The 56363-nt window shown below is 63.6% G+C and carries 54 protein-coding genes and 1 pseudogene (1 of these 55 running past the window's edge); 31 read left to right on the forward strand and 24 right to left on the reverse strand.

Annotation, left to right across the window (positions count from 1 at the left end):
* The 5 genes and pseudogenes from BG60_RS22730 to BG60_RS22750 form a co-directional block, all read left to right on the forward strand.
* Positions 1-270, forward strand: a pseudogene (locus tag BG60_RS22730) (branched-chain amino acid ABC transporter permease); the annotation flags it as partial.
* Entirely contained in the window at positions 267-1007 is a 741-nt protein-coding gene (locus tag BG60_RS22735) for an ABC transporter ATP-binding protein (RefSeq protein WP_034473080.1), read from the forward strand. The pseudogene BG60_RS22730 and the gene BG60_RS22735, both read left to right, overlap by 4 nt.
* Positions 1004-1729 carry an ABC transporter ATP-binding protein gene (locus BG60_RS22740; protein ID WP_034473012.1) on the forward strand — a complete coding sequence of 242 codons (726 nt, stop codon included), beginning with the start codon at positions 1004-1006 and terminating at the stop codon, positions 1727-1729. The genes BG60_RS22735 and BG60_RS22740 overlap by 4 nt, the downstream gene beginning before the upstream one ends.
* 11 nt (positions 1730-1740) lie before the next feature.
* On the forward strand, positions 1741-1935 hold the full coding sequence (locus tag BG60_RS22745) for a FitA-like ribbon-helix-helix domain-containing protein (RefSeq protein ID WP_081851873.1): 195 nt from the start codon (positions 1741-1743) through the stop codon (positions 1933-1935).
* 59 nt (positions 1936-1994) lie between these two features.
* Positions 1995-2231, forward strand: coding sequence for a PIN domain-containing protein (locus tag BG60_RS22750; RefSeq protein WP_241484879.1), 237 nt, complete (start codon positions 1995-1997; stop codon positions 2229-2231).
* Between the two features lie 83 nt (positions 2232-2314).
* Here the strand turns inward: BG60_RS22750 and iolB are convergent, their stop codons facing one another.
* The 7 genes from iolB to BG60_RS22785 form a co-directional block, all read right to left on the reverse strand.
* Complete coding sequence (gene iolB / locus BG60_RS22755) at positions 2315-3127, reverse strand: 5-deoxy-glucuronate isomerase (protein ID WP_008341974.1); 813 nt, start codon at positions 3125-3127, stop codon at positions 2315-2317.
* The gene (gene iolE / locus BG60_RS22760; RefSeq protein ID WP_034473014.1) at positions 3124-4029 is read right to left on the reverse strand and encodes a myo-inosose-2 dehydratase; all 906 of its coding nucleotides are present in this window, start codon (positions 4027-4029) and stop codon (positions 3124-3126) included. The genes iolB and iolE overlap by 4 nt, the downstream gene beginning before the upstream one ends.
* A gap of 682 nt (positions 4030-4711) precedes the next feature.
* Positions 4712-6595, reverse strand: coding sequence for a 3D-(3,5/4)-trihydroxycyclohexane-1,2-dione acylhydrolase (decyclizing) (iolD, locus tag BG60_RS22765; RefSeq protein WP_034473015.1), 1884 nt, complete (start codon positions 6593-6595; stop codon positions 4712-4714).
* Positions 6592-8583, reverse strand: a complete 1992-nt coding sequence (locus BG60_RS22770) for a bifunctional 5-dehydro-2-deoxygluconokinase/5-dehydro-2-deoxyphosphogluconate aldolase (protein WP_034473016.1) — start codon at positions 8581-8583, stop codon at positions 6592-6594. The genes iolD and BG60_RS22770 overlap by 4 nt, the downstream gene beginning before the upstream one ends.
* 13 nt (positions 8584-8596) lie before the next feature.
* Positions 8597-9382, reverse strand: coding sequence for an ATP-binding cassette domain-containing protein (locus BG60_RS22775; protein WP_008341966.1), 786 nt, complete (start codon positions 9380-9382; stop codon positions 8597-8599).
* A gap of 14 nt (positions 9383-9396) precedes the next feature.
* A complete protein-coding gene (locus BG60_RS22780; RefSeq protein ID WP_034473017.1) occupies positions 9397-10563 on the reverse strand; it encodes an ABC transporter permease in 1167 nt (388 codons plus the stop codon).
* A 142-nt stretch (positions 10564-10705) separates the two neighbouring features.
* Positions 10706-11758, reverse strand: a complete 1053-nt coding sequence (locus tag BG60_RS22785) for a sugar ABC transporter substrate-binding protein (RefSeq protein ID WP_008341961.1) — start codon at positions 11756-11758, stop codon at positions 10706-10708.
* Between the two features lie 200 nt (positions 11759-11958).
* On the opposite strand from BG60_RS22785, the gene BG60_RS22790 reads away from it, so the two are divergent.
* The 4 genes from BG60_RS22790 to BG60_RS22805 all read left to right on the forward strand — a co-directional run bounded on the left by BG60_RS22790 (position 11959) and on the right by BG60_RS22805 (position 15136).
* Positions 11959-12837: a MurR/RpiR family transcriptional regulator gene (locus tag BG60_RS22790; protein ID WP_034473019.1), complete on the forward strand. Its 879-nt coding sequence runs from the start codon at positions 11959-11961 to the stop codon at positions 12835-12837.
* On the forward strand, positions 12827-13831 hold the full coding sequence (gene iolG / locus BG60_RS22795; RefSeq protein WP_008341957.1) for an inositol 2-dehydrogenase: 1005 nt from the start codon (positions 12827-12829) through the stop codon (positions 13829-13831). The genes BG60_RS22790 and iolG overlap by 11 nt, the downstream gene beginning before the upstream one ends.
* The gene (locus BG60_RS22800) at positions 13828-14844 is read left to right on the forward strand and encodes a Gfo/Idh/MocA family protein (RefSeq protein WP_034473020.1); all 1017 of its coding nucleotides are present in this window, start codon (positions 13828-13830) and stop codon (positions 14842-14844) included. Before iolG ends, BG60_RS22800 begins: the two co-directional genes overlap by 4 nt.
* Positions 14845-14908: 64 nt before the next feature.
* Entirely contained in the window at positions 14909-15136 is a 228-nt protein-coding gene (locus BG60_RS22805; RefSeq protein ID WP_008341954.1) for a sulfurtransferase TusA family protein, read from the forward strand.
* A gap of 88 nt (positions 15137-15224) precedes the next feature.
* Here the strand turns inward: BG60_RS22805 and galU are convergent, their stop codons facing one another.
* Both galU and BG60_RS22815 read right to left on the reverse strand, forming a co-directional pair.
* Entirely contained in the window at positions 15225-16106 is an 882-nt protein-coding gene (gene galU / locus BG60_RS22810; protein ID WP_008341953.1) for a UTP--glucose-1-phosphate uridylyltransferase GalU, read from the reverse strand.
* A 78-nt stretch (positions 16107-16184) separates the two neighbouring features.
* The gene (locus tag BG60_RS22815) at positions 16185-19052 is read right to left on the reverse strand and encodes a valine--tRNA ligase (protein WP_008341952.1); all 2868 of its coding nucleotides are present in this window, start codon (positions 19050-19052) and stop codon (positions 16185-16187) included.
* A gap of 215 nt (positions 19053-19267) precedes the next feature.
* On the opposite strand from BG60_RS22815, the gene BG60_RS22820 reads away from it, so the two are divergent.
* The 6 genes from BG60_RS22820 (at position 19268) to BG60_RS22845 (ending at position 26543) form a co-directional block, all read left to right on the forward strand.
* On the forward strand, positions 19268-20476 hold the full coding sequence (locus BG60_RS22820) for a hypothetical protein (RefSeq protein WP_152563229.1): 1209 nt from the start codon (positions 19268-19270) through the stop codon (positions 20474-20476).
* A gap of 86 nt (positions 20477-20562) precedes the next feature.
* Positions 20563-22929, forward strand: coding sequence for a UvrD-helicase domain-containing protein (locus tag BG60_RS22825; RefSeq protein WP_034473021.1), 2367 nt, complete (start codon positions 20563-20565; stop codon positions 22927-22929).
* Positions 22926-23684, forward strand: a complete 759-nt coding sequence (locus BG60_RS22830; protein ID WP_034473023.1) for a 5'-methylthioadenosine/adenosylhomocysteine nucleosidase — start codon at positions 22926-22928, stop codon at positions 23682-23684. The genes BG60_RS22825 and BG60_RS22830 overlap by 4 nt, the downstream gene beginning before the upstream one ends.
* A 131-nt stretch (positions 23685-23815) precedes the next feature.
* On the forward strand, positions 23816-24100 hold the full coding sequence (locus BG60_RS22835) for a hypothetical protein (protein ID WP_034473025.1): 285 nt from the start codon (positions 23816-23818) through the stop codon (positions 24098-24100).
* Complete coding sequence (locus BG60_RS22840) at positions 24097-24555, forward strand: hypothetical protein (protein ID WP_034473027.1); 459 nt, start codon at positions 24097-24099, stop codon at positions 24553-24555. Before BG60_RS22835 ends, BG60_RS22840 begins: the two co-directional genes overlap by 4 nt.
* Positions 24556-24650: 95 nt before the next feature.
* Positions 24651-26543: a propionate--CoA ligase gene (locus BG60_RS22845; RefSeq protein ID WP_034473029.1), complete on the forward strand. Its 1893-nt coding sequence runs from the start codon at positions 24651-24653 to the stop codon at positions 26541-26543.
* Between the two features lie 61 nt (positions 26544-26604).
* On the opposite strand, the gene BG60_RS22850 is transcribed toward BG60_RS22845, so the two are convergent.
* Entirely contained in the window at positions 26605-27879 is a 1275-nt protein-coding gene (locus BG60_RS22850) for an MFS transporter (protein WP_008341940.1), read from the reverse strand.
* A gap of 344 nt (positions 27880-28223) precedes the next feature.
* Here BG60_RS22850 and BG60_RS22855 point away from each other — a divergent pair, with 344 nt between their 5' ends.
* A complete protein-coding gene (locus BG60_RS22855) occupies positions 28224-29852 on the forward strand; it encodes a methyl-accepting chemotaxis protein (RefSeq protein ID WP_034473030.1) in 1629 nt (542 codons plus the stop codon).
* 157 nt (positions 29853-30009) lie between these two features.
* Positions 30010-30453 (forward strand): hypothetical protein, encoded by a 444-nt coding sequence (locus tag BG60_RS22860; RefSeq protein WP_008341938.1) that lies wholly within the window; start codon positions 30010-30012, stop codon positions 30451-30453.
* A 37-nt stretch (positions 30454-30490) separates the two neighbouring features.
* Here BG60_RS22860 and BG60_RS22865 read toward each other — a convergent pair whose 3' ends face one another.
* Entirely contained in the window at positions 30491-31963 is a 1473-nt protein-coding gene (locus BG60_RS22865; RefSeq protein WP_008341937.1) for an HDOD domain-containing protein, read from the reverse strand.
* Between the two features lie 136 nt (positions 31964-32099).
* Positions 32100-33980 carry a putative bifunctional diguanylate cyclase/phosphodiesterase gene (locus tag BG60_RS22870; protein WP_008341936.1) on the reverse strand — a complete coding sequence of 627 codons (1881 nt, stop codon included), beginning with the start codon at positions 33978-33980 and terminating at the stop codon, positions 32100-32102.
* Positions 33981-34444: 464 nt separating this feature from the next.
* Here BG60_RS22870 and BG60_RS22875 point away from each other — a divergent pair, with 464 nt between their 5' ends.
* The 3 genes from BG60_RS22875 to BG60_RS22885 are packed head-to-tail and all read left to right on the forward strand — an operon-like array spanning position 34445 to position 36873.
* Positions 34445-35743 (forward strand): EAL and HDOD domain-containing protein, encoded by a 1299-nt coding sequence (locus BG60_RS22875; protein WP_051996612.1) that lies wholly within the window; start codon positions 34445-34447, stop codon positions 35741-35743.
* A gap of 41 nt (positions 35744-35784) precedes the next feature.
* Positions 35785-36351: a peroxiredoxin gene (locus BG60_RS22880; RefSeq protein WP_051996614.1), complete on the forward strand. Its 567-nt coding sequence runs from the start codon at positions 35785-35787 to the stop codon at positions 36349-36351.
* A 39-nt stretch (positions 36352-36390) separates the two neighbouring features.
* On the forward strand, positions 36391-36873 hold the full coding sequence (locus tag BG60_RS22885; RefSeq protein WP_034473033.1) for a hypothetical protein: 483 nt from the start codon (positions 36391-36393) through the stop codon (positions 36871-36873).
* Here BG60_RS22885 and cydB read toward each other — a convergent pair whose 3' ends face one another.
* Positions 36874-37881 carry a cytochrome d ubiquinol oxidase subunit II gene (gene cydB, locus BG60_RS22890; RefSeq protein ID WP_034473035.1) on the reverse strand — a complete coding sequence of 336 codons (1008 nt, stop codon included), beginning with the start codon at positions 37879-37881 and terminating at the stop codon, positions 36874-36876. It abuts the gene before it with no gap.
* Positions 37882-37901: 20 nt separating this feature from the next.
* Positions 37902-39359 (reverse strand): cytochrome ubiquinol oxidase subunit I, encoded by a 1458-nt coding sequence (locus tag BG60_RS22895; protein ID WP_034473036.1) that lies wholly within the window; start codon positions 39357-39359, stop codon positions 37902-37904.
* 245 nt (positions 39360-39604) lie between these two features.
* Here BG60_RS22895 and sugE point away from each other — a divergent pair, with 245 nt between their 5' ends.
* The 10 genes from sugE to BG60_RS22945 all read left to right on the forward strand — a co-directional run bounded on the left by sugE (position 39605) and on the right by BG60_RS22945 (position 48062).
* Positions 39605-39925: a quaternary ammonium compound efflux SMR transporter SugE gene (gene sugE / locus BG60_RS22900; protein WP_008341930.1), complete on the forward strand. Its 321-nt coding sequence runs from the start codon at positions 39605-39607 to the stop codon at positions 39923-39925.
* Between the two features lie 233 nt (positions 39926-40158).
* Complete coding sequence (locus tag BG60_RS22905; RefSeq protein ID WP_008341929.1) at positions 40159-40788, forward strand: DUF4126 domain-containing protein; 630 nt, start codon at positions 40159-40161, stop codon at positions 40786-40788.
* 71 nt (positions 40789-40859) lie between these two features.
* Positions 40860-43376, forward strand: coding sequence for an ABC transporter permease (locus tag BG60_RS22910; RefSeq protein WP_420912055.1), 2517 nt, complete (start codon positions 40860-40862; stop codon positions 43374-43376).
* 17 nt (positions 43377-43393) lie between these two features.
* Positions 43394-43807 (forward strand): group II truncated hemoglobin, encoded by a 414-nt coding sequence (locus BG60_RS22915; protein WP_034473039.1) that lies wholly within the window; start codon positions 43394-43396, stop codon positions 43805-43807.
* A gap of 82 nt (positions 43808-43889) precedes the next feature.
* Positions 43890-44621: an alanyl-tRNA editing protein gene (locus BG60_RS22920; RefSeq protein WP_034473041.1), complete on the forward strand. Its 732-nt coding sequence runs from the start codon at positions 43890-43892 to the stop codon at positions 44619-44621.
* 2 nt (positions 44622-44623) lie between these two features.
* Positions 44624-45202, forward strand: a complete 579-nt coding sequence (locus BG60_RS22925; RefSeq protein WP_051996616.1) for a DUF924 family protein — start codon at positions 44624-44626, stop codon at positions 45200-45202.
* Between the two features lie 190 nt (positions 45203-45392).
* Entirely contained in the window at positions 45393-46268 is an 876-nt protein-coding gene (locus BG60_RS22930; protein ID WP_033535778.1) for a DUF5672 family protein, read from the forward strand.
* 179 nt (positions 46269-46447) lie between these two features.
* Complete coding sequence (locus BG60_RS37115; protein ID WP_075583547.1) at positions 46448-46882, forward strand: S8 family peptidase; 435 nt, start codon at positions 46448-46450, stop codon at positions 46880-46882.
* Between the two features lie 46 nt (positions 46883-46928).
* The gene (locus BG60_RS22940) at positions 46929-47126 is read left to right on the forward strand and encodes a hypothetical protein (RefSeq protein WP_034473045.1); all 198 of its coding nucleotides are present in this window, start codon (positions 46929-46931) and stop codon (positions 47124-47126) included.
* A 60-nt stretch (positions 47127-47186) separates the two neighbouring features.
* Positions 47187-48062, forward strand: a complete 876-nt coding sequence (locus BG60_RS22945; protein ID WP_034473046.1) for a DUF5672 family protein — start codon at positions 47187-47189, stop codon at positions 48060-48062.
* Here the strand turns inward: BG60_RS22945 and BG60_RS22950 are convergent, their stop codons facing one another.
* From BG60_RS22950 to BG60_RS22995, 10 genes are all read right to left on the reverse strand, one after another.
* The gene (locus tag BG60_RS22950; RefSeq protein ID WP_034473047.1) at positions 48063-48809 is read right to left on the reverse strand and encodes an SDR family oxidoreductase; all 747 of its coding nucleotides are present in this window, start codon (positions 48807-48809) and stop codon (positions 48063-48065) included.
* A gap of 12 nt (positions 48810-48821) precedes the next feature.
* Positions 48822-49406: an LOG family protein gene (locus BG60_RS22955; protein ID WP_034473048.1), complete on the reverse strand. Its 585-nt coding sequence runs from the start codon at positions 49404-49406 to the stop codon at positions 48822-48824.
* Positions 49407-50153 carry a TetR/AcrR family transcriptional regulator gene (locus BG60_RS22960; RefSeq protein ID WP_008341915.1) on the reverse strand — a complete coding sequence of 249 codons (747 nt, stop codon included), beginning with the start codon at positions 50151-50153 and terminating at the stop codon, positions 49407-49409.
* Positions 50154-50297: 144 nt separating this feature from the next.
* The gene (locus BG60_RS22965) at positions 50298-50852 is read right to left on the reverse strand and encodes a diacylglycerol kinase (protein ID WP_034473049.1); all 555 of its coding nucleotides are present in this window, start codon (positions 50850-50852) and stop codon (positions 50298-50300) included.
* The gene (locus BG60_RS22970; RefSeq protein ID WP_034473050.1) at positions 50849-51880 is read right to left on the reverse strand and encodes a glycosyltransferase family 4 protein; all 1032 of its coding nucleotides are present in this window, start codon (positions 51878-51880) and stop codon (positions 50849-50851) included. Before BG60_RS22970 ends, BG60_RS22965 begins: the two co-directional genes overlap by 4 nt.
* A 29-nt stretch (positions 51881-51909) precedes the next feature.
* Positions 51910-52872: a UDP-2,3-diacylglucosamine diphosphatase gene (locus BG60_RS22975; protein WP_144403575.1), complete on the reverse strand. Its 963-nt coding sequence runs from the start codon at positions 52870-52872 to the stop codon at positions 51910-51912.
* A gap of 67 nt (positions 52873-52939) precedes the next feature.
* Entirely contained in the window at positions 52940-53461 is a 522-nt protein-coding gene (locus BG60_RS22980) for an RDD family protein (RefSeq protein WP_008341911.1), read from the reverse strand.
* Entirely contained in the window at positions 53458-54225 is a 768-nt protein-coding gene (locus tag BG60_RS22985) for a DUF3106 domain-containing protein (RefSeq protein WP_008341910.1), read from the reverse strand. Before BG60_RS22985 ends, BG60_RS22980 begins: the two co-directional genes overlap by 4 nt.
* Positions 54226-54253: 28 nt before the next feature.
* Positions 54254-54700: a DUF3619 family protein gene (locus tag BG60_RS22990; RefSeq protein WP_034473052.1), complete on the reverse strand. Its 447-nt coding sequence runs from the start codon at positions 54698-54700 to the stop codon at positions 54254-54256.
* Positions 54697-55260, reverse strand: a complete 564-nt coding sequence (locus tag BG60_RS22995) for an RNA polymerase sigma factor (RefSeq protein ID WP_008341908.1) — start codon at positions 55258-55260, stop codon at positions 54697-54699. Before BG60_RS22995 ends, BG60_RS22990 begins: the two co-directional genes overlap by 4 nt.
* A 423-nt stretch (positions 55261-55683) precedes the next feature.
* Between BG60_RS22995 and BG60_RS23000 the strand changes: the two genes are divergently transcribed.
* Positions 55684-56363, forward strand: partial view of an acetolactate synthase 3 catalytic subunit gene (locus BG60_RS23000; protein ID WP_008341907.1) — the beginning only. It continues 1084 nt past the right edge of the window; 680 of the gene's 1764 nt are visible here — the first part of the coding sequence; the start codon lies at positions 55684-55686; the stop codon falls past the right edge of the window.

Here is a 56363-nt window from a genome sequence, read left to right on the forward strand (position 1 = left end):
GCGAGCGTCAGCACCGCGTGGCCGATGTATCTCGGGCTCTTGTTCACGTGGGTCGTCGTGGCCGCGCCGGAAGGCGTCGCGGGCCTCGTTCGGCGCGATGCGCGGTCGTTGTGCATCGGCATGCTGAGCGCGATCGCGTGGGGCGTCGCGGTCGTCGTGCCGGTCGAAGCGCTTTACGCCGGACGAACCGATGCACGCGCGTGGTTCATCGCGTTGCCGTGCGCGTTGCTGGGCTTGTGGCTCGCGCGACGCACGAGGACCGCGCGATGAACGCGGCGCTCGAATTGCATGGCATCGTCAAGCGCTTCGGCGTGACGCGCGTACTGCGCGGCGTCGACTTGCAGGTCGCTGCGGGCGAGCGGCACGCGCTCATCGGACCGAACGGCGCGGGCAAATCCACGCTCTTCGATCTGATCTCGGGACGCACGCGGCCCGACGATGGACGCATCGTCGCGAGCGGAATCGATATCACCGGCAAGCCGCCGCAACGCGTATCGCGCTTGCTTGCCCGCAGCTTTCAGACGACGAGCGTGTTCGGCGGCTTGTCCGTGTTCGAGAACCTGCGTTGCGCGGCGCTCGGCGCGGCATCGTCGCGGCTTGTCGATCGATGGCTGCCTTCGCGACGAATCGACGAACGCGCGCACGCGATGCTCGATGCCATCGGCCTTGCCGCGCGCGCCGACGAACTCGCGGCACGCCTGACGTACGCGGAGCAACGCGCGCTCGATCTGGGCATCGCGCTTGCCACCGATGCGCCGCTGATCTTGCTCGACGAGCCCACCGCCGGCATGAATCGCGCGGAGGCGACTCGCGCGCTCGAACTGATTCGCGCGACGACGGAAGGGCGCACGCTGCTCGTCATCGAACATGACATGGATGCGGTTTTCGGCCTCGCGGATCGCATTTCGGTGCTCGTGCAAGGGCGCGTGATCGCCACCGATACGCCCGCTGCGATACGCGCGAATCGCGCTGTTCAGGACGCGTATCTCGGTGGAGTCGCGTCATGAAGGCGCAGTTGCGTATCGACGATTTGCGCGCGTGGTACGGCGCGGCGCAAGTGCTGCACGGCGTGCACCTGTGCATTGACGAAGGCGAAGCGGTGGCGCTTGTCGGCCGCAACGGATCGGGACGATCGACGCTCGCGAAAGCCATCATGGGACTCGTGCGATGCGCGGGCGACATGCGCTATCGCGATGTTCAGCTCGTCGGCTTGAGGGCGCATCGCATCGCGCGGCTGGGCATTGGTTACGTGCCCGAAACGCGCGATGTGTTCCCTGCGCTCACGGTGCGCGAAAATCTCGTGCTGGGCGAAAGGAAGGGCACGCGTTTTGCGTTGCGCGATGCGTATCGGCTGTTTCCCGTGCTCGAAGAACGCGCGTCGGTGAAGGCGGGCGCGCTGTCGGGCGGCGAGCAGCAGATGCTCGCGCTCGCGCGCACGTTGACGGGCGATCCGTCGCTGGTCGTCATCGACGAACCGGGCGAAGGGCTCGCGCCGCAAGTGCTCGCGCAAGTGGCCGCGTGTCTCGCGATGCTGCGCAACCGCGGCGTCGCGACGCTGCTGATCGAAGAGCGATTGACGATCGCGCGCACGCTCGATGCGCGCGTCGCGGTCATGGGGCATGGGGCGATACAGTTCGATGGGACGATCGAGACGCTCGCGCGCGATGAAGCGATCTCGCGGCAATGGCTGTCGGTCGGTGGCACGTTCGATTCGAGTCAATATGCCTGAAGTTCCTACGTATGCAGGCAGCGAAGCACGGTCGCTCGATGGAGGAAGAGGCTCGCGACATTCTGCGGACAGCTCTTTGGACAGAACCGGCGCAAGGAAAGATTCTTGTCGAATCGATTCGTGGCCGCATCGATCCGCTTGGCGGAGTCGAGTTGGAGCTTCCCAAGCGCGAGGCGATTCGTAACCCGTCGGGGTTCGATGACTGATCGTTCTGGATACCAACGTCCTTTCCGAGTTGCTGCGTCCGGCGCCGGAACAGCGCGTTTTGACATGGCTCGCCAACGAGCCGCGTTCGGCACTGTTCACCACGACTGTCACGCGTGGAGAAATTCTCCATGGAATATGGTCGATGGCCGCAGGTATCAGGCGGCAGCGCCTATGGGACGCCACGCGGATCATCTTCAGTGAAGATTTCGCTGGCCGTCTGCTGAGTTTCGATAACGATGCAGCCGATGCGTACGCGGAAATCGCTGCGTCGAGAAAGAGCATCGGCACCCATTAGTCAGTTCGACGCGACGATCTTCGATCCCTGGAACGCGTAGTGCAGCGAATGCCGCGACATGCGGCATTCGCCTTCCCGCTCGCTTAACCCTGCGCCTTGCTATCCCTCTCCACGATCCACTCATGCTTCGGATCGTTCTTGAAGTGCCACGTCCGCTTGTCGCCGGCCATCACGTTCAGATAGTAGTTATCGTAGCCATACGGCACGACCACCGGATGATACCCACGCGGCACCATGACGACATCGTGATCCTCGACGGCCATCGTTTCATCGAGATCGCGTTCATCGGTATAGACGCGCTGAAACGCGAAGCCTTGCGGCGGATTCAGTCGATGGTAATACGTCTCTTCGAGCGAGCTTTCGACGGGCACATTGTCCTGATCGTGCTTGTGCGGCGGATAGCTCGACGCATGTCCGCCCGGCGTGCGCACTTCCACGACCAGCAACGACTCGGCATCTTCCGTTTGCGGAAGAATGTCGCACACGTAGCGCGTATTCGCGTTCTTGCCGCGCGTCGAGCGCTTCATCTGCGATGGCTCGATGAGACGCGGCGGAAACTCGCCCTTCGCGGGCGCGCTCGCGACGCCGATCTGCGCATCGCGTTCCGCACGCACGATGGCGGCGAGCTTCGGCGGCACGTAGACGGCATACGGCGCGGCGTCTTCGAACACGCTGTCGCGCGAGCCGATCGACTGATAATGCTCGTCGCCCGCTTCGACGCTCACCGTGCCCGTCAACACGACGATGCAGCTTTCGCGATCCGCGTCGTAGACATGCACGACATCGCCCGCATTCAGGCGATACGCCGCGAAGCCGACGTGCTTCCAGCCCGCGGAATCGGGCGTGACGCGCGCGATGGTTTGTCCTTCGCGCGATGCTTTCACTAGCAGGCTCATGCTGCCTCCTTGAATGTTGCGTCGACGAGCGTACGCAGCGTGCGATAGCCCTTGTCGGCGTATGCGTAGCTCGGCGCGATCACCGGATCCTGTTCCGCTTCCACGACGAGCCAGCCTTCGTAATCATGCTTCGCGAGACACGCGATGATGCCCGGATAGTCGACGCAGCCATCGCCGGGCACGGAGAACGCGCCGTTGATGACCGCATCGAGAAAGCTCCAGTTGCGATTGCGCGCGAGCTTCACGATTTCGGGGCGCACGTCTTTGCAGTGGACGTGGCATACACGAGCGATGTGCTTTTGCAGCACGCTCAGGGCATCGCTGCCCGCGAACGTGATGTGTCCCGCGTCGAACAGCAGGCCGACCGAATCGTTGGTGAGCGCCATGAGGCGGTCGACGTCGGCGGGCGTTTCGACATACGCGCCCATGTGATGATGATAGGCGACGCGCACGCCGCGCGAGAGGGTGTATTCGGCGAAGCGGTTCAGGCGGTCTGCGTACTCGGTCCATTGCGCATCCGAGAAAAAGCGCGGACGTTGATAGAGCGGTTTTGGCGCGCCCTGGATCGAGTTGGCGACCTCGCCGTAGACCATTACGGTCGCGCCGTTTTGCGCGAGCAGGTCGAGATGGGGGCCCGCGGCTTCGATTTCTTCTTCTGCGCTGCGTTCTGCGAGTCGGCCTGAATACCAACCGGAGACTAGCGCTAGCTCGTACTGCGCGAGCAAGGCTTTTAGCGCTTGCGGTTCGCGAGGGAACTTGTTGCCTAGCTCGAAGCCTTCATAGCCGATCTGTTTTCCTTCCGTCAGGGCGGTGGAGAGAGGCGTCTCGCCGCCGAGCGAAGGCAGGTCGTCGTTCATCCATGACAATGGATTGATGCCGATGCGTATCTTTTTCAAAGGCATGATGTTGGGTTCTCCTTTTTGCTTTTTGCTTTCGCTTTCGCCGGATCCCGGTTTCGCGTCGGTCTATTAGCACTGCCCCTGTGCGGGGCGGCAGTCACTTTCTTTGCTGCTGCAAAGAAAGTAACCAAAGAAAGCAGCTTCCGATACGCCCGCGGTCACACGCAATTTGGGTAGTCCTCTCGTCCATCGTGGGCTGCCTAAGGAGTGCCCTCATAGGCCCCATCGGGATTGGATCGCGCACGGTCTGCCACCTCGCACCACACACCAAACTGGTTCAGCACCAAATAGCTCCAGCCCGCTTCGCGGCCGACCGGTCAACCGGGTCCGCGCGTGCTTCTCTACTAACGTCTCCATCTCACTGCAATCGCCGCCCTTGGGTTTCCCTTGCAGACCCGGCGGCAGCGCGCAGCGCTGTGCCGATACCGTTTCGTGCTGAACCAGCGCGCTCAACGTTTTCGGGCGGCGGACCGTGCGCGAGCCAAGCCCGGTTGGTCCTTTGAGGGCACTCTTTAGGCGAGTGCCGCCTGGGACGAGAGAACTACCCAAATTGCGTGTGACCGCGGGCCGTGACGAGCTGCTTTCTTTGGTTACTTTCTTTGCAGCAGCAAAGAAAGTGACTGCCGCCCCGCACAGGGGCAACGCCAATAGACCGACGCGATCACAGGCTTCCATAGAAGCTCAATCAAACACTACGAGCTTTGACGGCCTGCTCATAGGCCTCACGCGCAACGACGACAGCCGCGCGATCCGACACTTCAGGAACGGCGACTTCCCACCACCATCCACCTTCCTCGGTAGTCCTCGAAGGATCCGTATCGATAGAGATGAGATAACTGCGATCCGCCGCCCGCGCGCGCCTCATCGCGACGATAAGCTCATCGATGCTGGAAACATGCTCCGCCAAAGCCCCGAGCGACCGCGCATGCATCGCGAAATCGATCTCCGGCGCCCCAAGCGCGCCCTGCTTGCAATCATCGATGAGATTGTTGAACGGCGCCCCGCCACAAGCCTGCTGCAAGCGATTGATGCACCCGAACCCGTGATTGTCGAGCAACACCACGATCAACTTCGCGCCGAGCATCACCGACGTAGCGAGCTCGCTATTCATCATCAGATACGAGCCGTCGCCGACAATCACGATCACTTCGCGCTCGGGCCGCGCGAGCTTCACGCCCAGTCCGCCCGCGACTTCATAGCCCATGCACGAATAGCCGTATTCGACGTGATAACCGCCCGGCGCGCTGGTGCGCCAGAGCTTCTGCAAATCCGCGGGCAAAGTGCCCGCAGCACACACGACGATATCGTTGGCTGAAGAAGCATCGTCCGAGCGCTGCACCGCGCCGATCACATCGGCTTCGCGCGGCAGCTTGCCATCCGCGACGGGCGTGTTCGTCACATGCGCCACGGTCTCGCGCCACTCATTCGCAAGCCGATGCCCGCGCGTCGTCCATTGCGGCGATGCGTGCCAGTCGCCGAGCGCTTCGGACAACGCTTCCAGCGCGGCACGCGCATCCGCCTGCACGGCGAGCGCGTTCTGCTTGAGCGCATCGAACGGATTCGCATTGACCGCGACAAGCCGCGCCTGCGTGAATAGCGTGTTCGATCCGGTCGTGAAATCCTGCAGACGCGTGCCGATAGCAAGCACGCAATCGCTCGCATGCGCGAGTTCGTTCGCAGCGGTGCCGCCCGTCACGCCGATACCGCCGACGTTCAACGCATCGTCCCAGGCGAGCGCGCCTTTGCCCGCCTGCGTCTCCGCGACGGGCACGCCATGCCTGTGCGCGAACGTGCGCAACGCATCGGTCGCGAGTCCGTACAGCACGCCGCCACCCGATACGATCAACGGCTCGCGCGCTTCACGCAGCATCGCGGCGGCGCGTTCGATCTCGCGCGGAATCGGTGCCGGCGCATGAAACTCGACGGCGCGCGGCTCGAAGAACGAAGCAGGGTAGTCGTACGCCATCGCCTGCACGTCCTGCGGCAACGCGAGCGTGACCGGGCCGCATTGCGCCGCATCGGTGAGCACGCGTATCGCGCGCGGCAATGCGCTCAACAATTGCGCGGGATGCACGATGCGATCGAAGTAACGCGATACCGCCTTCAACGCATCGTTAGCGGAGACGCCGCCATCGTGACCATCCTCCACTTGCTGCAACACCGGATCGGGCGCGCGCGACACGAAGATATCGCCGGGCAACAGCAGTACCGGCAAGCGGTTCACATGCGCGAGCGCGGCCGCCGTCACGAGATTGGTCGCGCCCGGACCGATCGACGTCGTCACCGCCATCATGCGCCGCCGCATATGCGCCTTCGCATACGCGATCGCGCCATGCGCCATCGCCTGCTCGTTGTGCGCGCGATACGTCGGCAATTCATCGCGATGCCGATACAACGCCTCGCCCATACCCGCGACATTGCCATGCCCGAAGATCGCGAACACGCCGCCGAAAAGCGGCTCGCCGTGTTCGGTGCGAAGCGCCGCGAGATAGCGCACGAGCGCTTGCGCGGCGGTCAGTCGAATGGTCGAACTCACTGCGGTCTCCGATTGCGTTGCACGCTGGTTCATGCGGCTTGCTCCTGTGTCACTCGAAGTTCTGCGCCCGAAGACGAACGCGCCTCGCGCCATGCATCGATCAGCGCTTCGAACGTGCGTCGCACGCGCGCGATCAGTTCGCGGTCGTCGATTTCATTGGCGAGCCACGCATGACTCGGCTCATGAAAAATCGTGCGCCCGACGGTGAAGCCCTTGCACGTCTTCGAGGATGCCGCCGCTGCGAAGCCTTCACGCAACTGATCGACGCCCGCCGCCAAGCCCAGCAGCACGACGCCACGGCAATACGGATCGCGCTGCGCAATCAGCGCATCGATGGCTTGCCATTGCTTCGCGCTCATCGGTTCGAGCTTCCACCATTCCGGATAGATGCCGAGGTTGTAGAGACGCTTCAACGCACGATGCACCGTGTCGTCTTCAATCGGTGGCCCGTTCTTCGGCACGATCACTTCGAGCAGCAGTTCGTTGCCGCTTTCCTGAACGGCATCGTAGAGCGCGCGCAACTGCGCTTCCTGTTCGAGACGCACGTCATGCGGATGATCGGGGTGATATTGCACGAGACACTTCGCGACCTGCTCGCGCGGCCACTGCACGAGCGTCGTGCCGATGGAGCGGCCATGATCGAATTCGAGCGGCATCGAGCCGGGCAATTCGACCGGCCGGCCGATCCACCAGCCGCGTCCCGTCGCCGCGTTCAACGCATCTTGCCCGTAGCGATCGTCGATCAACACGCCAATGCGTCCTTCGAGCGCGAGTTCTTTCTCCGTCTGTGCAACGGCTTCGACGAACAGGTTTTTCAACGTCGAGATGCGCGCTTCGCTCGCGCCCGTTTGCTGCGCGAGATCGAAGAACTGATTGCGATGATCGAACGCGAAGCCGAGCACTTCGTCCCATTGCTTGCGCTTGGGACTCACGCGATGCAGACGCGCGAGCTTTGCATCGCGATCGGGGCGGCGCATGCGCGCGGGGTCTTCCTTCGCCGCGGCGAGAAAGTAATCGAGCTCGGCGGGCGTGGGCATCGCGGGCGCGCAGCCGTGACGCGACACGACGAGCGCGCCGCATGCATTGGCCGTTCGCGCGCAGGCTTCGAGCGGCTCGTCGCGCAGCCATCCCGACAAGAAGCCTGAAGCGAACGCGTCGCCGGCGCCGAGCACGTTGAGCACTTCCACTTCGACGCCGCCATGAACCGGCGCATCGTCGATGGACGACGGCACCGCGCCTTCGATGATCGAACAGCCGAGCGGCCCGCGCTTCACGACGAGCGTCGCGCTCGTGACCTTGCGGACCATCGCGAGCGCATCGATCAGACGGTCCTTGCCGCCCGCGATGCGAAACTCTTCTTCCGTGCCGATGACGAGATCGATCAACGGCAGAATGCGCTGCAAATGCGCAGTGACGCCTTCATTCGCGATGAAGCGCGTCTCGCCATCCGCCTTGCCCGTGAGACCCCACAAGACAGGCCGATAGTCGATGTCGAGAATCGTGCGGACGTCGTTGCGTCGTGCGTAGTCGAGCGCGCGACGGCTCGTGCGGTTCACCTGTTCCGTCGAGAAGTGCGTGCCCGTAATGAGCAGCGCCTTCGATGACGCGATATACGCTTCATCGAAATCGTGTTCGTCGACGGCCATGTCCGCGCAGTTCTCGCGATAGAACACGAGCGGAAACGTGTCGCGGTCTTCGAGGCCGAGCAGCACGAGCGCGGTGAGCCGGTCACGATCGATGCGAACGTGACTCACGTCGCAGCCTTCGCGTTCGAGCGTCTCCGTGAGAAAGCGCCCCATGTGATCGTTGCCGACGCGCGCGAGCATCGACGCATTCAGCCCGAGCCGCGCGCAGCCGAACGCGATGTTCGCCGACGAGCCGCCGAGATACTTCGCGAACGTCGATACATCTTCGAGCCGCGCGCCGACATTTTGCGCATAGAGATCGACGGCGAGGCGGCCGAGACACACGATATCGCGCGTGCGATCCGGCGCGAAGCGAGAGGGATTTTGCGTTGGCATGGATTCAATGTCCTCAGATCGTCGCGCCTTCGAGTTCGGTCATCATCTGCTGCATTTCTGCGCCGCCCGCCATCATGTCGAGCACTTCGTTCTTGCTGATGTTGTCCTTGGTGAACGTGCCCATCGAGCGGCCGCGATTGAGCAGCGTGAACGAATCGCCGATCGGATAGGCATGGTGAACGTTGTGCGTGATGAAGATCACCGAGATGCCTTTTTCGCGCGCCTTGTGGATGAGCTTCAACACATTGAAGCTCTGCTTCACGCCGAGCGCGGCGGTCGGTTCGTCGAGGATTAGCACGCGCGCGCCGAAGTGAATCGCGCGGGCAATCGCGAGACATTGCTTCTCGCCGCCGGACATCGTGCCGATCGGCTGATGCGGATCGCGCACATTGATGCCCATTTCGGCGAGCTTGGCGCGCGACGTTTCGGCGGCGAGATCGAGGTCCATCACGCTGATGCCGAAGCGCTTCTTTTGCGGCTCGCGTCCCATGAAGAAGTTGCGCGCCACCGATAGCAACGGCACGAGCGCGAGATCCTGATACACGGTCGCGATACCGAGATCGAGCGCTTCTTTCGGCGAGTCGAAATGCACGGGGTTGCCATCGACGAGATAGTCGCCGGAAGAGGGCTGATGCACGCCTGCGAGCGTCTTGATGAGTGTCGATTTGCCGGCGCCGTTATCGCCGAGCAGACAATGCACTTCACCGCGTTTGAGCCGCAACGTGACGCCGTTCAGCGCGATCACCTTGCCGAAGAACTTGCTGACGTTTTCGAGCGCGAGGATGTTGTCGTCTTGCATGATCGTTGCTCCTCTCATTGAGCCTGGGACACGCGGCGGCGCACGTAGTGATTGAAGAGCACGGCGATGAGCAGCATCACGCCAAGGAATACGCGGAACCAGTCCGAGCTCACGTTCGTATAAGTGATGCCGATCTGCACGACACCGAAGATCAGGGCACCGAAACATGCGCCGACGACCGATCCGTAACCGCCCGTCAGCAAGGTGCCGCCGATGACCGCCGCGATGATCGCTTCGAATTCCTTCTGCAAGCCGCGATCCGCCGCCGCCGAGCCGATATCGCACACTTGCAGCACGGCGAAGAGGCACGAGCAGAACGCGGTGAGCACGAAGAGCGATATCTTCACGCGCTTCACCGGCACGCCGACGTTCTTCGCGGCATTCGCATCGCCGCCGACCGCGAGAATCCAGTTGCCGTAGCGCGTCTTGGCGAGCACAAACGCGCCGACCGCCGCGAGCGCGAGCCACCAGATGATGACTTTCGGAATGCCCGGCACGAGCGGCTGGCCGCTGTCGAGCAGCTTGCCGATGCCCATGTGCGCGAGCCAGTTGAACAGGCCGTGAAACGCGACGCCATGAAAGAGCGTGTCGGCGATGGGATCGGCCTGGGCGAGATCGCCGACGCCCGAGATGATGGTGCGGTCCGCGAACATGATCGACAGCGCGAGCGTGAGGCCGCGCAGAATGAACAGGAACGCGAGCGTGACGATGAACGACGGCAGGCGCGTGCGCATGACGAGATAGCCATTCAATGCGCCGAGCAGCATCGACATGACGAACGCGAAGAGAATCGAAAGGGATAGCGGCCAATGAAAATAGACCGCCGGCAACGCGACCATCATGCCAGCGAAGCCGATCATCGAGCCGATGGACAAGTCGAACTCGCCCGCGATCATGAGCAGACACGCGCCGACCGCGAGCAGGCCGAGATAGGCGGCCACTTGCGACCAGTTCATCACGCCGTCGAGGTTGAACATGCCCGACGATCCCGCGCCGAAGCCGAACACGATGAAGACGAGCACGGTGCCGGAAATGGCCGCGAACTCCGGGCGATTCAGCAAATGACCGAACCACGACGTGTGGCGTACGCGCTCATCCGAGGGCTTGGCCTGGTCAGGTGTTTCAGCGTTGTCCTGCTGACGGTTCACGTGAGGAGGGTAGTGTTTGCCGGCTACGCCCATGATGGCTCCTTGAGACTCGATGTCGATGCGGTACCGATGCGCGCGTCGCCGCCGCGTCCGCGAACGGACGCAGCAAGGCGCGCTGAACGTCGATAAAAGCGGGCGGTGCGCGAAGCGCCGCCCGAATCAGGTCACGCCGGGATCAACGATATTGACCCGCGTACTTCACGACCTTGTCGAGATTTTCTTTGGTGATGAAACCCGGGCCCGAACGAATGTTCTTCGGTCCGTACGACGGCTGCAATCCGTAGGTTTCGAGGCGCGCCTTGAACTTCGGATTGGCTTCGAGAAGCTGACGGATCTTCGCCGGATCGGTCGTATGTTCCTTCTTCACGATCGCGAGCACGGCCACCGGGATATAGCCTTGCAGATACGGCTGCTGATCGATCGCGAACTTGATCGTGCCGTCCTTGATGGCCTTCGCGATGTCGTCCGAGAAGTCGAAAGTCACGAAATACACCTTGTTTTGCAGGCCCATTTGCGTGACGGCCTTGAGCGTCGCGGATGCGGGCGTCGGTCCGAGCGTGAGGATCGCGCCCGTATCCGGATGATTCCGCAGATACGCCGATACCTTCGACTGAATCTCGGTCGGGTCTTGTCCCGAATCGATCGTCGATGCCTTGTAGTCGATGCCGAGTGCGTCCGCGAAGCCCTTGCAGCGATCGAACGACACCGTGTTCGTCGCGATGTGATTCACGCAGACGAACGACTTCACGCCCGCGGCCTTCGCCTTCTCGCCGGCCGCCTTGCCCGCCACATATTCCGGCTGGCCGACGTGCATGATCGCGCCCAGTTGCGCGCTCTGTTCCTCGGTGCCCGAGTTGATCGTGACGAGCGGAATCTTCTTCGCCGTGACCTTGTTGATGGCGCTCTTCAGCACATCGAAATCGGCGATGGTCGTGATGACGCCATCGTAGTTGCGCGCGGCGGCCTGCTCGATCAGGCGCGACATGTCCGCGATGTCGCCGTTCGGCGGATTGCGGTAGTCCGTCTGCACGTTGAAGTCTTCGTCGGCCTGCTTGATCGCGTTCTTGATGGTGTTCCACCAGGAATCCGAGTCCGGCGCGTGGCTGATCAGCACGAACTTCGCGTCGGGCGCCGCGTGTGCGGGACTCGCCGCCATCATCGATGCGCTGCACAACGCAGCAGCAGCCACCAGCGCGCGCAGCGCGGCCCGACCGTTGCAAATGGTCATTGTCTCCACCTATCTCGGTTGTTGTTTGGTGTGATGTTTCGCGAGCCGACCCTTCGATGTGCCGTGCTCAGGACCAAGAGTAGGTCAGTTTTCGGTGGCCTGCAATAGAAATTTCATTGGTGCGGCAAATGGAAAATACATTCCAATTTGCTTGCCGTGTTCCTATAATCGGTTCACGACGAACATCGAAAGAGCCTGTGATGGATGAGACCAGCACCGACGTGCAAAGCGTCGACGAACTGATGCAGCGGATCACCGACGCCTACGACTCGCTGCCGCGCCAGTTGAAGAGCGTCGCGACGTATATCGAGCAGCATCGGCCAAGCGTGATGATGGATCGCACGAGCGATATCGCCAACGCGTGCGGCGTGCATGCGTCAGCGGTCGTGCGGTTTGCGCAGCGCTTCGGTTTCTCCGGTTTCTCCGACTTGCAGGCCGTGTTCCGGCAGGCGTACACGGGCGCGGGCGGTTCGCAGCAGACGTATCAGCAGCGCATACGCAAGCTCATCGACGAGAAGGCGGGCGATGCGTCCGGCCTGTCGGTCGCGCGCGAGTTCATCGCGGCGAGCCGCACGGGTCTCGACGAGCTCGAAGCCGGTCTCGACGACGCGCAGTTCGAAGCCGCCGTCGAGATGCTTTCGCAGGCGGAGAACATCTACGTGATCGGCGTGCGCCGGTCGTTCGCGGTCGCGAGCTACATCGTCTATGCATTGCAGCACACGAAGAAGCGCGTGCATCTGATCTCGGGCTTCGGCGGCATGTTTCGCGAACAGGTGCGCAGCGTGGAGAAGGGAGACGTGGTGATCGCGATCAGCTTCGCGCCCTACGGCAAGGAGACGCAATATTGCGTGCGCGCCGCGCAGCATCACGGCGCGGCGACGCTCGTCATCACCGATAGCCAGCTTTCGCCGCTCGCGCGTCACGCGAGCGCGAGTCTGTTCGTGAAGGAGGGCAGCGCGTTCGCGTTTCGCTCGCTCACGAGCACCATTTGCCTGTGCCAGGCGTTGTTCATCGCGCTCGCGTACCGGCTCGAGTTGAACGTTGAGGAATCCAAGGAGACAGGTGGCTATGACGATTGATGTGGCGGTGTTTGGGGCGGGGCGCATCGGCAAGATTCACGCGGCCAATCTCGCGCGGCAACCGGGCGTGCGTCTGAAATACGTCGTCGATGTGAATCGCGACGCGGCCGCCGCGCTCGCGAAAGCGCATGGCGCGACCGTCGCCGATGTCGATGGCGCGATGGGCGATGCCTCCGTCGGCGCGACCGTCGTGTGTTCGAGCACGGATACGCACGCGGATCTGATTCTGGCGTCGGCGGCGCAGAAGAAGCATGTGTTCTGCGAGAAGCCCGTCGATCTCACGACCGAGCGTGCGCGCGCGTGCGCCGATGCTGTCGAGAAGGCGGGCGTCGTCTGCATGATCGGCTTTCAGCGTCGCTTCGATCCGACGTTCTCGGCGTTGAAGGCGCGTATCGACGCGGGCGAGATCGGCGATCCGGAAATGCTGATCGTGACGAGCCGCGATCCGGGCGCGCCGCCGGTCGAGTACATCTTGCATTCGGGCGGCATCTTCAAGGACATGCTGATTCACGACTTCGACATCTTCCGCTGGATTCTCGACGACGAAGCCGACACGCTGCACGCGACGGGCAGTTGCTTGAGCGATGCGGCCATCGCCGAAGCGGGCGATATCGATTCGACCGCGGTCACGATCCGCACGAAGCGCGGGCGTCTGTGCCAGATCAATACGGCGCGGCGCGCGGCGTATGGCTACGATCAGCGCTTCGAGCTGCTCGGCAGCGCGGGCATGCTGCAGGCTGGCAATGTGCGGCCGACGGAAGTCACCGCGTACACGTCGGCGTCGGTGTCGAGCGACAAGCCCGAGGCGTTCTTTCTCGAACGTTATCGCGCGGCGTATGCGGCGGAAATCGCGCATTTCTTCGATGCGGTCAGCAACGGCAAACCGGTGCGAACCACCGTCGCCGATGGCCTGAAGGCGCTGGAACTCGCCGAAGCGGCGACCTTGTCGTGGCGCGAGAAGCGCATCGTCAAGCTCGGGGAGAACGTCGCATGAGCGCGGTGCGCTTCGGTATCGCCGGACTGGGGCGGCTCGGGCGCCGGCATGCGGAGAATCTCGCGTGGCGCGTGCCGGGCGCGAAACTCGTCGCGGCGTGCAGTCCGGTTGTGGACGAGCGCGAGTGGGCTTCGTCGAGTCTTCCCGAGTTGTCGCTTTATGCGGATTACGATGAACTGCTCGCCGATGCCTCCGTCGATGCCGTGTGGCTCGTCACGCCGACGTCGCTGCATGCGCGGCAGATCATCGCCGCGTTGCGCGCGGGCAAGCATGTGTTCTGCGAGAAGCCGCTGTCGCTCAATCTCGCCGAATGCGACGCGGTGATCGAAGAGCACGCGCGGCATCCGCATCTGCAAGTGATGATCGGCTTCGTGCGGCGCTTCGATGCGAGCTATCGCGATGCGTTCGATCGCGTCGCGAGCGGCGCGATCGGCCGGCCGTTCATGGTGCGCTCGCAGACCTGCGACAAGAACGATCCCGATGGCTTCTTCGTGCGATTCGCGCCGACATCGGGCGGGCTGTTTCTCGATTGCAGCGTGCACGACATCGATCTTGCGCGCTGGCTGCTCGGCAATCCGCGCGCGAAACGCGTGTATGCGAGCGGAACCATCGCGATTCACGAAGGCTTGCGCGAGTGCAATGACATCGACAATGGCGTGGGCACGATCGAGTTCGATGACGGACGGCTCGCGGTGCTGTATGCGTCGCGGACGATGGCGCATGGGCACGACACGCAGACGGAAGTGATCGGCACGGCGGGCGCGCTGTCGGTGGGACGCAATCCGCGGGCGAATCGCGTGGAAATCGCGGATGCGCAGGGCGTGCGCAATGCCTGCACGCCGACGTTCTTCGAGCGCTTCGAGGATGCGTTTTTGCGCGAGGCGCAGGCGTTCGTCGGGTTGCTTCGGCAAGGGCAGCCGACGGGGCTGACGCTCGACGATGCAAGAGAGGCGACGCGCATTGGTATTGCGATGCGGCAGGCTTATGAGAGTGGGCGGGCGGTGGAGTTTTGACCTCTGCGTTAAAATCGAACCTTCACGAGCGCTCCCCTCACCGGCAAACAAAGGTTCAATCGCGATGGAAGTTCACAAGGAAGTCGACGCGCGCGGGCTCAACTGCCCGTTGCCGATTTTGCGGGCAAAGAAGGCGCTCGCCGACATGACGAGCGGTCAGATTTTGAAAGTGCTCGCGACCGACCCGGGATCGCAACGCGATTTCGCGGCCTTCGCGAAGCAGACCGGCAACGAGATCGTCGAATCGACCGCACAGGACAAGACGTTCATCTTCCTGATGCGGCGGCGTTGAAGCCAACGAACGCACAAGCAAACGCCCAAAAGCAAAATGCCCGTCACGCAGGTGACGGGCATTTTTTTCATCCGATCCGGCCAGAAAGTCAGTCTTCGAGAATCGGCGCGCGATTGCGCAGATATTCCTCGAATTCCTGCTTCACTTCCGGATGACGCAGCGCGAACTCGACCGTCGCCTTCAGATAGCCGAGCTTGCTGCCGCAATCGAAGCGCGTGCCCTGATACTTGTACGCGAGCACTTGCTCATCCGACAGCAGCGATTGAATCGCATCCGTCAGTTGCAGTTCTCCGCCCGCGCCCGGCTTCAGCGCGCGAATGTGATCGAAGATGCGCGGCTTCAGCACGTACCGGCCGACTACGCCCAGGTTCGACGGCGCCACGGCGGGTTCCGGCTTTTCGACGATTCCCGACAGCTTGAAGATGTTGTCTTCCCATTCCTTGCCGTCGATGATGCCGTAGGACTTCGAATCCTCCGGCGGGATTTCTTCGACGCCGATCACCGAGCTGTGATAGTGATCGAAGACTTCGATCATCTGCGACATGACGGGCGGCTTGCCGTACAGCAAGTCGTCCGCGAGGATCACGGCGAACGGATTGTCGCCGACGAGCTTCTCCGCGCAGAGCACAGCGTGGCCGAGACCGAGCGCTTCGGCCTGACGCACGTAGAAGCAGTCGACATGGCTCGGCTTGATGCTGCGCACGAGTTCGAGCAGCTTGTCCTTGCCGCGCGCTTCGAGTTCCGCTTCGATCTCATAGGACTTGTCGAAGTGATCTTCGATGGCGCGCTTGCTGCGTCCCGTCACGAAGATCATTTCGGTAATGCCGGCCGCCATTGCTTCTTCGACCGCGTACTGAATCAGCGGCTTGTCGACGACAGGCAGCATTTCCTTCGGGCTGGCCTTGGTCGCGGGAAGGAACCGCGTGCCCAGACCTGCGACGGGGAAAACCGCTTTGGTAACTTTTAGCATGTGATGACCCTGATCCTCTTAATCAATGAAACGTCGAGACAGACGGAGCGGATCGATAAATGATTCGAACCCTCAAATTCAAGCAGGCAGACGCAATAATTGGGCCTGAAGCTTCTCGATAGTGGTTCCGTATTCTGCCAGCCTTTTACGCTCCTGTTCAACGACAGCGGCCGGCGCTTTTGAAACAAAGCTTTCGTTTCCGAGTTTCGCGTTACATTTTGCGATCTCGGCCGTCAGACGGTCCACTTCCTTGGTCAGGCGCTCGCGTTCCGCGGCGATATCGATTTCGACTTTCAACACGAGCTTGCTCGTGCCGACGATCGCGACGGGCGCGCCATGAGCTTCCTTGTCGAGGGCGGCTTCGTCGTCGATGATCTTCACTTCGGAAAGACGCGCGAGGGCAGCGATATACGGTGCGAACGCGGTGAGGCGCGCCGCGTCGCCGTGCGCGAGCAACGGCACCTTCACCGCGGGCGACAGATTCATTTCGCCACGTAGATTACGACATGCATCGATGACACTCTTCAGTTCGGCAGCCCACTGTTCTGACGATTCATCGATCTTTTTCTGCTCGGCGCGCGGATAAGGCTGCGTCATGATCGAGACTTCGCCTTCCTTCGCGCCTTGCGGGAAGGCGTCGGTGAGAGGGGCAACCTTCTGCCACAACGCTTCCGTGATGAAAGGAATGATCGGATGCGCGAGGCGCAGCACCGTTTCGAGCACACGCAAGAGCGTGCGACGCGTCGCCCTCTGCTGCTCGGGCGTGCCGGTCTGGATCTGCACCTTCGCGAGTTCGAGATACCAGTCGCAGTACTCGTCCCACACGAATTTGTAGATCGCGCTCGCGACGTTGTCGAAACGATAGTCCGCGAAACCCTTTTCCACTTCGGCTTCCACGCGCTGAAGCAGCGACACGATCCAGCGATCCGCCTGCGAGTAATCCGTGTAGCCGCCAGGGCCGCAATCGCCTGGTTTGCACGCGCCCGGATTCGCAAAACCGCAATCGTGGCCCTCGCAGTTCATCAGCACGAAACGCGTGGCGTTCCAGAGCTTGTTGCAGAAGTTGCGATAACCCTCGCAGCGCGCGAGATCGAAGTTCACGTTGCGGCCGAGGGTGGCCATCGAGGCCATCGTGAAGCGCAGCGCGTCGGTGCCGAACGACGGAATGCCTTCGGGGAATTCCTTGCGCGTTTTCTTCTCGATCTGCGCGGCGGCCTTCGGATTCATGAGGCCGGTCGTGCGCTTGGCGACGAGCGATTCGAGGTCGATGCCGTCGACGATATCGATCGGGTCGAGCGTGTTGCCCTTGCTCTTCGACATCTTCTGGCCTTCGGCGTCGCGCACGAGTCCGTGCACATAGACGGTGTCGAACGGCACCTTGCCGGTGAAATGCGTGGTCATCATCACCATTCTGGCGACCCAGAAGAAGATGATGTCGAAGCCTGTCACGAGCACCGACGACGGCAGGAACGCCTTCAGTTCCTTCGTCTCGTTCGGCCAGCCGAGCGACGAAAACGGCACGAGCGCGGACGAGAACCAGGTGTCGAGCACGTCTTCATCGCGCTTGAGTGCGCCTTTGTAGCCTTGCGCGTCGGCTTCGGCGCGGGCTTCTTCTTCGGTCTTCGCGACGAAAATCTCGCCGTTCTCGCCGTACCACGCGGGAATCTGATGGCCCCACCACAACTGGCGCGAAATGCACCAGTCCTGGATGTTTTCGAGCCACTGATAGTAGGTGGTCGTCCAGTTCTCCGGCACGAACTTGATCTGGCCGTTGCGCACGACATCGAGCGACGTTTCCGTGATCGACTTGCCCGGATTGAACGTGCCTTCGGGCGCGGGCTTGCTCATGGCGACGAACCACTGGTCCGTCAGCATCGGTTCGATGACCACGTTGGTGCGGTCGCCGCGCGGCACCATCAGCTTGTGCGGCTTGACGGATTCGAGCAGGCCGAGCGCTTCGAGATCTTTCACGACGGCTTTGCGCGCGTCGAAGCGATCCATGCCGCGATATTTTTCAGGCGCGTTGTCGTTGATCTTCGCGTCGAGCGTGAGAATTTCGATCTGCGGCAGCTTGTGGCGCTGGCCGACGGCGTAGTCGTTGAAGTCGTGCGCGGGCGTGACTTTGACGACGCCGGTGCCGAATTCGCGATCGACGTATTCATCGGCGATGATCGGGATTTCGCGATCGCATAGCGGCAACGTCACCGTCTTGCCGATCAGATGCTGATAACGCTCGTCTTCCGGATGCACCATCACGGCGGTGTCGCCCAGCATGGTTTCCGGGCGCGTGGTCGCGACCGTCAGATGACCGGAACCGTCCGGCAGCGGATAGTTGATGTGCCACAGGCTGCCGTTTTCTTCTTCGCTCACGACTTCGAGATCGGACACGGCGGTGCCGAGCACCGGGTCCCAGTTCACGAGCCGCTTGCCGCGATAGATCAGCCCTTGTTTATAGAGCGTGACGAACACGTCGCGCACGGCGGCCGACATCTTGTCGTCCATCGTGAAGTATTCGCGCGACCAGTCGATCGATGCGCCCAGACGCCGAACCTGATTCGTGATGGTCGAGCCGGATTGCTGCTTCCACGCCCAGACGCGCTTCAGAAACTCTTCGCGGCCGAGGTCATGGCGCGAGATGCCTTGCGCATCGAGCTGGCGTTCGACGACGATCTGCGTCGCGATGCCCGCGTGGTCCGTGCCCGGCACCCACAGCGTGTTTTCGCCCAGCATGCGGTGATAGCGCGTCAGGCCATCCATGATGGTCTGGTTGAACGCGTGCCCCATGTGCAGCGTGCCGGTGACGTTCGGCGGCGGCAACTGGATGGAGAAATTCTTCGCGCCTTCCTTGAACGTGGGAGCGGCGTATCCGCGCTTTTCCCATTCCGGGCCCCATTGGGACTCGATGTTTTGAGGCTCGAAGCTTTTTGCCAGTGTGTTGTCGCTCATGTCGTCGTTCGTCTAGATCTGAAAGCAGGGAATCCGTCAATTATAGCGGTGCCCACGTGGCCTACTCGTACGGTGCCCGAGTGCCCCGTAAGAGCGATATCTGGAAGTAATTGTCAAAAGCGCGCTCTGTCCCTGTATCGCAAAAAGCCATGGTTCTACGCTGGCGGATTCGCACGCGTGCATCCGGCACGAGTGGCGCAAGAGAAAGGGGCGAGATGACCACAGATCAGGAGTGTCAGAAGGCTAGCGTCGCGGGCATGGTCCGCTTGCAGACTTTGGCAGCGTTGAATAGTTGCGGCTATATCGACGATAAAACGGCCCTGCGGGTGCTAGAGTCGATGGACCAGATGTCGGAGATCGACCTGCGCTTCGATTCCGCGCGCGCGATGCTCGACTGGCTCATTCAAGAAGGTTTCCTGGATGAGCAAGCGGCGGAAGCGGCGGCGGTCCGTTTCGTGGAAACGCTGGAGACGGACAAGGCGCCCGAGGACTTGTTGCAGTACGAGTCGGTCGTCGGGCAGATCGACCCGCGTTTCCGGGCGCCATTCGCGGCGTTCGCCGCGCGCACGCGCAAGAAGGTGAAACGTCGCATGATCGGATATGCATCGGCGTTTTGCGTGATCTTCGCGGCGGTCGGGGCCTACACCCTCTGGTCGGCAAGCACGCCATCCTGCGCGGCAACCAGCACGAAGGACGCGCTGTTCCGGATCGGCGTCCAATCGAAGACCGATCTCGCCACGAAGCGTCCGGGCCTGTCGCTGAACGATGACCGCGATTTGACGCCACGATTTTCGGATTTCCAGGAAGTGGGCTACGACGATGGCGACAGATCGCGCGGTTGCACAGCGGTCATCAAAGCGGGGGAGGCGACGAGCCCCATAGGCTACGTGATCCGGCCCAGGGAAAAGAATGGTGAGTTCGAAGTGCACACCTATCCGTACGAATACGTGGCCGCGCGCTACAACGAGGCCGGGCTGAACAAGGCGCTGGGCGCCCCGCTCGGCCGCGACGCGATTCGCGCGGCGGTCATCGCGGGAATCAAGGGAATCGACGATCGCATGGGCAGACGGTCGCCGTCGTATCACAAACCGGTGTACGGGGAAGATGTGCCGAGGACGATGGAAGCGAGGGTCATCGGCGTGCTTCCGGCAGCGGATTGCCGCAGGATCGATGACCATTCCTACGCATGTCCGGTTTTGGTCGACTATAAGGACAATCTGTTGAGCGTTATCGGTGCGATGCCATACGTGCAGCTCAAGGGCGAATTCGTGTTCGAGCGGGATCGGGACGCCTGGAAAGTGGCGAATGGCTTCGATGACAAATTTCTGAACACGCTTGTGAACGGACGTGTGCGAAATACGCTAGGCGCGGACGCGGCCCAGAAAATGCAACAATCCATGGAAAGTAGGCCGTCTGCGCCGTAATCGAGTGTCGGCTGCGATGGGCGACGCGGAAAGTCGTCGAAGAACCGGACATTTATAATGCTCGCTTACCTCGACGCCTCTTTCCCATGCCCGACCTGCTCGCGAATCTGAATCCCGAACAACTCGCCGCCGTGACGCTCCCGGACGAGCCCGCGCTCATTCTCGCGGGCGCCGGCAGCGGCAAGACGCGCGTGCTCATCACGCGCATCGCGTGGCTGATCCAGCAGGGCTACGCGTCGCCGCCGACCGTGCTCGCCGTCACCTTCACGAACAAGGCCGCGCGCGAGATGATGGCGCGCCTGTCCGCGCTGCTGCCCATCGATACGCGCGGCATGTGGATCGGCACGTTTCACGGCTTGTGCAACCGCATGCTGCGCGCGCATTACCGCGACGCCGGCCTGCCGCAGACATTCCAGATTCTCGACACGGCCGACCAGCTGTCCGCGATCAAGCGGCTGATGAAAGGCCTGAACGTCGACGACGAGAAGTATCCGGCGAAGAATCTGCAGTACTTCATCAACAACGCGAAGGAGCAGGGCCTGCGTCCGAAAGACGTCGACGCCACCGATGCGTTCAATCGCAAGTTCGTCGAGCTTTACGAAGCCTACGATCAGCAATGCCAGCGCGAAGGCGTCGTCGATTTTCCCGAGCTGCTGCTGCGCTGTTATGAACTCCTCGCGCACAATCCGCCGCTGCGCGCGCATTATCAGGCGCGCTTTCGCAACATTCTCGTCGACGAGTTTCAGGACACGAACAAGCTGCAGTACGCGTGGCTCAAGCTGCTCGCGGGCGAGCACAACGCGATCTTCGCGGTCGGCGACGACGACCAGTCGATCTACGCGTTCCGCGGCGCGAACGTCGGCAACATGCACGATTTCGAGCGCGAATTCCGCGTGCGCAATCTCATCAAGCTGGAGCAGAACTATCGCTCGCACGGCCATATTCTCGATACCGCGAACTATCTGATCGCCAACAATGCCAACCGGCTCGGCAAGAATCTGCGCACCGACGCGGGACACGGCGAGCCGGTGCGCGTCTACGAGGCCGCAACGGATTCGCAGGAAGCGGGCTGGATCGTCGAGGAAATCAAGGCGCTCATCAATACGGGCGTGTCGCGCGGCGAGGTCGCGGTGCTTTATCGCAGCAACGCGCAGTCGCGGACCATCGAACATACGCTCGTGAACGCGGGCATTCCGTATCGCGTGTATGGCGGTCTGCGCTTCTTCGAGCGGCAGGAAGTGAAGCATGCGCTCGCGTATTCGCGTCTCATCGACAATCCGAACGACGACACCGCGTTCGCGCGCGTCGTCAATTTCCCGACGCGCGGGATCGGTGCGCGCTCCATCGAGCAAGTGGCCGACGCGGCGCGTCTCTACAACTGTTCGATGGCCGCCGCCGTGCCGTACGTCACCGGCAAGGCGGGCACGAGCCTCGGCGCATTCGCGACGCTCATCGCGAAAATGCGCGCCGAAACGCAGCAGATGAGCCTGCCGGAAACCGTCGAATACGTCGTGCGCGCGAGCGGTCTCGCCGCGTTCTACGAAACCGAGCGCGAGGGCCAGGATCGGCTCGAGAATTTGCAGGAACTCGTGAATGCGGCGGCGGCGTTCGTCAGCGAGGAAGGCTACGGGCTCGATACGCCCGCGCGCTCCATTCCGCTGCGTCCGGGCGCGTCGGCGCTGCCGGAGATCGTCAGCGAGGACGGCGAGATCGAAGTGCTCGATGCGCCCGGCATCGCCGATCCCGCGCAGAATCCCGACACGATGACGCCGCTCGCGGGCTTCCTGTCGCACGCATCGCTCGAAGCCGGCGACAACCAGGCGCAGGCCGGCCAGGACGCCGTGCAACTGATGACCGTGCACGCGGCCAAGGGCCTCGAATTCACGGCGGTGTTCATCACCGGGCTGGAAGAGGGCTTGTTCCCGCACGAGAACAGCGCGCAGGAATCGGACGGGCTGGAGGAAGAGCGGCGTCTCATGTACGTGGCGATCACGCGCGCGAAAGAGCGGCTTTATCTGTCGTTCGCGCAGAGCCGCATGCTGCACGGCCAGACGCGCTACAACATCCGTTCGCGTTTCTTCGACGAATTGCCCGAAGGCTCGCTCAAGTGGCTCACGCCGAAGATGGAGGCGGGCGCGCGCTGGGGCGGACGCGCCGACAACGCCGGCTGGGGCCGCGACTGGTTTGCGCGTCCCGGACAGGAGCGCGGCGGTTCTTCCGGCTATGCGCGGGATCAGGGCGCCAGCGCGGCATTGCCGTCGTTCGCCAACGAGCAGCGCGCGGCGGAATCCGGCTTCAAGGTCGGCCAAGCCGTGTTCCATACGAAGTTCGGCGAAGGCACCGTGACCGCGCTGGAAGGCTCGGGCGGCGACGCGCGCGCGCAAGTTCGCTTCAAGCGCCACGGCGAAAAGTGGCTCGCGCTGGCCGTGGCGAAACTGCAGGCCGTCGAATGAAGACGAAGCGGCTCGGCATCATGGCGGCGCTGCCGCAGGAACTGGGCGACCTCATCGCGCAGATGCGCTCGGCAGGCGAAGTTCGCACCGTGACGCTCGGCCAGCGCGAGTATTACGTCGGCGACGCGCATGGGCTGCCGGCCGTCGTCACGCTCGCGCGCATCGGCAAGGTGGCGGCGGCCGCGACCGCGAGCGCGCTCATCCATGTGTTCGAAACCGATGCCATCGTCTTCACAGGCGTCGCGGGCGGCGTGCGGGCGGACGTGCAAGTGGGCGATGTCGTCATCGCCGATGCTTTGCTGCAGCATGATCTCGACGCATCGCCGCTCTTTCCGCGCTACGAAGTGCCGCTGCTCGACCGCGCGCGCTTCGGCGCCGATCGCGCGCTTTCCGATGCGCTCGCCGCCGCCGCCGATGCGTTCATCGCCGACGAGGGCGGTACGCTGACGGAGCGCTTCGCCGTCGCCGGGCCGCGCGTGCATCGCGGGCTGATCGTGAGCGGCGATCGCTTCATCGCGGGCCACGACGCGCTCTTCGGCTTGCGCGACGCGCTGCCCGACGCGCTCGCGGTCGAAATGGAAGGCGCGGCCATCGCGCAGGTCTGCTACGAGCACGGCGTGCCGTGCGCGGTCGTGCGGACCATTTCCGATGCAGCGGACGCCGCCGCGCCGCTATCGTTCACCGAATTTCTGACGTCGATCGCCGCGACTTACTCGTCGGGCATTTTGTCGCGCTTTCTCCGCGCTGCCGGCTGATCGAGCGCCGAATCCCACGCGGACGCGGCTTTCCACGGGCCGCGCATCGTCGAAAATCCTGCTTGTAGTTGAGAATGATTCTCAATACAATGACTCGCACACCGTGAGGCAGACACAGGAGGCCCGACGACATGACCAACGATTTCACCGCCATCGGCACGATGGGCGAAGCGCGCCCGGCGTCCGAAAGCGGCGAGCGGGGCGAGCGTTGCGCTGTTTCGGCGAACGCCGCGAGAGTGCTCGAAACCACGCGCCGCGCGTGGACGGAGGCGACGGCGCAGGCGGCGCAGGCGGCGCAGGAGTTGGCTCGCCGCGCGCCACGCGCCACGCAGCCCAAGAAACGCGTGGTGCCGCGGTGTTCCCGCTGGCCGTCGCTCGTCGCCGCGCTCAACTACTGGAGTCCGAAACCGCTGTGAACGCCGCCGACCTCGCACCGAAATCCATCGAACTCGACGAGCGTCTTTTCGACGCGAGCCGATTCCCGCTCGTGCGCCTGCGTCCGCGCGCCGTGAAACCGGGCTATGCGTTCGCATGGGGCGCGCAGATGCGCCGTCTCGTGTCCCTCGCGACGCCTTTCGTTCTCGTGGCCGAGCACGACGCAAACGAAACCGCCGACGACGCCCGTCTGCGCGCCGCGTGGATGCGTACGCATCGCGCGATGCTGGCCGCGTACTGCCGCGGCCTGATCCTGATCGAACCGCGCATCGAGGCGCGCGCGAGCACGCGAGAAACGCTGCGCGCATTGACGGACGGATGCGGCGTCCGAACGGTCGTCGTGTCGAGCATGCGCGTCGCGGGCGAGCTTGCGCCGGTGCTGCTCAAGCACACCGCGTCCGAGGGCCGCGCCTCAGCGCGAACCCGGGCGCTCTGACGCGCCGGACCGATCAGGGCGCGCCCGGTCTGGCGCGGGTTGGACGGCTGCTCTATGCTCAGGGCTCAGCCAACGCCGCTTTGCAGAGGACGCGCATGCCGACTTACCGAGAAGCGTATCGACGGTCGATCGACGAGCCCGAAGCGTTCTGGGCCGAACAGGCCCGTCGCATTCACTGGCAGACGCCGTTCGAGCGGGTGCTCGACCGCAGCAAGCCGCCGTTCGCGCGGTGGTTCGTCGGCGGCAAGACCAATCTGTGCCATAACGCCGTCGACCGGCATCTCGCGTCGCGTGCGCAACAGGACGCGCTCGTCTACGTATCGACGGAAACGGGCATCGAGCGCCGCTACACCTACGCCGAGCTGCACGCGGAAGTGAACCGCATGGCAGCCGTCATGCGCTCGCTGCACGTGAAGAAGGGCGATCGCGTGCTCATCTATCTGCCGATGATTCCCGAAGCGCTCTTCGCGATGCTCGCGTGCGCGCGCATCGGCGCGATCCACTCGGTCGTGTTCGGCGGCTTCGCGGCGCCGAATCTCGCGGCGCGCATCGACGATGCCGAGCCTGCGCTCATCGTCACCGCCGATGCCGGCGCGCGCGCGGGCAAGGTGATCGACTACACGCCGCTCGTCGACGAAGCGCTCTCGCGCGCCGAATACAAGGTGCCGCAAGTGCTCTTGATCGACCGGCAACTCGCGCCCGAGCGCTTGCAGGCGAGTTATCTCGTCGCGTACGAACCGCTGCGCGAGCAATTTTTCGACGCGCACGTGCCGTGCGAATGGCTCGAATCGAACGAGCCGTCGTACGTGCTCTACACGTCCGGCACGACGGGCAGGCCGAAGGGCGTGCAGCGCGATGTCGGCGGTTACGCGGTCGCGCTCGCCGCATCGATGGAGCACATCTTTCAGGGCGCGCCGGGCGACACGATGTTCACCGCATCGGACATCGGCTGGGTCGTGGGGCACAGCTACATCATTTATGCGCCGCTGATCGCCGGCCTCACGACCGTGATGTACGAAGGCACGCCGATTCGTCCCGACGGCGGCATCTGGTGGCGGCTCGTCCAGCAGTACAAGATCAATCTGATGTTCACCGCGCCGACCGCGATCCGCGTGCTGAAGAAGCAGGATCCGGCGCTGATGGAGAAATACGATCTGTCGAGCCTGCGCACGCTGTTTCTCGCGGGCGAGCCGCTCGACGAGCCGACTGCGCACTGGATCCAGAGCGCGTTGAAAAAGCCCGTCATCGACAATTACTGGCAGACGGAAACCGGCTGGCCGATGATCGCGATTCCGCGCGGCATCGAAGAATTGCCGTCGAAGCTCGGCTCGCCGGGCGTACCGTCGATGGGCTTCAATCTCACGCTGCGCAACGAAGCGACCGGCGATGCCTGCGCGCCCGGCGAGAAGGGCGTCGTCACGCTGGCGTATCCGCTGCCGCCGGGCTGCATGCAGACGGTGTGGCGCGACGACCAGCGCTTCGTCGACACGTACTGGAAGAGCGTGCCGAATCAGATGGTCTATTCGACCTTCGACTGGGGTGTGCAGGACGAGGACGGCTACGTGTCGATCCTCGGCCGCACCGACGATGTCATCAACGTGGCGGGGCATCGGCTCGGCACGCGCGAGATCGAAGAGGCCTTGTCGGCGCATCCGGCGGTCGCGGAGGTCGCGGTGGTCGGCATCGCCGATTCCGTGAAGGGGCAGGCGGCCGCGGCGTTCGTCGTGCTGCGCGATGCCGATCGCATCAATGCGCCGGGCGCGCGCGAGGGCATGGAAGCGGAGTTGTGTCACGCGGTGGATTCGCAGCTCGGCGCGATCGCGCGTCCGGCGCGCGTGCATTTCGTGACGATGCTGCCGAAGACGCGTTCGGGGAAGCTGCTGCGACGCGCGATCGCGGCGTTGGCGGAAGGGCGCGATCCGGGCGAGCTGCCGACGATCGAGGATCCGGGCGCGTTGATGCAGGTGAGGGAGGCGTTGGGAAACTGAGCGCCCAAAACACAACGGGCACGCGGTCCGGCGTGCCCGTTGTGATCGTCATCGCGTGCGCTCAGGCCTTCGCCTTCCCCTCATGCGTCTTCGGCAACAACACCGTCAACACGCCCAGCAACGGCAGGAACGCGCAAACCTTGTACACATAATCGATGCTGGTCGCATCCGCGAGATGCCCGAGCACCGCCGCGCCCACGCCGCCCATGCCGAACGCGAATCCGAAGAACAAGCCCGCGACCATCCCGACCTTGCCCGGAATCAGTTCCTGCGCATACACGAGAATCGCCGAGAACGCCGATGCCAGCACGAGCCCGATGATCACCGACAGCACGCCCGTCCAGAACAGGTTCGCGTAAGGCATCAAGAGCGTGAACGGCGCGACGCCGAGAATCGACACCCAGATCACCGCCTTGCGCCCGACCTTGTCGCCGACCGGACCGCCGATGATCGTGCCCGCCGCCACCGCCGCGAGGAACACGAACAGATGGATCTGCGCGGCCTGCACCGAGATGCCGAACTTGCTGATCAGATAGAACGTGAAGTAACTCGTGATGCTCGCCAGATAGAAGTACTTCGAGAACACGAGCAGCACGAGCACGCTCATCGCCATGACGACCTTGTTGCGCGGCAGCGTCGCGTGCGCGGTCTGCGCGCGGCCCTTCTTCGTCGCCGGATGACGCTTGTACCAGCGGCCGATATTCGCCAGCACGAACATCGCGACGAGCGCGGCCACCGAGAACCACGCGATGCTCTTTTGCCCGTGCGGGATGACGATCAGCGCGGCGAGCAAGGGACCTAACGACGAACCGGCGTTGCCGCCGACCTGAAAGAGCGACTGCGCGAGACCGTGCTTGCCGCCCGACGCCATGCGCGCCACCCGCGACGATTCCGGATGAAACACCGACGATCCGCAGCCGACCAGCGCCGCCGCGATCAAGAGCGTGCCGAAGCTGCCCGCGACCGACATCAGCAAGAGACCCGACAGCGTGAAGCCCATGCCGACCGGAAGCGAATACGGCTTCGGATGCTTGTCCGTGTACAGGCCGACGAGCGGTTGCAGCAGCGAAGCCGTCACCTGATACACGAGCGTGATGAGGCCGATCTGTCCGAACGTGAGCGCGAATTCGCTCTTGAACATCGGATAGATCGCCAGAATCAGCGACTGGATCATGTCGTTCAAAAGGTGCGAAAAGCTGATCGCGCCCAGAACGGAATAAACGGTGCGTTGCGCGCCCGCTGATGTCGCGGCGGAAGCGTTGGCAGAAGCGTTGGCGGAAGCGCCGGCCGATGCGCCGGAAGGCGACAAAGCGCCCTTGTCGATGCTCGTTTGCATAGTGATGGCTTGTGAAAGCAGGAAAGCGTCTCGGAATCGATCTTTTGTCAGTGCGACATTTATGCGCAGACTGAATTTCTGACAAGTGTAGGCTGTCCCCGACGCGTTGTCCTGCCAAGCTTTGTCGCGAATCGGACAGGATCGGCAGCGAATCAAGCTGCGATTTCGTCGCACGCAAGGTTTTTTGGCCGGTTATAAGAAGCGACGGCGGAGCGAACGAACGTGCGCTCCTGCTAAAAAAAGGCTCAAGAAAGCCCGCAAACCTGCCGTATTCCCGGCAGGGATCAGACCAGGACACGCCTCACGACGGCCCAGTCCAAAGAACAAATTCGGGGATTCGATCGATGGAACTGTTTTCGCTACGCGGCGCAAAAGACGCGGGCTTCAAGGCGCATGACGAAGCGAAGCGCACGCTATCAGTCAAGGCATCGCTCAGGCTGGCTTTCGGACTCGTGCTCGCGGGCACGCTCGTCATCGGCGCAATTTCGCTCACGCAGATCAGCCGTCTGAACGGCGCGACCGAATCCATCTACACGCAAGGCTACGTCGCGAGCCGCGCGGCCGAGGAAACGCGCGGCTATCTGCTGCGCGCGAGCCGGTCGCAGAAGATGCTGCTCACCGCGAGCACGGCGAAAGAGCGCGACGATCTCGGCGCGCAGATCGAGCAATCGCTCGCCGAAATCGGACGTGAACAGGCGCAGCTCGCGCAATACATCGATCACGCCGACAAGGACGCGCTCGCGCAGCAAAAGAACTTCTCGATCGCGCTCGGCAAGTGGGCCGAGAATCTGCGGACGTTCGTGAAGCTCGTGAAGGAGCAACCGCTCGATCTCTCGCAGATGAACTGGCAAGTCGGCATGCAGGACGTGTCGCTGCTCGTCGAAACGGGCAAGCTCGAAAAGATGGTCGATGAACTCGTCGCGCGCCGCGGCGCCGCAGCCAAGGCGACGATCGAATCCGCCGCGTTCATCTTCCATTCGTCGTTCGTGATGGTGTCGGTGCTGACGCTCGCGTTGTTCGCGCTCGCGATCGTCGTCTCCGAATGGGTCGTGCGGCGTCTCGCCGGCCAGCTCGGCGGCGAGCCCGGTTATGCGAAGGACATCGCGCGTCGCATCGCATCGGGCGATCTCGCGTATCCGGTCAAGCTCAAGCGTCGCGACGACGCGTCGATGCTTCACGCGCTCTCCGAAATGCAGGCGGGACTGTCGTCGACCGTCGGCGATATCGCGGCGAGCGCGGAGGCGATCGCTTCGGCATCGAGCGAGATTTCGACGGGCAACGTCGACTTGTCGCGCCGTACCGAGGAGCAGGCCGTCGCGCTGGAAAAAACCGCGGCCAGCATGGAGCAGCTCACGTCGACGGTGCGTCAGAACGCCGACAATGCGAAGCAGGCGAGCACGCTCGCGGCGAGCGCGTCGGAGATCGCGGAGAAGGGCGGCGCGGTCGTGGGCCGCGTCGTCGAAACGATGCAGCGCATCGATGCGAGCGCGAAGAGCATCGGCGACATCATCGGCGTGATCGAGGGCATCGCGTTCCAGACCAACATCCTCGCGCTGAACGCGGCGGTCGAAGCGGCGCGCGCGGGCGAGCAGGGACGCGGCTTCGCGGTCGTCGCGGGCGAGGTGCGCAGTCTCGCGCAGCGTTCGTCGTCGGCGGCGAAGGAGATCAAAGGGCTCATCGATACATCGGTGTCGCGCGTGTCGGACGGCTCGACCTACGCGCAGGAAGCGGGCGCCACGATGGAGGAAGTCGTCAAGGCCGTGCGCCGCGTCACGGACATCATGGGCGAGATCTCGGCGGCATCGGCGGAGCAGAAGACGGGCATCGAGTCGATCGGCGAGGCCGTCACGAAGATGGACGCGAACACGCAGCAGAACGCCGCGCTCGTCGAACAGGCGGCGGCCGCCGCGCAATCGCTCGACGATCAGGCGCGCGCGCTCAAGTCGCTCGTCGGAAAATTCCAGTTGGCCTGACGCAAGGCTTGAGGATAGAATCGCGGACGGGCGCGGCAGGGCGCCCGGTCTCGCGAAAGTCTTACGCACCTGCCGTGCAGCACCTCAACTTTGGATCGAACCGCAACGTCGAACCTTTATAGCCGCAGCGAGAACGGCGCAACAAAGGAACAACGTCATGTGGTCTACATCCTGTCCGATCTCTTCTTCCGTTTCCAATAGCGACTATCTGCGCGAACATGCGCGGCGTCTGCTTCGTCACGCCCGCGACGGCGATACGAGCGCGTCGATGCCCGTTCTGCGCCGCCTGCTCGCGACGAACGTCACGCGCGCGGAACGCCTCGCCGATCTGCACGCGATGCGCGACGATCTGCAACTGAAGCATCTGCTTTCGATGCTCGCCGTCGAACTCGGCTACCCAGGCTGGGACGCGTGCAAATCCCACATCGACGAACAGCCGGACGCGGCGATCGACCGCTATCGGCTCGACGCCGGCGCGTTCAACGACTACGAGAAGAACTGGTTTGCGAACGAATCGGAAGCACGCGAATGGCAGCGCGCGCACGGCGGCTATATCGTGCGATACGGCGAGCAGGCCGTGGCGATTCTGAAGCGGGAATAAGGCGGAGGAAGGGGTCTGCGCGCAAGAAGGAAGCCGCTCAGATGAGCTCGACTTCCTTCCAGTTCGCGCTAAAGAAAAAACGGCTCAGCTCCTTCGTGAGCTCGTTCAGTGCGCTCATCTCGGCGGGCGAGATCTTGCGCACGTGTTGCGGCGAGGTCCAGTCGCCGTAGATCAGCGCGACGGTCGTATCGTTCGATTTCACCGGCAGCACGACGAACGCCTGCGCTTCGCCGAGCGTCTCCTTGTACCAGCGCGGCAGGCGGGCGTCGATGCGCGCGTCGTGCGCGTTCTCGATGAAGATGCCGACCGGATTGCTGATCGCGAGATGAAACACGTCGGGCCGGAACTCCGCCGAGAAGCGCAGTTTCGGCAACATCGGCTCGACGCCCGCGCCGAGGCCGAGACGCGCGTGGAATTCGTTGTTGGCCTGGCGCACGAACACCACGGTGCGCGACAGATGCAGGCTGCCGAGTATCGATTCCGACGCGAGCGCGAGCGCCGGCGCGAGCGCATTCTTCGACGGCAACGAGCGCAAGTCCGCGACGCTCGCGCCGATGCGCGCCTCCGCCGATACGTTCGCGCGCGCCATGGCATCGGCGTTGGCCTGCAGCTCGGAGATCTCGCGCATCACGCCGTCGCTCGCTTCTTCGTTCGCGAGCGCGAGGCTCATCGACGTGAGCGTGTCGGCGTCGGTGTTGAGCGGTCCGGTGTAGCGGTTCGCGATATCGAAGAGCACCGATTCGCGGCCGTCCGCGGCCACGTTTTGCGCCGTGAGCGCGTCCGCGACTTCGGTCGAATAGTTGGAGATCGCGCGCAGCCAGCGAACGTGCTTCGGCACGGTTTCATCGACAGGCGCGTTCGGATCGGTCGCGCGCATGCCTTCGCGAATCGTCTCGGGCAGACGCCAGCGGTCCGCCGCTTCGAGGCCGATCTCGTCGAAGGTGACGCCGAGCAGCGCGGCACAGGCGGCGCTGTCGGGGATGTTTTCCGAAGCGGCCTTGCGGCGCAACTGATCCCACTCGTGTTCGAGATAGAACGCGACGAGCAGCTTGCCGATCTGCCGCATCAGCGTGCAGACGACCGCTTCCTCGGCGGAGCGCAAGTCCTTGTGCTCGGTGAGCTGCCGCGCAACCGCGCCCGAGAGCAGGGTGCGGTTCAGTTCGAGCTTCGCGTCGATACGGCGCGGCGCGCTCTGATGGAAGTGGTCGACGAGCTTCAACCCGACGACGAGATGACCGACGGCGTCCATGCCGAGCACCATCAACGCGCGCGTGACGGTGGTGATGTTGCCGCCGAACGCGATGTACATCGCCGAGTTGGCGAGCCGCAGCACCTTCTGCGTGAGGCCGACGTCCGACAGCACGACTTGCACGAGGGACGTGAAGTCGAGGTCGTCATCGCTCATTGCGGACACAGTCGAGCGCAGCGCCTGAGACAGCATGGGGAAATCCCCGCGCTCGCTCATGCGCGACCACAGCTTGTCCAGTAGTTCGGCCTTGGTGCGTGCCATTGCAAAAAATAAGAACTCGTTCGTTACGCGACGGCTAACCCGAGGCGGTCCTGCAATCCAGCACCCAACAACGAAATGTACACGTTATTAGGGAGTTACGGCGCGTGCTTCGATTAAAACACGAACAATCGTCCGTTCATAATGTCTCGTGCAATACGAGCGAATGCGACTGGAACGAGCGCGCCAGCTCGTCCGACGGCAACGCATGGCTGATGAGCCAGCCCTGAATATGGTCGCATCCGAGGTCCGCGAGCAAATCCCGCTGCGCCTCGGTTTCGACGCCTTCGGCCACCAGCTCCAGTCCGAGCGATTGCGCCAGCCCGACCACCGCGCTCACGATCGCGCGATTGTTTCGGGACGTAATCAGGTTCTCGACAAAGCTGCGGTCGATCTTGAGCTTCGAGAGCGGAAAACGTTGCAAATAGGCGAGGCTCGAATAGCCGGTGCCGAAATCGTCGACGGCGAAGCGGATGCCGATCGTCGTCAGCGTTTCGAGCAGGCGCGTCGCTTCCTCCGGATCGTGCATCAAAAGGCTTTCGGTGATCTCGAACACGAGCCGCCGCGCGTCGATGCCGGTGAGCGCGAGCGCTTCCTTCACTGCGGCGGTGAATCGTTTGTCGCGGAACTGCTGCGGCGACACGTTCACCGACACGTAATCGAGCCGGATGCCGATCGCGTCCCACTGCACGATCTGCATGCACGCGGCCTTCAGCACCCAGTTGCCCAGATAATTGATGAGGCCGATGGATTCCGCGAGCGGAATGAACGTCGACGGCGGCACGAGCCCGTGCACCGGATGATTCCAGCGCATCAGCGCTTCCACGCCGACCACCGCGCCCGTGCGGATCTTCGTGATCGGCTGGAAGTAGAGCGAGAACTCACCGTTGCGCACGGCTTCGTACAAGTCCGCTTCGAGCTTGAGGCGCTCGGCGTCGGCGGGGTTGTCGTCGATCGTGTGGAAGACGAGCGCATTGCCGCCCGATTCCTTCGCCTGCGCGAGCGCCTGATCGGCCATGCGCAAGAGGTTGGTCTGCGCTTCGCTTTTCGCGAGCCTGCCCGCCTGATCCGGATACAGCGCGACGCCCACGCTCGCCGACAAATGCGTGTGCTGCCCGCGATGCCGGTAGGGCTGCGCGATCGCGGTGAGCAAGCGCCGCCCGAGACTTTCGGCGAGTTCCGCCGTGGTGCCGGGCGGCAGCAGCACGGCGAATTCGTCGCCGGCCACGCGCGCGACGCGCTCGCCGTGTCCCGCCGTATGCTGGATGCGCCGCGCGGTTTCGCGCAGCAGCTCGTCGCCGGCGTCGTAGCCGAGCGCGCGGTTGATGCGCTGATAATCGTCGATGTCGAGCAGCACGAGTCCCGCGTGCGTGCGCGTGAGTTCGGCTTCGTCCTGCGCCGCAACGATCGCGGCCTTCAGGGCGATGAGATTGTCGAGGCCCGTCAGCGCATCGTGATTGATCGTATGCACGAGCGCCGCTTCGCGCTCGCGCCAGTGCGTCACGTCGAAGGCGGCGAGCGCGAAGCCGGGCATGCCGCGCGCGGCCGTCGACACGAGCCGCAACTCGACGCAGATGGGATAGGTGAGCGACTTCACGACCGTCAGCGTCGCCGATTCGAGCTTGCCGCTCACGCGCGCCCGCGCGACGAGCGCATGCAGCTCGTCGGCTTCCTCGGATGCGACGAGATCGTGCAGCGTCAGCATGCTCAGATAATCGCGGTGATAGCCGATGAACTCGATGCTCGCATCCGATACATACTGGAAGCGCAGCGCATCGTCGAGCTGGGCGAGGAAGTCGACCGCGCCGAGCGTGGCCTCGGACGCGTCGGTCAGGGCATTCGCGACGGCGGCGACGGGCGCATCCGGCGCGCCGGCCCCGGGCGATGTCGCGGGCGCGGGCGGCTCCCCGGCGCTCTCGGGATGCCGCTCGCGCGCGGCGCTTCCCCATGCGCGAGAGAGCGCATCGAGCGCGATGCGCCACGGTGCGCGGCGGGAGACGTTGATCCGGTTCGCTTGCATGGTCTCGTTGGTTTCTGGCGGCTGCGCCTGCTGTTTCGGCCAGGCGGCGGCGCGCGGAACACGCGCCTCGCGGGTTCCGGCCGGGACGTGCCGCAATGAGGCGCGACACGCTCTATCAGGCGAGTTATCGGCGCGATCGGGGATTTCTTTAACCGGCGGCGCGGATGCGGCGGGCGCATCGCGGCATCAAGAATGTCCAGTTATTGTCGATATGAGGTTTCATATTATCTCGTCAGGAGAATTCGGTTACAGTGGCGCGTTTGCGGCCGGGAACCCGTTCTCTCGTCGGTGTGCCGCCGGACGCAGGGCTTTCGCCGTGCTGTTGACCATCAGAATTCCGTTCGACTCGTTCGCCCCATGATCGAATCCACCAAGCGGCCGGCCTGTGCCATAGCCAAGGCCATCGAGCCGGCCATCACGCAACGCTTCACGGCGCCGCCGCGCGCATCCGACCGGTCCGCGCCATGCCCGATTCTTCCCTGAAGCGCGCGGCATCGGCGCGGCGCGGGCAAAGCGTCTATGTCGGGCGTCAGCCGATCCTCGACGGCGAAGGCGCGCTCGTCGCCTACGAACTGCTCTTTCGCGACAGCCCCGACAATCGCGCCCGCATCCACGACGACGTGCAGGCGACCGCGCATGTCGTCGCGCGCACGATCGGCGAGATGGGCGTGCCGGCGGTGCTCGGGCCGCATCCCGGTTACGTGAACATGAACCGCGAGCTGCTGTTCGACGACATCGTCCACATCATGCAGCCCGAGCGTTTCGTGCTGGAGCTGCTGGAAAGCATCACGTTCGACGAGTCGCTATTCAAACGCTGCGCGCAGTTGCGCAACGCGGGCTTTCGCTTCGCGCTCGACAACGTCGTGAAGCTCGACGACGCGCTGCATGCCGCGCTGCCGACCGTCGATATCGTCAAGGTCGATTTCCTCGCCGCGGACGATCGGCATCTGCCGCTACTCGCTGCGGAGGTGAAGCGGCGCGGCAAGCTGCTCGTGGCGGAAAAGATCGAGACGTTCGACGATCTGACGCGCGCCAAACGTCTCGGCTTCGATCTCTTTCAGGGCTATTTCTTCGCGCGGCCGCAGGTGCTTTCGGCGCGGCGCGAGAGCCCGGCGCGCGGCTCGCTTCTGCGCCTCATGGCCGTGCTCGCCGGCGAGCCGGGCCTGCGCGAGCTGGAAGCGGAACTGAAGCGCAATCCGGATATCGTCGTGCAGCTGATGCGTCTCGCGAATTCGAGTGCGCAGACGCGCGGGCGGCGCGTGTCGTCGTTGCGCGAGGCGATCGCCGCGACCGGCACGCGCCAGTTGATGCGCTGGGCGCAGCTGCTGCTTTACGCAGACGGCAGCGGTTTGCCGTGGCGCTCGGATCCGCTGCTGCAACTCGTCGGCACGCGCGCGCGCTTCCTGGAGCTCGCGGCCGAAAAGCTGCGTCCCGCCGACGAAGCCTTCTCCGACGCCGCGTTCATGACCGGCATCTTCTCGCTCGTGCATGTCGTGCTGAACATGCAGCCCGTGGAAATTCTCGATAAGCTCCATCTGGCGGCCGAAATCCGCACGGCCATTCTCGCGGGCGAAGGCTTGCTCGGCGCGCTGCTCGGCATCGCGCGGGCTGCCGAGCGGGGCGATGCGCCCGCCATCGACGCGAGCCGGCACGCGCAGCCATCGCTCGACGTGCTCACGCCCGCGGTGCTCGCTAAACTGCAATTCGAAGCGGCGGCGTGGTTCGCGCAACACCGGATGGATCAGGGCGAGGACGACGCATAGTTGGCGTCTTTGCATGAACGAGGTCTTCGAAAGGAGCGCGCATGAAAAGATTTTCCGGTATGAAAGCGGCTGCTGTTCTGGCGATGGCCGCGGCCGCGGCCGTTTATCCGCTCGTCGCAGGCGCGACGCTCAAGCCCGGGGATGCCGCGCCCGACTTCACCGCGCAGGCGTCGCTCGGCGGCAACGTGTACGACTATTCGCTCGCCGATGCCCTCAAGAAAGGCCCGGTCGTGCTGTACTTCTATCCGGCGGCGTTCACGAAGGGCTGCACGATCGAGGCGCATGAGTTCGCGGAAGCGGTCGATCAGTACAAGGCCGAAGGCGCGACGGTCATCGGCGTGTCGCACGACAACATCGATACGTTGAAGAAGTTTTCGGTGAGCGAATGCCGCAGCAAGTTTCCGGTCGCGGCGGACGAAAACTCGAAGATCATCAAGTCCTACGACGCCTCCATGCCGATGAAAAGCACGATGGCCAATCGCGTGTCCTACGTGATCGCGCCCGACGGCCGCGTCATCTACGAATACACGAGCCTGTCGCCGGACCAGCACGTCGCCAACACGCTGCAGGCGCTGCGCGACTGGAACGCGAAGCACAAGGCGCAGTGATACGCTGCGGTCTCATCGATTGAGCGTGCGGGAGGCGCGATGCCCATCGTCGTCGGACTGATCGTCTTAGGATTGCTGATTTACGGCGCGATATGGTCGTTCGACGCGCTACACGCGCACTTCGGCCTCGGCGTCGCGGTGGCGGTTGCGATCGTCGTGCTGGCGATCATCGCGGCGGGCGTGATGCGCTGGCTCGCGAGCCGCCGCGAGATCGCGCCGAATCTGCGCAAAGGCGAACACGGCGACTGGACCCACGAACTCAAATCCGACTGGGGCGGCGTGCGGGTCGCGGCGGGCAAGCGTCTGTGCGATGTGCGCGTCGGCGACGAGCGCGGCAGCTATATCTTCGCGGACCTGCGCGGCGCGCGCATGCGGCAGGCGAATGGAACGAACGGCGCGTGGCAGGTCGTGCTCGACGTGCGGGACGCGAAGCACGGCGAATGGACGCTGCCGATGCGCGATCGCGGCGAGGCGCACAAATGGGCGCGCATCCTGTCGCTCGCCACGCAGCAGAAGCTCTGACTATTCCGCGTGATAACCCATGTCGCCGCGTACCTTGCCGCGGAACACCCAGTACGACCAGATCACGTAGATCATCAGGACGGGCAGCAGAAACATCGTCCCGATCAGCAGAAACTGATGCGACAAGGGCGCGGCGGACGCATCCCAGAGCGTGACCGAAGGCGGCGCGATGAACGGCCACAGGCTGATGACGAGCCCCGTGAACGCGAGAAAGAAGAGCCCGATCGAGCACAGGAACGGCAGCACGTCGCGGTCTTTCGCGAGGCTCGACCAGAGCGTCCACGCGAGCAGCACGGTGAGCACAGGCACCGGCGCGAACGCCAGGCTGTCGGGGAAGGCAAACCAGCGCGCGGCAATGCGCGCGTCCTTGAGCGGCGTCCACAGGCTGATGAGCAGAATGAACGCGATCACGCCGATGAGCGCATAGCGCGCCATCTTGCGGCTCCAGTCCTGCAGTTCGCCTTCGGTCTTGAGCACGAGCCACGTCGTGCCTTGCAGCGCATAGCCGAAGATCAGCCCCACGCCGACGAGCAACGGAAACGGCGCGACCCAGTTCCAGCTCGTGCCGGCGTAGACGCGGCCTTCGATCGGGAAGCCCTGGATGAACATGCCGAGCACGATGCCTTGCGAGAACGTCGCGACGAGCGAGCCGCAGCCGAACGCCCCGTCCCACAGCCATTTGCGCGCGCCGGTCACTTCGCGGAATTCGAACGCGACGCCGCGAAAGATCAGCCCGAGCAGCATGAAGAGAATCGGGAAATAAACGGCCGGCACGATGATCGCGAACGCGAGCGGAAACACCGCGAACAATCCGCCGCCGCCGAGAATGAGCCAGGTCTCGTTAAAGTCCCAGACGGGCGCGACGGAGTTGATCATCAGATTGCGCGATTCGGCGTCGCGGCGCAGCAGAAAAACCATGCCTACGCCGAGATCGAAGCCGTCGAGCAGCACATACATGAACACCGCCAGCGCGAGAATGGCGGCCCACAGCGGCACGAGATCGAGCATCGCGTTCTCCGGTTCGTTGCTTATTTGCGTCCGCGGCCGGGCGGCACGATGTCGTCCTCGCTCACGCGGGGCGTCGCGCCGTTCCCGCCCGCCGATACCGCCGACAGCGGACGCGCCGCGCGCGCCTTCGTATCGAGTTCGTCCTTTTCGTGCGCATGGCCGACTTCGGCCGGCCCGACGCGCACGAGCCGCCGCAGCAGGAACAAACCCGCGCCGAAGATCACGAGATAGGCGAGCACATAGAGCAGCCACGAGAGACCGACATCGGCGGCGGTGAGCGAGGGCGTCACCGAATCCTTCGTGCGCAGGATGCCGTAGACGGTCCACGGCTGACGGCCGGCCTCGGTCGTCGTCCAGCCGGCGATCACCGCGATGAAGCCGAGCGGCATCGCCCACGTCGCCGCGCGCAGCCAGCGCGTGCTCGTCTCGATGCGCCCGCGCGCGAACTGCACGATGCCCCACAGCACGAGCGCGAACATCAGCAGCGCGATGCCGACCATGATGTGAAACGCGAAGAATACGACCGCGACGGGCGGCCGGTCCTCGCGCGGAAAGTCCTTGAGGCCGCGCACGTAGCCGTTGGGGTCGTGCGTGAGATAAATGCTGCCGAGCACCGGAATCGAGATTTCGAAGTGATTGCGTTCCTCGTCCTGATCGGGAATCGAGAAGAGATTGGCCGGAACGCGCGTGCCGGATTCCCAGAGCGCTTCCATCGCCGCGAGCTTGGCCGGCTGATGCTTGAGCGTGTTGAGTCCATGCGCGTCGCCGATCACCATCTGCACCGGCACCATGATGATGAGAAAGATCAGCGACATCTTCACCATCACGCGGCTTTCCTCGAGCGCGCGGCGCTGGCGCAGATACATCGCGCCGACGCCGAGAATCACGAAGCCGGCCGTCACGAGAAACGCGCTCACCGTGTGCCCGAGCCGGTACGGAAACGACGGCGTGAAGATCACGTCGAAGAAGCTCACCACTTCGAAGCGGCCGTCCGGCAGCACGCGGTGGCCTTGCGGCGTCTGCATCCAGCTATTGACGGCGAGAATCCAGAACGACGAGATCACGGTGCCCGCCGCGACGAAAATCGCCGACATCACATGCGCCCACTGCGGCACGAGCTTGCGCCCGAAGAGCAGCACGCCGAGAAACGCCGATTCGAGGAAGAACGCCGTCAGCACTTCGTAGCCCATCAGCGGGCCGACGACGTTCGCGGTCGCATCCGAAAAACGGCTCCAGTTGGTGCCGAACTGAAACGGCATCACGATGCCCGACACCACGCCCATGCCGAACGACACCGCGAAAATTTTCAGCCAGAACGCCGACAGGCGACGATAGACGTCGCGCTTCGTGATCCACCAGTTGAATTCGAGCGTCGCGATGAAGCACGACAGACCGACCGTGAAGGCCGGCAACAGAATGTGAAAGGCGACGACCCACGCGAACTGGAAGCGGGAGAGCAGGACCGAGTCGACATCCATGAACGCTCCTTGTTCAGGCTTTTTGCAGCGGATGTGTCGAAAGGCGCGCCTCGCGCGGGCGCTTTTCTCCTTAATAGCATGGTTTTAAGGAACGCGACCACACGCCGCGCGGCGAAGCGCCGCGCGGCGTGTGCCGCGAATGCACCCGTTTGGTACAATCTTCGGCTTTCGCGCCTAAGCCATGCGGACGACCGCATGCGCATCGTTTCGTCGGGGACGGCCCCATTTTTCAAGGGAGTCGCTCGATGTCCTGGATTCTTCTTTTCGTCGCCGGTCTGCTGGAAGTCGCCTGGGCGGCCGGTCTCAAATCGTCCGAAGGCTTCACCCGGCTCGGACCGTCCGTCTTTACCGTCATCACCGCGCTCGGCAGCTTCGTCCTGCTCGCGATGGCCATGAAGCAACTGCCGCTCGGCACGGCCTACGCCGTTTGGACGGGCATCGGCGCGGTCGGCGCGTTCGTCTTCGGAATCGTGTTCATGGGCGAAGCGCTGTCGGCGGCGCGCATCCTGAGCGCGGTGCTGATCGTCGCCGGGCTGATCGGGCTCAAGCTCTCGTCAGGACACTGAGGGCGCCGGGAACGCCAATCGCTTGAACCGTGCTGCACCGCGCGTATTTGCGTGGATATAATGGTTCGAGGTCATCCGCATTTGTCTGAGCGCAACGTTTTGCGCGTTTTCGTTCTATCTTCGCGGATGTAGGCGGCTTCTTCCGGCATCTGCCGCAAAGACCGCTCTTTTCAGTCGGCAAATCGTCCCGTAGCGGCGAACGCCGGCGGCTGGCAGCATTAAGGGAGACGGCAATGCTTGAGTCACTTTCGCTCGCAGCGGGCCTGTCATGGGCGAGCGGGCTGCGCCTGTATCTCACTGTTTTCATCGCCGGCATGTTCCAGCGCATGGGAATCGTTCACCTGCCGGATTCGCTTGCGGTGCTCGGCTCGCCGTGGGTGATCGGCGTCGCGGGCGTGCTCGCGGTCGTCGAATTTCTCGCCGATAAAATTCCCGCCTTCGATTCCCTGTGGGACGCGGTGCACACGTTCATCCGCATTCCGGCGGGCGCGGTGCTCGCCGCCGGCTCCCTCGGCCACGCCGATCCCGCCATGCTCACCATCGCCGCGCTCGCGGGCGGCACGCTCGCCGGTGCATCGCATTTCGCGAAGGCGGGCACGCGGGCGCTCATCAATCTGTCGCCGGAGCCGGTGTCGAACTGGGCGGCGTCGGCGACCGAGGATGTCGGCGCGGTCACCGGCATCGCGCTCGCGCTCTTCGTGCCGCTGCTGTTTCTCGTGCTGCTTCTCGCGTTTCTGGTGCTGGCGGGCTGGGCGCTGCCGAGGCTCGCGCGCGGCGTGCACGGCGGGGTGTCGCGCATGGCCAAGCACATGCTGCCGAGCTCGGAACATCGGATGAACCGGCTGCGGAGCAAGCACGATTGAGCACCGCATTCAGGAACGATCAGGCCGCACGTAAGGCAGGACATTCGCATCCGCACATCACGCTCGGTTTCATGCAGACGATGCGTCAGGCGTGGCGCATGACCGGCCGCGACTGGCGCGCGGGCGAGCTCACGATGCTGCTGCTCGCGCTGGTGCTGGCGGTGGCGGCGCTCTCCAGCGTCGGATTTCTCGCGGATCGCATGCGCCAGGGGCTCGCGCGCGACGGACGCCAGATGATCGCCGCCGATTTCGTCGTGCGCGCCGATCATCCCGTCGATCCGATGTTCGCAACGCAAGCGAAATCGCTCGGACTCGAGACGGCGGGCACGACGATTTTCCCGAGCATGATCAGTTCGACGTCCGCGCAGCCGCTCTCGCGCCTCGCGGCGATCAAGGGCGTGACGCAGGGCTATCCGTTGCGCGGCGCGCTGCGCATCGCGCCCGCCGTCGACGCCGCCGATGCGCCCGCGCACGGCATTCCCGCGCCCGGCACCGTCTGGGTCGACGCCGCCTTGCTCGATGCGCTCAAGACGAAGGTCGGCGGCACGGTGAAAGTCGGCACGCGCACGTTCACGGTCGCGGGCGTCATCACGCGCGAACTGGATCGCGGCTTCTCGTTCGTCAACTTCTCGCCGCGCCTGATGATGCGCGCCGACGAAATCGCCGCCACGGGACTCATCGGCTACGGCAGCCGCGTGACGTATCGCCTGCTCGTCGCCGGTTCCGACAGCCAGGTCGAGCAGTTCGCGAAGTTCGCGCGCGAGAACGTCGATGGCGGCAAGCTGCGCGGCGTCGCGCTGGAATCGCTCTCCGACGGCCAGCCGCAAGTGCGCCAGACGATCGATCGCGCGAGCCACTTCCTCACGCTGGTGTCGCTGTTGACGGCGCTGCTCGCGGCGGTCGCGATCGCGATGGCGGCGCATCGTTTCGCGCGGCGTCATCTCGACGGCTGCGCCGCGATGCGCTGTCTCGGCGTCAGCCAGCGCACGCTGCGCGCGCTCTTCCTGAACGAATTTCTGGCGATCGGCCTGATCGGCAGCGCGGCGGGCGTCGTGCTCGGTTTCGGCGGGCATCTCGTGCTGCTGAACTGGCTCGGCTCGCTCGTCGATGTCGAACTGCCGCAGCCGAGCGTCTGGCCCGCGCTGGAAGGCGTCGCGATGGGGCTCGTGCTGCTGCTCGGCTTCGCGCTGCCGCCGCTTCTGCCGATCACGCGCGTGCCGCCGGTGCATGTCATCCGGCGCGAACTCGGCGATGCGCAACGCGTCGCTCATGCCGCGTATGGCGTCGGCGTGCTGCTGTTCGCGGCGCTTTTGATCGTCGCGGCGGGCGAGTTGAAGCTCGGCGGCATCGTCGCGGGCGGTTTCGCGGCGGGCCTGCTCGTGTTCGGCGCGATCGCGCGCGCGGCGCTCTGGGCGGCGGCGCGCTTCGTGCGGCGCGAGCGCAGCCGCGCGGGCGTCGGCTGGCGTTATGCGCTCGCGTCGCTGGAGCGGCGCAGCGGGTCGAGCGCGCTGCAAATCACCGCGCTCGGCATCGGGCTGATGTGTCTGCTGCTCATCGGCATGACGCGCAACGATCTCATCAAGGGCTGGCGCGACGCGACGCCGCCCGACGCGCCGAATCAGTTTCTCATCGACATTCAGCCGGACCAGCGCGCCGGCGTGCTCGACTATCTGCACGCGCACGGCCAGCCCGACGCCGCGCTTTCGCCGATGGTGCGCGCGCGTCTCGTCGCCATCAACGGCAAGGCTGTGAATCCGGACAACTACGACCGTGCCGACGCGAAGCGCCTCGTCGATCGCGAATTCAATCTGTCGTACACGACCGAACTGCCGGGCGATAACCGCGTCACGCAAGGCGCGTGGTTCGGCAAAGACGGCAAGCCGCAGGTGTCGATCGAAGAGGGCATCGCGAAGACGATCCGCGTGAAGATGGGCGACGTGCTGCGTTTCGACGTCGCCGGACTGCCGGTCGAAGCGCCGGTGACGAGCGTGCGCAAGGTCGACTGGAATTCGTTCAAGGTCAACTTCTTCGTGCTGCTGCCGCCCGACGCGCTCGCCGATCTTCCCGCGACCTTCATCACGAGCTTTCATCTGCTGGCAGACGAGCAACGCGTGATCGACGGGCTCGTCGCGCGTTATCCGAACGTGACGGCGATCGATATCGCGCCGATTCTCGCGCAGATTCATCGCACGCTCGCGCAGGTGATCGGCGCGGTGCAGTTCCTGTTCCTCTTCACGCTCGCGGCGGGCGTGCTCGTGCTCTACGCGGCGCTTGCCGGTACGCGCGACGAACGCGTGCGCGAATCGGCGCTGTTGCGCGCGCTTGGCGCGTCGCACGGACAGATCCGCTTCGTGCAGGTCGCCGAGTTCGTCGCCGTGGGCGCGCTGTCCGGGCTGATGGCCGCGGTCGGCGCGCAGGGCATCGGCTATGTGCTGGCGGCGCGCGTGTTCGAGTTTCATATCGATTTCAATCCGTGGCTCGTGCCGGTGGGCATCGTCGCGGGCGTCGCGTGCGCGGGGCTCGGCGGCTGGCTGAGCCTGCGGCGCGTATTGGCGCGCCCCGCGCTGCAATCGCTGCGCGACGCGTAGTTTTTCGAATCAGAGCAATGACCGACGTCAATCCCGAAGACGATGTGCAAAAGCCGACCGCTTTCGAGCTGGTCGGCGGCGAAGAGCGCGTGCGCGCGCTCGTCGACCGTTTCTATGATCTGATGGACCTCGAGCCGGAGTTCGCGGGCATCCGCGCGCTGCATCCGCCGATGCTCGACAATTCGCGCGACAAGACGTTCTGGTTCCTGTGCGGCTGGATGGGCGGGCCGGATCACTACATCAGCCGCTTCGGTCACCCGCGTTTGCGGGCGCGGCATCTGCCGTTCGCGATTGCATCGAGCGAGCGCGACCAATGGCTGCGCTGCATGGCGTGGGCGATGGAAGACATCGGCATCGACGCATCCTTGCGCGAGCGGCTGCTCACTTCGTTCTTCGATACCGCAGACTGGATGCGCAACCGTCCCGGTTGATTCGCTTTCTTTTGTACCGGTTCAGGCGGGGCGCGGCTGATGCATCATCGGCTTTTTCGCCTCATCGCAAGGAAGCACGACCATGAGCACACGCGCACTCTTTCGCGAGGACGCTTATCAGACGCGTTGCGACGCGACCGTCACCGCCATCGACGAGCAGGGCATCCACCTCGATCAAACCGTGTTCTATCCGCTCGGCGGCGGTCAGGCGGGCGATGCCGGCACGCTGACGCTCGCGGACGGCACGGTCATCGCGATCGCCGATACGCGCAAGGCGAAGTTCGAAGGCGCAACGCCGGATGACGCGGTTCACGTTCCCGCGCCCGGTCAGGAGGATGCGCTTGCGAAGCTGAAAACCGGCGACAAGGTGAGCGCGGAGATCGACTGGGCGCAGCGTTACCGGCGCATGCGGCTGCATACGGCGAGCCATCTGATCTGCGCGGTGCTGCCGTATCCCGTCGACGGCTGCAGCATCACGACGGAATATGCGCGGCTCGATCTCGCGACGGTCGAGCCGATCGAGCGCGAAGCCGTCGAAGCGAAGCTCAACGCGCTGATCGGCGGCGCGCACGGCGTGCAGACCGAATGGATCACCGACGAAGAAATGGCCGCGCGTCCCGAGCTCGTCCGCACGATGAGCGTGAAGCCGCCGACGGGCCTCGGCCGCGTGCGTCTCTTGCGCATCGAGAATGTCGATCTGCAGCCGTGCGGCGGCACGCATGTGCGCAACACGGAGGAGATCGGCGAGTTGCGCATCGCGAAGCTGGAGAAAAAGAGCGCGCGCACGCGGCGACTGGTGCTGGAACTCGTCTGAGCATGGATCCGCGCGCTCAGGCCGTGCTCGATCTCTGGTTCGGCGCGCCCGGTTCAGCGGAATTCGGTCAGGATCGCAAGCTGTGGTGGAAGAAGAAGCGCGCCTTCGATTCGCTGCTCGCCGAACGTTTCGGCGCGCTGCTCGACGAGGCGCACGCGGGCGGCTTGCGCGAGTGGGAAAGCACGCCGCTCGGCACGCTTGCGCTGATCGTGCTCATCGATCAGTTTTCGCGCAACTGTCATCGGAACACGCCGCGCGCGTTTGCGGGCGATGCGCGTGCGCTCGCGCTGGCGAAGACGCTGGTCGAGCGCGGCGACGATCTGCGCTTGCCGAGTGCGTACCATCGCGCGTTCGCGTACATGCCGTTCGAGCACGATGAATCGATGGGGAGCCAGCGCGAGGCGCTGCGCTTATTCGCGAAGCTGAAAGAAGAGACCGGCGTTTCGAGCTTCCATGAATCGGCGCTGGAGCACGCGGAAGTGGTCGAGCGCTTCGGACGCTTTCCGCATCGCAATCGGATTCTCGGACGCGAAATGCGCGCCGATGAGGAGGCGTGGCTGGCGGCGCATGGCGGGTTTTGACCCACGGGCGAAGCGTGCGCCGCATCCCTTTTACGTGAGGAAGCCCGCGTCACATCGTCGATCGAACGGATTGACATTGGTCGTTGACGATCCGTTTTCCGATTAGTTCTATTGATGCATGAGCGATGCGCCCCTAATATGAATACCGCTGTATCAAGGCACTATTCATATATCGGACCATCGCAACAGCATGACGCGCGCGAACTTTAATCGAATTACTTTGGTTTCCGTAACAGGTTTGCAGGACGCCACGCGCGCCGTTCCAGCGCTGGAATTGAGTCGCAGACAAATGCCAGGCGCGCGCGCATTACTTTGCAGTCCGAATTCGCCGCGCGGGCTGCCTGAAGGAATCGCGCACCGCAAGATCGCTCCCATGAACTACCACGAATACAGCTGGTTCGTGATGTTTGCGCTTTGGAAGCTGATCGACACCGATTTCGCGCTCGTCTTGCAGGATGATGGCTGGGTTCTGGACGGCAATAACTGGCGTGACGAATTCTTCGACTACGACTACATAGGGGCACCCGTTCATCAGGCGTGCGTCGAATCGGCCGCCGGTACCGAATGGATTTCACACTTCAAATGGCGCGATCGGATAGATCGTCCGGGCCATGTCGTGCGGCCTGTTTTGAATGGAGGCTTCAGCCTGCGCAGCAGGCGCATGTTGCGCGCATTGATGGATCATCCGGAAATCAAGGTTGAGATTCCGCGGCCGGAATTACTCGATAACAGCGAATTTCGCATGCGCTGGAGTAATCGCGCACCCAATGAAGACGTGCAACTGACTGCCACTTTGCGTCCGCAACTCGAGGCGGTCGGGATCAAGTACGCTCCGCTCGATTTGTGCAAGCGCTTTGCAGTCGAAGATTCCGGTCCTATCTATGGCGATGCCGATTTCATGGACCTTTTCGGCCATCACGCTTTCTGGCGCCGTCTGGTCAGCATCGATCCACCGAGCGTGGAGTACAAAGTCAAACGCAGTTTGGCACAGCGGGCATTCCGGGAAATGGATGTCGTGCGTATGTTGGAGGCGCGCGGGTATCGCGTAACGTTCGCTGCGGAGTGAGCAGGCATAGGGCGACGCACTGGAAGACATCGCCCCCAGACGATGACGCTAGCGGGGGCTTTCTGGTAATCATCATCGACAGAGGAGGGTGGCATGGTCGCATAGTATCTGGGTGCAATGTTCAGTTTTACGGTCGGTTAAATTAAGGATACGAATTAAATAAGGTATCCGAATAATGAGTGACTGCTTCCGGAAACGGGCCTAACGGCAAGGGGGAAGTTTCGACGCAGCAGCCTGGGAACTGCAACGGGATCGTCACTGTTGGTGCAACGGATTCCGGTGGCAATCGTGCTGTATTCTCGAATTACGGGCCGCCGGTCACTGTGATGGCCCCCGGCGGATCGATCATCTCGACCATCGATACAGGTAAGACCGTTCCCGCATCCAACTCCATGTTTTCGATATTGAGTGGCACATCGCAGTCGACTCCGCACGTAGCAGGAGTGATTGCACTCATGTTTGAGGCGAACCCTGGGGCGACCGTCGACGAGATAAAGTCCGCCCTGACTTCAACGGCGACATCGATGGCCGCACAGTGTCCGGAGGGTTGTGGCGCGGGTCTCATCAATGCCCGCAAGGCCGTTGAGAGCATCCTGGCGATCAAACGAAGCTGACAGGGCAGATCCCGCTGTTACGCGCTCGAGACGTCGTCGAGTATGAATGGAAGGCTCGCCTGCCGCGGGCCTTTGCAACGATCTGAACAGTTGCCGCGCGCCTGAGTTCGGTGTCGATAACGACATATGCGACATCAGCCACCCGATCGATTTGCTCGCTTCATCGAAAATGATCGCGCACTTTCCCCGTCAAAACCATATTCTCGCCGCCAAATGCGCGTCGATGAATGACCCAGCCTTTTGAGATGGCGTCGAATGCCAGTGATTTAGAATCGCTCGGCATCCTTATCATCCGACGTGTTTCATGCCCGATTTCAGCAACATCACTCTGGTCTCCGTGACCGGACTGAACGACGCCCACGGCGCGGCGCTGGCGCTCGAATTCTCCCGCCGGCAAATGCCCGGCGCTTCCGCCTTGCTTCTAAGCCCGTCCGCACCCGGCAATCTTCCGCCGGACATTCGTCACCGTGCCATCGCGCCGCTGAGCTTCAAGGAATACAGCCTTTTCATGATGTTCGCGTTGTGGCGCATGGTCGAAACGGAGTACGTGCTGATCGTCCAGGAAGACGGCTGGCTGCTCGACGCGTCGAACTGGACCGATGAATTCCTCGAATACGACTATATCGGCGCGCCCGGACACCTCGCGCGCGTCGACAGACCCGAAGGCATTTACTGGAAGAAGGATTTTTCTTGGTACGGCGATCTCGAGAACCCGGACTCCGTCGTGATTCCGGTGCTCAACGGAGGCTTCAGTCTCCGTAGCCGTCGCATGCTTCGTGCGCTGGTCGATCATCCGCACATCCGGATGGTGGTCCCGCCGCCCGACGTCAGCGATTCCGAGCCGATCGCCATGAGCTGGTTCAACGACGCCACGCATGAAGACGTGCAACTCACCTGCATGTTGCGTCCCGAGCTGGAAGCCGTGGGTCTGCGGTTCGCGCCGCTCGAAGTCGCGGCGCGTTTCGGTTTCGAACATGCCGCGCTCAGTCACATCGGCGTGAACCTTCACGCTGTATTCGGCATGCACGGTTCATGGCGGCGTCTTGCCAGCATCGATCCGCCGGTCGTGCGTTATGGCGCGACGCGGCGCCACATCGACGAACATCCGCTGGAGCCGCCTGTGGTCAAGATGCTCGAGGAGCGCGGTTATCGGCTCGAGTTCATGCCAGAGCCTGCGTGATCAACGCCCGCCCGACACGTCCAGAATCGCGCCCGTCACATACGACGACGCATCCGACAACAGCCATACGATCGATTCGCCGACTTCATCGGCGGTGCCCGCGCGTCCGATCGGCGTCTGCACGCCAAGTACGTGTGCGCGATCCGGCTTGCCGCCGCTCGCGTGGATGTCGGTATCGATGAGCCCGGGGCGAATCGCGTTCACGCGCACGCCTTCGCGCCCGAGTTCCTTCGACAGCCCGATCGTGAGCGTGTCGATCGCACCTTTGGATCCCGCGTAATCGACGTACTCGTTCGGCCCGCCGAGCCGCGCCGCCGCCGACGATACATTCACGAGCGATCCGCCCTTGCCGCCGCGCGAAGTCGACATGCGCCGCGCCGCCTCGCGCGCGCAGAGATACGCACCGAGCACGTTGATGTCGAAGATGCGCTTCATGCGCGCGATATCCATGTCCGCGAGCATCGAACCGTGCGCGACGATGCCCGCGTTGTTCACGACGCCATCGATCTTGCCGAAGGCTTTCTCGGTCGCGTCGAACATCGCGATGATTGCGGCTTCGTCGCTGACGTCGCCGGGAATCGCGATGGCCTTGCCGCCCGCCGCAACGACTGCCGCGACGGTGTCATCGGCGGCCGCGGCGTTCGACGCGTAGTTGACGCCGACCGACCAGCCGCGCGCGCCCGCGAGCACCGCAGCCGAGCGGCCGATGCCGCGGCTTGCCCCCGTAATCAGGATGACTTTCGACATCGGTTCCGCTCCTCAGACGGCGTTACGTTTTTCGGACCACTTGTCGATCGCGGGCGGCGTGTAGGTCTTCAGCTTTGCGATCATCTCGCCGGGTTCGGCTGCGACCTGAATGAAATCCAGATACGCCTCGCGCATGAAGCCTTCGTCGACCGTATGACGCAGCATCGCGATGAGCGGATCGTAGTAGCCGTTCACGTCGAGCAAGCCGACCGGCTTCTGGTGATAGCCGAGCTGCGCCCACGTGTAGACCTCGAAAAACTCCTCGAACGTGCCGACGCCGCCCGGCATCGCGACGAACGCGTCCGACAGATCGGCCATCTTCTTCTTGCGCTCGTGCATGTCGGGCACGACGTGCAATTCGGTGAGATCCGTGTGGCCCACTTCCTTCGCGAGCAGCAACTCGGGAATCACGCCGACGGCGCGTCCGCCCGCGGCGAGCACTTCATCGGCGATGAGTCCCATCAGCCCGACGCGGCCGCCGCCGTAGACGAGCGAGAGATCGTTTTCAACGAGCGCGCGGCCGAATGCCTTGGCCGCTTCGGCATAGACGGGGCGGGCGCCGGTCGCGGAGCCGCAATAAACACAAACTGCCTTCATTTATCTGGAATCCTTCGGTATTTCGGTCTTCGACGCGTTCGATGCGTTGGACGCGTCTTCGCGCGGCGGCAGGAAATCCGCATACTCGCGCTTTGGCAGCTTACCGGAAACGAGATCGTCGAAGAGCTGACGCGAGCGTCCGCGCAGATACGGCGCCATGATCGAGATGATATGCAGGCTCGCCTGATGCAGTTCCGTGCGGATCGCTTCCTGATCGTTGTACTTGCGCGGATTCATCACGTACTGATACGACAGCCAGTACGTCGCGATCACGCCGATGTTCGTCGCGATCACCTTGATCTCCTCGGGCGTCGCGACCATTTCCTGATCGGCCACGAGCGCCTCGCACAACTGGCTCGCGAAGTGCACCTTGTGCGTGATGATCTGCTTGAAGTGCGTTTCGAGCGTGCGGTTGCGCGCGAGCAGATCGTTCAGGTCGCGATACAGGAACCGGTAAGTCCACAGGAAATCCGCCATGTATTGCAGATACGACCACATCTCGTCGATCGTCGGGCGATGATCGTCCGGAAAGCGCAGACGCTTCTGAATCTGCTGCTCGAACTGCGCGAAGATGCTGTTGATGATGTCGTCTTTGTTGCGGAAATGGTAGTACAGGTTGCCTGGACTGATTTCCATCTCCTCGGCGATCGTCGTCGTGGTGACGTTCGGCTCGCCGATATCGTTGAACAACTTCAGCGACAGCTCGAGTATCCGTTCGCGGGTGCGGCGGGGTGGTTTGGCTTCCATGTCGTCCGACCTTGGGATCGGGCCGCGAGGGCTCGGGATGAGCGTTCGCGCGGCCGCTTCCGTTGCTATTTTTGAGAATATCGGACGATTATAAACCGGTCGTTCTGCGGCACGGACGCGAGCTTTGAGCGCACGAATTCTCTTTTATAAGATACGCGCGAGCCAAGCGGATGCAAACGGCCAAAGAATCAGACCCCAGGTAATGACGCAGACGCCGAGCGCGACCATCACCGCGGCGCTGCCGAAATCCTTCGCGCGCTTTGACAACTCGTGACGTTCGAGCGATATCCGGTCGATGGCCGCCTCGACGCTCGAATTCAGCAACTCGACGATCAGCACCAGCAGCACGGACGCGATCAGCGCCGCGCGCTCGACGGGCGCGACCGGCACGAAAAGGCTGCACGGCAGGAGGATCGCGGCGAGCGTCAGTTCCTGACGAAACGCGCTTTCCTCGCGAATCGCGACGCGAAAACCGTACAGCGAATTTTTCATCGCGTGCCACGCGCGCGTGAAGCCGCGGTTGCCCTTGTACGGATTGAAGGGCAGGTCGTCGGGGCCGAGCGGCTCGGGCGGCTGCGCGGACGTTTCGTCGATGTCTTCGGGGTCATCGTCGAAGGGATCGCGCGCGCGGCCCGTCGCGGACGATGCGCCTCGCGCGTTCGCTTCGGCCCGTTCCTGCGCCACGGCGTGTCGCGTCATGCCGCTGCCCGGTCCGAGCTCGCGGCGCGCGGCCCGAACTGGCGCAGATGCGATGCGAACTGCTCCGAGGCCGCGCGCCACGAGAAGCGTTCGGCCCACGCGCGGGCATCGGCGCGTTCGATTTTCAGCGCCTGCAGGCAGGCTTCGTGAAGGTCGTCGTCGAGCGCGCCGGGGCCGTTTTCGCCGAGCACGTCGATCGGGCCCGTCACCGGATAGGCCGCGACCGGCGTGCCGCAGGCCATCGCTTCGAGCAGCACGAGGCCGAAAGTATCGGTCTTGCTGGGGAACACGAAGACATCCGCCGCCGCGTAGACCTTCGCGAGCTCGGGCTGCGACAGCACGCCCAGATAGTTGACGTTCGTATAGCGCGACTTCAGCTCCGCGAGCGCCGGACCTTCGCCCGCGACCCACTTCGAGCCGGGCAGATCGAGCTTGAGAAACGCCTCGACGTTCTTTTCCACGGCCACGCGCCCGACGTACAGAAAGATCGGCCGCGCCGTGTTGAGCACCTTCGACTCCATCGGATGAAAGATGTCGAGATCGACGCCGCGCGTCCACAGCACGACATTGGTGAAGCCGTATTTTTCGAGATCGCTTTTGACGACGGGCGTCGGCGCCATCACCGCCTGCGAGCCCTTGTGGAACCAGTGGAGGAAGCGATACGTCAGCGCGAGCGGGATGCCGAAGCGCGCCTTCACATACTCCGGAAAGCGCGTGTGATACGCGGTCGTGAACGGCAGCTTGTGACGCAGCGCATACGCGCGCGCCGCGAGTCCGAGCGGACCTTCGGTGGCGATGTGCAGCGCGTCCGGCCCGAACGCGTCGATGCGGCTCGCGACGCGCTGTCCCGGCATCAGCGACAGGCGAATCTCCGGATAGGTCGGGCAGGGAATCGTTCTGAACTCGAGCGGCGTGAGCAATTCCACGCGATGTCCGAGCGCGGTGAGTTCCTTCGTCGTCTGCGTGAGCGTGCGCACGACGCCGTTGACCTGCGGTTCCCATGCGTCGGTAACGATCATGATCTTCATCAGCTTTGGCCCCGTTGGTTCGTTCGTGGTCAGACGGTCGCGCGTGCTTTCGCCGGGCGCGCTTCCGGCGAGCGCATCACCGTCCAGTAGACGATTTTCAGTTCGCCGTCGTAGGTTTCGACGAGCGCCGAGAGACTCTCGACCCAGTCGCCGTCGTTGCAGTAGAGAATGCCGTCGATGTCGCGGATTTCGGCCTTGTGGATGTGCCCGCACACGACGCCGTCGCAGCCGCGGCGGCGCGCTTCGTCGGTCATCACGCGCTCGAACTGCGAGATGAAGTTCACCGCGTTCTTGACCTGATGCTTCAGGTATTGCGACAGCGACCAGTAGTTGAAGCCGAGCTTCGTGCGCACGCGATTGAACCAGCGGTTGAGCAGCAGGATCATCGTGTAGGCGGTGTCGCCGAGATAGGCGAGCCATTTGGCGTGCTGGATCACGCCATCGAAGAGATCGCCGTGCACGATCCATAGACGCTTGCCCGCGAGCGTCGTGTGAAAGGCTTCGCCGCGAACGTGGATGTCGCCGAACGCGAGATCGCAGAACTGGCGCGCCGCTTCGTCGTGATTGCCCGGGATGTACACGACCTGCGTGCCCTTTCGCGCCTTGCGCAGGATTTTCTGCACGACGTCGTTGTGCGCCTGCGGCCAGAACCAGCCTTTGCGAAGCTGCCATCCGTCGATGATGTCGCCGACGAGATACAGATACTCCGACTCGTGGTGCCGCAGGAAATCGAGCAGATACGGCGCCTGGCAGCCGCCCGAGCCGAGGTGGATATCGGACAGCCAGATCGTGCGGTATCGATGCGGCTCTCCGCCAGAATCGGCGGTGCCGTCGTGCTGGCCCGGCGACGCGGATTCGGACCCGAACGATTCCGTGGACTCCGATCGCAGCGCGAAGGGACCGGTGCGCAGTTCGCTATTGCTGAAGCTGAAGGGAGAGGGCGGGTCGATTGCCGGTCGGGCGGACGAGTTGAAGGCCATTGGCTCGCGCATCGGGTTTCGGTATGCGCATTACGCCTTCCGGCCGTGACCGAGCCGTGACAGTCACGAGAAGTTCTTATTACTTGACAACGGATTGCGCGGGAACGATGCGCGTGCCGGCGAGGCGGTCATGGAGAAATTGACGCGCCGGATCGAGCCACACGGCGGCGGCCCACAGCGCGACCCACGCGGCGAAGACGGCGAGCGTCTGCGGCACGGCGAGCGAGAAGAGCGGGTGCAGCGCGAGCGGCGGCAGGAACCACAGCCACGCGAGCGCGTAGCGCGCGAGCGCGCGGGCGGGTTTGACGGGTTGCCCGCGCGCATCGACGAGTTTGAGGCGCCAGGTTTTCATCGGCAGGGTCTGGCCGCCGTGCGTCCAGAAATACACGAAGTAAGCCGCGAGGACAATGCCGATCCACGACATCAGCCAGTTGTGATGCGTGAGGCCGTTGCGTTGCTGCGTGAGCGTGCTGAAGAGATAACCGGCGAGGAACACGACGCCGAAGAGAATGACGCCTTCGTAGAGCATCGTCGCGAGCCGGCGGCGCAGTGTGGGCGCGCGCATCGGATCGACGGTGGCCACTGCCGGCTGCGCGCTCACGAGCCGTTGTACATCGAAGGCGCCTGCTGCGGCGATACCGGAATCGGCGTGGCCGGCACGATGCTCGCCGCGCTCGGAATGGCGGGTTGCGCCGGCGCGCCGGAAACGGGCACTGCCGGCGCGGCCGCCGCCGCCGAACTGCCGTCCACGTGGCCGCCGACGTGTCCCTGCTCGCGCGCCGCGACGAGCCGGTTGATGTCCTTCACTTCCGTCTTGCCGGTGGGCGGCGCGGAAACGATTGTCGGACGGCGCGTGTGCTCGCTCGCGGCCAGCTTTTTCTTCTGTTCTTCGGAGAGCTTCTGATACGCGTCCCACGCCTTCTCGCGCTTTTCGAGCGGCACCGACTTCGAAACCTGATAGTTCTCGCGCGCGACCTTGCGCTGGTCGGGCGTGAGCCGCACCCATTCTTCCATGCGCTGATGCAGATGCTTCTGCGCGTCGGGCGACATCCGATGGAACCGCGACGCGATCCTGAGCCACTTTTTCTTGCGCTCGTCGGAGAACGAGTCCCACTGCGTGGCGAAGGGCGCGAGCGCAACGTGCTGCGCTTCGGTGAGATGACTCCAGGAGATCGGGCTGTCGGACGACAGCGCCGCGAGCGGCGATGCGTTCGAATCGGCGGGCGTGCCGGAACTGCCGCTCGGCGCGGCGGCGGACGACGGCGCTGCGGCGGTGGAATAAAAGCGCGGATAAGTCGCGGCGAACGCAACCAGACCCGCAATCGCGCAACTAAAGACAATCGCGAGACCGCGCTTGTAACTCACCCGGAAATTCCCCCGCTGTTTTCAGTGCTTAATGATTGCGCGTCAGATACGCGTTGAAACCGTGATCCAGATAGGCGTCGATGGGCAGGCTGTCGCTCATCATGGCCGCGTCGATGTCGGCCAGTTCCGCCTTGCGCTGCTGATCTTCCCAATACGCGATGCCCGCAATCCCGATGACGAGCGCCGCGAGCGGCCACGCGAGTCCGAGGCCGCCGAGCCGCGCGAGCAGCCCTTTTGCGCCGCGGCCGTTATCGGCGCCGCCCGCGTCGAGCGTGCCTCCGGCGAACGCCGGAGCGAAGGCGGGCGCGGTCATCGCGACGGCCACCTTCTCCGGCTTCTTGCGCGCGATCGCGGCGCGGCGCGCATCGCGCAGCCGGTCGACGGCGGCAGCCGGAATGTTCAACGTGCTTTCATCGAGTGCGCGCACGACTTTCAGCGCGAACTCGTTTTCCTTCGTTTCAAGAGTGGAACTCATAGCGTGATCCCTTTGGCTTTCAGGGCTTGCGCGAGTGCATGCGTAGCGCGTGAACAGTGCGTCTTCACGCTACCCTCGGAGCATCCCATCGCGGCGGCCGTCTCGGCGACATCCATATCCTCCCAGTAACGCATGAGAAAAGCTTCTCGTTGACGCGCGGGCAGTTTCTGGATTTCGGCGTCGATCAGATTCAATACCTGCTCGCGCTCCAGACGGTTTTCGCTGCTCTCGCTGCCCGCCGCGCCGTCCTCGGATTCGAGGGTTTCGAGCGGGTCGAATTCGTCGTCGTCCGCATTGCCGAAGGACGAAAACAGGCTGACCCAGGTGTTGCGCACCTTCTGGCGACGAAAATAATCATGCGTCGCGTTCTGAAGGATACGCTGGAATAAAAGGGGAAGCTCGGATGCAGGCCGGTCGCCGTATTTTTCCGCCAGCTTGATCATCGCGTCCTGCACGATGTCGAGCGCCGCGTCGTCGTCGCGAACGGTGTACACGGTTTGCTTGAACGCGCGTCTTTCGACGCCCGCCAGGAAGTCGGCGAGTTCCTTGTCTGATGCCATCCGTTGGGGACCCGGCGCAACGAAGCTGCGTCCGAAGTTGCGTCGATGAGGATCGTGGAGTTCTAGGAAAACCTGCGAATCCTAGCAAAGTTTCGCCGCATCCGGAGCGGATGAGAGCTTTTGTTGCCATTTGCCGCCTGCACTCGACCGGTCGAATGCGCCCCGGACAGCCGCACCCCGTAAAGGAACTTTCGCGCCGCAACGGCGCAAAATCAGCGCGCACGCCGCGTTCGGTAACTTTTTGCTTGACCGCCCGCGCGCGCCGCTGTTACATTTTCTGACTCGCATCATCAGTGAAATGTCTGCTTTGAGGCGAGCCCAAGAAGCACGCCAGTCAAACCTAGACGCGCCGCTTGAACCCGAGCCACAAGCCCGGCAGAGAGCACCCGATCAATTTTTTGCCGAAAATTCGAAAGGTGATGAATGAACATGCCCAGCGCGGAATTCTCCACGTCGGATACGACTCCTCCTCACGAAGCTGACTCCATCGGCGCCACCGTGCTCATGCGCGCATTGGCCGATGAGAACGTCGAGTTCATTTGGGGCTATCCCGGCGGCTCGGTACTCTACATCTACGACGAGCTGTACAAGCAAGACCAGATTCAGCACATTCTCGTGCGCCACGAGCAGGCCGCCGTGCACGCCGCCGACGCGTATTCGCGCTCGACCGGCAACGTCGGCGTGTGTCTCGTGACCTCGGGCCCGGGCGTCACCAATGCCGTCACCGGCATCGCCACGGCCTACATGGATTCGATTCCGCTCGTCGTCATCAGCGGGCAGGTTCCGACCGCGGCCATCGGTCTCGACGCATTCCAGGAGTGCGACACCGTCGGCATCACGCGTCCATGCGTGAAGCACAACTTCCTCGTGAAGGACGTGCGCGACTTGGCCGAGACCGTCAAGAAAGCGTTCTACATCGCGCGTACCGGCCGTCCCGGCCCGGTACTGATCGACATTCCGAAGGACGTGTCGAAGGCGCCGTGCAAGTACGAGCCGGTCAAGAGCGTGTCGCTGCGTTCGTACAATCCGGTCACGAAGGGCCATTCGGGCCAGATCCGCAAGGCGGTGCAGCTTCTGCTGTCGGCGAAGCGCCCGTACATCTA

Source organism: Caballeronia zhejiangensis (assembly GCF_000698575.1).
GTDB classification, from domain to species: domain Bacteria; phylum Pseudomonadota; class Gammaproteobacteria; order Burkholderiales; family Burkholderiaceae; genus Caballeronia; species Caballeronia zhejiangensis.

What these genes read in the sequence shown, in the direction of transcription:
- BG60_RS22735 (WP_034473080.1), top strand. Translation starts at nt 267, where the DNA reads ATGAACGCGGCGCTCGAATTGCATGGCATCGTCAAGCGCTTCGGCGTG.
- BG60_RS22740 (WP_034473012.1), top strand. Translation starts at nt 1,004, where the DNA reads ATGAAGGCGCAGTTGCGTATCGACGATTTGCGCGCGTGGTACGGCGCG.
- BG60_RS22745 (WP_081851873.1), top strand. Translation starts at nt 1,741, where the DNA reads ATGCAGGCAGCGAAGCACGGTCGCTCGATGGAGGAAGAGGCTCGCGAC.
- iolB (WP_008341974.1), bottom strand. Translation starts at nt 3,127, where the DNA reads ATGAGCCTGCTAGTGAAAGCATCGCGCGAAGGACAAACCATCGCGCGC.
- iolE (WP_034473014.1), bottom strand. Translation starts at nt 4,029, where the DNA reads ATGCCTTTGAAAAAGATACGCATCGGCATCAATCCATTGTCATGGATG.
- iolD (WP_034473015.1), bottom strand. Translation starts at nt 6,595, where the DNA reads ATGAACCAGCGTGCAACGCAATCGGAGACCGCAGTGAGTTCGACCATT.
- BG60_RS22770 (WP_034473016.1), bottom strand. Translation starts at nt 8,583, where the DNA reads ATGCCAACGCAAAATCCCTCTCGCTTCGCGCCGGATCGCACGCGCGAT.
- BG60_RS22775 (WP_008341966.1), bottom strand. Translation starts at nt 9,382, where the DNA reads ATGCAAGACGACAACATCCTCGCGCTCGAAAACGTCAGCAAGTTCTTC.
- BG60_RS22780 (WP_034473017.1), bottom strand. Translation starts at nt 10,563, where the DNA reads ATGGGCGTAGCCGGCAAACACTACCCTCCTCACGTGAACCGTCAGCAG.
- BG60_RS22785 (WP_008341961.1), bottom strand. Translation starts at nt 11,758, where the DNA reads ATGACCATTTGCAACGGTCGGGCCGCGCTGCGCGCGCTGGTGGCTGCT.
- BG60_RS22790 (WP_034473019.1), top strand. Translation starts at nt 11,959, where the DNA reads ATGGATGAGACCAGCACCGACGTGCAAAGCGTCGACGAACTGATGCAG.
- iolG (WP_008341957.1), top strand. Translation starts at nt 12,827, where the DNA reads ATGACGATTGATGTGGCGGTGTTTGGGGCGGGGCGCATCGGCAAGATT.
- BG60_RS22800 (WP_034473020.1), top strand. Translation starts at nt 13,828, where the DNA reads ATGAGCGCGGTGCGCTTCGGTATCGCCGGACTGGGGCGGCTCGGGCGC.
- BG60_RS22805 (WP_008341954.1), top strand. Translation starts at nt 14,909, where the DNA reads ATGGAAGTTCACAAGGAAGTCGACGCGCGCGGGCTCAACTGCCCGTTG.
- galU (WP_008341953.1), bottom strand. Translation starts at nt 16,106, where the DNA reads ATGCTAAAAGTTACCAAAGCGGTTTTCCCCGTCGCAGGTCTGGGCACG.
- BG60_RS22815 (WP_008341952.1), bottom strand. Translation starts at nt 19,052, where the DNA reads ATGAGCGACAACACACTGGCAAAAAGCTTCGAGCCTCAAAACATCGAG.
- BG60_RS22820 (WP_152563229.1), top strand. Translation starts at nt 19,268, where the DNA reads ATGACCACAGATCAGGAGTGTCAGAAGGCTAGCGTCGCGGGCATGGTC.
- BG60_RS22825 (WP_034473021.1), top strand. Translation starts at nt 20,563, where the DNA reads ATGCCCGACCTGCTCGCGAATCTGAATCCCGAACAACTCGCCGCCGTG.
- BG60_RS22830 (WP_034473023.1), top strand. Translation starts at nt 22,926, where the DNA reads ATGAAGACGAAGCGGCTCGGCATCATGGCGGCGCTGCCGCAGGAACTG.
- BG60_RS22835 (WP_034473025.1), top strand. Translation starts at nt 23,816, where the DNA reads ATGACCAACGATTTCACCGCCATCGGCACGATGGGCGAAGCGCGCCCG.
- BG60_RS22845 (WP_034473029.1), top strand. Translation starts at nt 24,651, where the DNA reads ATGCCGACTTACCGAGAAGCGTATCGACGGTCGATCGACGAGCCCGAA.
- BG60_RS22850 (WP_008341940.1), bottom strand. Translation starts at nt 27,879, where the DNA reads ATGCAAACGAGCATCGACAAGGGCGCTTTGTCGCCTTCCGGCGCATCG.
- BG60_RS22855 (WP_034473030.1), top strand. Translation starts at nt 28,224, where the DNA reads ATGGAACTGTTTTCGCTACGCGGCGCAAAAGACGCGGGCTTCAAGGCG.
- BG60_RS22860 (WP_008341938.1), top strand. Translation starts at nt 30,010, where the DNA reads ATGTGGTCTACATCCTGTCCGATCTCTTCTTCCGTTTCCAATAGCGAC.
- BG60_RS22865 (WP_008341937.1), bottom strand. Translation starts at nt 31,963, where the DNA reads ATGGCACGCACCAAGGCCGAACTACTGGACAAGCTGTGGTCGCGCATG.
- BG60_RS22870 (WP_008341936.1), bottom strand. Translation starts at nt 33,980, where the DNA reads ATGCAAGCGAACCGGATCAACGTCTCCCGCCGCGCACCGTGGCGCATC.
- BG60_RS22875 (WP_051996612.1), top strand. Translation starts at nt 34,445, where the DNA reads ATGCCCGATTCTTCCCTGAAGCGCGCGGCATCGGCGCGGCGCGGGCAA.
- BG60_RS22880 (WP_051996614.1), top strand. Translation starts at nt 35,785, where the DNA reads ATGAAAAGATTTTCCGGTATGAAAGCGGCTGCTGTTCTGGCGATGGCC.
- BG60_RS22885 (WP_034473033.1), top strand. Translation starts at nt 36,391, where the DNA reads ATGCCCATCGTCGTCGGACTGATCGTCTTAGGATTGCTGATTTACGGC.
- cydB (WP_034473035.1), bottom strand. Translation starts at nt 37,881, where the DNA reads ATGCTCGATCTCGTGCCGCTGTGGGCCGCCATTCTCGCGCTGGCGGTG.
- BG60_RS22895 (WP_034473036.1), bottom strand. Translation starts at nt 39,359, where the DNA reads ATGGATGTCGACTCGGTCCTGCTCTCCCGCTTCCAGTTCGCGTGGGTC.
- sugE (WP_008341930.1), top strand. Translation starts at nt 39,605, where the DNA reads ATGTCCTGGATTCTTCTTTTCGTCGCCGGTCTGCTGGAAGTCGCCTGG.
- BG60_RS22905 (WP_008341929.1), top strand. Translation starts at nt 40,159, where the DNA reads ATGCTTGAGTCACTTTCGCTCGCAGCGGGCCTGTCATGGGCGAGCGGG.
- BG60_RS22910 (WP_420912055.1), top strand. Translation starts at nt 40,860, where the DNA reads ATGCAGACGATGCGTCAGGCGTGGCGCATGACCGGCCGCGACTGGCGC.
- BG60_RS22915 (WP_034473039.1), top strand. Translation starts at nt 43,394, where the DNA reads ATGACCGACGTCAATCCCGAAGACGATGTGCAAAAGCCGACCGCTTTC.
- BG60_RS22920 (WP_034473041.1), top strand. Translation starts at nt 43,890, where the DNA reads ATGAGCACACGCGCACTCTTTCGCGAGGACGCTTATCAGACGCGTTGC.
- BG60_RS22925 (WP_051996616.1), top strand. Translation starts at nt 44,624, where the DNA reads ATGGATCCGCGCGCTCAGGCCGTGCTCGATCTCTGGTTCGGCGCGCCC.
- BG60_RS22930 (WP_033535778.1), top strand. Translation starts at nt 45,393, where the DNA reads ATGACGCGCGCGAACTTTAATCGAATTACTTTGGTTTCCGTAACAGGT.
- BG60_RS22940 (WP_034473045.1), top strand. Translation starts at nt 46,929, where the DNA reads ATGGAAGGCTCGCCTGCCGCGGGCCTTTGCAACGATCTGAACAGTTGC.
- BG60_RS22945 (WP_034473046.1), top strand. Translation starts at nt 47,187, where the DNA reads ATGCCCGATTTCAGCAACATCACTCTGGTCTCCGTGACCGGACTGAAC.
- BG60_RS22950 (WP_034473047.1), bottom strand. Translation starts at nt 48,809, where the DNA reads ATGTCGAAAGTCATCCTGATTACGGGGGCAAGCCGCGGCATCGGCCGC.
- BG60_RS22955 (WP_034473048.1), bottom strand. Translation starts at nt 49,406, where the DNA reads ATGAAGGCAGTTTGTGTTTATTGCGGCTCCGCGACCGGCGCCCGCCCC.
- BG60_RS22960 (WP_008341915.1), bottom strand. Translation starts at nt 50,153, where the DNA reads ATGGAAGCCAAACCACCCCGCCGCACCCGCGAACGGATACTCGAGCTG.
- BG60_RS22965 (WP_034473049.1), bottom strand. Translation starts at nt 50,852, where the DNA reads ATGACGCGACACGCCGTGGCGCAGGAACGGGCCGAAGCGAACGCGCGA.
- BG60_RS22970 (WP_034473050.1), bottom strand. Translation starts at nt 51,880, where the DNA reads ATGAAGATCATGATCGTTACCGACGCATGGGAACCGCAGGTCAACGGC.
- BG60_RS22975 (WP_144403575.1), bottom strand. Translation starts at nt 52,872, where the DNA reads ATGCGCGAGCCAATGGCCTTCAACTCGTCCGCCCGACCGGCAATCGAC.
- BG60_RS22990 (WP_034473052.1), bottom strand. Translation starts at nt 54,700, where the DNA reads ATGAGTTCCACTCTTGAAACGAAGGAAAACGAGTTCGCGCTGAAAGTC.
- BG60_RS22995 (WP_008341908.1), bottom strand. Translation starts at nt 55,260, where the DNA reads ATGGCATCAGACAAGGAACTCGCCGACTTCCTGGCGGGCGTCGAAAGA.